Below are 56,940 nucleotides of genomic sequence, written 5' to 3'. Positions count from 1 at the left end.
CCTTGAGCGCAAGCGGGACATTGCCGAATTCCTTGAGCTGACCGACGAGGGCGAGGGGGTGCGCATCTTTATTGGCTCAGAAAACAAGCTTTTTCACTTTCGGGTTCCTCTTTGGTGGTTTCCCCATATATGAACGCTGATCGTAAGATAATTGGTGCCGTGGGTGTGATCGGGCCGACCCGTCTGAATTATGGGCGGATTGTTCCGATTGTCGATTACACGGCGCAGATGGTTGGCAGGTTGCTGACCGACCGAGGCTAGTTGGGTGAAAGAATGACGAAACCGCATAACGACATAGACAGCGAGATCGAAGAGCTGTTGGCCCAGGAAGGGTATGGCGACGCCAGCGATACGATCGCCCCAGAGGGGGGATACGGCTGAACCCGATCTTGCAGATCAGATCGAGGCCTTGCGCGCCGAACGGGATCAGTTCCGTGATCGGTTCATGCGCGCGCTTGCCGATGCCGAAAACGCCCGCAAGCGGAGCGACCGTGACCGCAAAGAAGCCGAACAATACGGCGGCTCGAAATTGTCGCGTGATATGTTGCCGGTGTTTGATAACCTCAAACGGGCACTGGAGGTTGTGACCGACGAACAGCGTGCGGCGAACCCGGCGCTGTTGGAAGGGATCGAACTTACCATGCGCGAGCTGATCTCGGTGTTTTCCAAACACGGGATCGACGCGATCACGCCCGAGGTGGGCGACAGGTTTGATCCGAAAATTCATCAGGCGATGTTCGAAGCCCCGGTGCCGGACACCAAGGCGGGCGACATCATTCAGGTGATGGGCACAGGCTTCAAACTACATGACCGGCTTTTGCGCGCCGCTCAGGTCGGGGTCAGTTCGACTCCGAAGTCATAAGCGCCTTCAGTTCGTAAATCAGGTTCAGGGCATCCTTTGGCGAAAGCTCATCAGGGTGTACCTGTTCCATCCGCGCGGTCATGGGCGAAGGCGTTGACGGGGCAGGGGGCGATGTGGGTGCCACTGAAAACAGTGGCAGATCGTCGATCAGCGCCGCCTGTCGTCCTCCGCCCTCGCGCTCTCCCTTTTCCAGCGCCTCAAGCACGACCTTGGCCCGGCCAACCACCGATTCCGGCAGTCCGGCCAATCGCGCAACCTGCACACCATAAGACCGATCCGCCGATCCCTTGCGCACCTCATGCAGGAACACCACATCGCCCTGCCATTCCTTGACCGTGACTGTGGCATTCTGTGCCCCGTCCAGCCGGTCGGCCAGTTGCGTCATTTCGTGATAATGGGTGGCAAACAGGGCGCGACAGCGGTTCTTGTCGTGCAGATGTTCCATGGTGGCCCAGGCGATGGACAACCCATCATAGGTGGCTGTGCCACGCCCGATTTCATCAAGGATCACCAGCGCGCGATCGTCGGCCTGATTGAGGATTGCGGCGGTTTCCACCATTTCAACCATAAAGGTTGACCGCCCCCGCGCCAGATCGTCGGCTGCACCCACCCGGCTGAACAATTGCGACACGATCCCGATGTGGGCCTTCTGTGCCGGAACGAAACTGCCGATCTGGGCCAGCAGGGCAATCAGGGCATTCTGGCGCAGAAAGGTTGATTTACCGGCCATGTTCGGCCCGGTCAGCAGCCAGATCGCGGTTGCGCTGTCTGGTGCGGACAGCGCGCAGTCATTGGCCACGAACCCGGTCGCGCCTTGTCGACGCAGGGCCTGTTCCACCACGGGGTGGCGCCCTTGGGTGATGTCAAAGGCGCGGCTTTCGTCGATGCGTGGGCGGGTCCAGTTTTCACCCCGCGCCAGATCGGCCAGCGCGGCGATCACATCCAGTTCCGACAGGGCGGTGGCCGTCATGCCAATCGTGGCAGCCGCCGCCAGAATGGCACCTTTCAGGCTGTCATAGAGCCGCTTTTCAATGCCCAACGCCCGCCCGCCCGCGTTGAGAATCTTGGTTTCCATCTCGCTCAGGGGGACGGTGGTGAACCGCACGGCATTGGCTGTGGTCTGACGATGGATGAAGGTATCCGACAGGGGGGCGACAGCATCTTTTCGGCATGGGTGGCAGTGGTTTCGATGAAATAGCCCAGGACATTGTTGTGCTTGATCTTGAGTGACGAAATGCCGGTCTGGGCGGCATAATCGGCTTGCAACCGTGCAATAACGCCGCGCCCCTCGTCGCGCAGGGTGCGGGCCTCGTCCAGATCGCCGTCATACCCTTCGGCGATGAATCCGCCATCCCGCGCCAACAGCGGAGGTTCGGCAATCAGTGCCCGATCCAGCAGTGCAATCAGATCGTCGTGGCCAGTCAGATCCCTGATGGCGGCCCCGATCAGATTGGGCAGATCATCGGCAGGCATCGCGGCAATGTCGCGGGCACGTTCCAATCCCGCGCGCATCGCGGTCAAATCGCGTGGCCCGCCCCGGTCCAACGCAAGACGTGACAGGGCGCGATCCATATCCGGCACCCGGCGAAGGGCGCCGCGCAGGTCTTCGCAATACCGGGTATGATCGACGAAATGACTGACCGCATCCAGCCGCCCGGTGATCGTGATAAGGTGGCGTGACGGGCTGCTGAGCCGTCGTTCCAGCAACCGGCCCCCACCCGGTGTCAGCGTCCGGTCGATGGCGGCCAGAAGTGACCCATCACGCCCGCCGGACAGGGCGTGTGACAGTTCCAGATTGCGCCGGGTCGCGGCGTCGATCTGCACCACCTGTTCCGCCGATTCCCGGATGGGCGGGCGCAACAGGGGCAGTTTGCCCTTTTGGGTGATTTCCAGATAATCCACGATGGCGGCCATGGCCGAAACCTCGGCCCGCGTGAAGTTGGCAAAGGCGTCAAGAGAGGCGACGCCAAACAGATCGCACAGCCGCTTTTCGCCCCCGGTTGAATCGAAACTGCTTCGCGACAAGGGGGTAAGGGCCGCGCCGGTGTCGGCCACCAGTTCGGCCAGTTCCAGTTCGCGGTTGTCAGTGACGATTACTTCGCGGGGCGCCAGACGTGAAAGTTCGGGGCCGAGCCGAACAAGGGCGCAGGGCGCGACCCGGAATTCGCCGGTAGAAATATCAACCCAGGCCAGCGCCCCGTCGCCGCGCACATCGGCATGGGCGGCCAGAAAATTGTGCCGTCGCGCCTCAAGCAGGGAATCCTCGGTCAATGTGCCTGGAGTGACCAGCCGAACCACCCCACGTTTGACGACCGACTTGCTGCCCCGTTTCTTTGCCTCTGCGGGGTCTTCCTTTTGCTCGCAAACCGCGACGCGAAACCCTTTGCGGATCAGCGTCAGAAGGTATCCTTGGGCCGCATGCACCGGGACGCCGCACATGGGAATGTCATTGCCCTGATGTTTGCCCCGCTTGGTCAGCGCGATATCCAGTGCCTGAGCGGCGGCAACAGCATCGTCAAAGAACATTTCGTAAAAGTCGCCCATGCGGTAAAACAGCAGCGCGCCGGGATATTCCGATTTTATATCAAGGTATTGCGCCATCATCGGCGTGACGACGGTGTTTGTGCTGCTCATGGTGCCCCCAGGATCGACCGGGGGCAACTTAGCGATCATGCCATTGGCGTGAAAGCTGAAATCATCGGAATGGCCTTTGCTCTTGCCGCGGTGCGCGATCCGCGCGACGTATGACTGGTCGGATGCAGGAGGATGGAATGCGAATTGCCATGTGGTCAGGGCCGCGAAACCTTTCGACGGCGATGATGTATGCATTTGGGGCGCGGCCTGATTTTGCCGTGGTGGACGAGCCGTTTTATGCGGCATATCTTACACGGACTGGCATCGATCATCCCTTGCACGATGATATTCTGGCCGCGCAAAGCGCCGACCCCGCGGTGGTTGGCAAAGCGCTGACCGGGCCGGTTCCCGAAGGGCGCGCACATTACTATCAGAAACACATGGTTCACCACATGTGCGAGGGGTTCATGCCAGATTGGCCTGACGACACGCGGCACGTGTTTCTCATCCGTCACCCGGCGCGGGTGGTTGCCAGCTATGCGGTGAAACGCGAGGCACCGACCGAGGCCGATTTGGGCTTTGCCGATCAGTGGCGGGTGTATCAACAGCTTACCGCCTTGGGCGCGCGTCCTTTGGTGATTGATAGCGCTGATATTCGTGCCAATCCCCGGGGCGCGTTGCGCGGGCTTTGCGCAGGGTTGAATTTGTCGTTCGATGACAGAATGCTGTCGTGGTTGCCGGGCGGGCATCGTCACGATGGTGTCTGGGCAAAGCATTGGTATGGGGCGGCGCACCGTTCTACCGGGTTCGCCGGGGCCGAAGGGCCGCTGCCTGATCTCACGCCTGAATACGCTCGTTTGGCTGAAACCGGGCTTGAACCCTATCGCGCACTGGCGTCGGTTTCGGAAAAAATTGCGATCTCTGAAACTTCTGACGCGCTATCTTCGTGACTTGATCAACTGCGGGACAACACCCGTAGTCAAGTTTTGGAGATATTTAATGAAGTTTCTTGCTTATTCTGCACTCGCCCTGACCACGATGACCGGCGCTGCCCTGGCCGATGCCCACGCCATGGGGCCTGCGGTGATGGCCGCCGATCAGGATGTATCGAACGGTGTTGTCAGCGCCGACATGGTAATGGCCGGTGAAAACGGCTGGTTGGTGGTGCACCGCACTGACGCCGAAATGAAGCCCGGACCAGTTGTCGGCTATGCGCCTTTGCGCAAGGGGGAAAACACCGACGTTGCCGCCATTCTTCAGGAAGACGTGGCCCCGGGCGATATGTTGATGCTGATGGTCCATGCCGAAACAGGTGGTATGAAAACCGGTGTGTTTGAATACACGCTCGGCGCCAAGGAAGATGGCCCGATCAAGCCCGATGGCAAACTTGTCATGCAGGTTGTAACCGCAAAATAGGTTTTCTGACGATCCCCGGTGGGTTTTTCCTTTTCCCCATCGGCCTGGCCCGAATCGTCGCGCATGACGGTTCGGGCCTTTTTTGCCTACCCGGTCCGTTTGTTCCGGTTCGCGACCAGTTTCAGGCGCAAGGCGTTCAGGTGAATGAACCCTGCGGCGTCTTTCTGGTCATATGCGCCGGCGTCGTCTTCGAATGTCACATGGGCCTCTGAATACAGGCTGTGATCTGACCAACGGGCGACGGTGCGGGCGGATCCTTTATAGAGCTTCAGGCGGACGGTTCCGGTCACATGTTCCTGGCTTTTGTCGATCAGGGCCTGAAGCATTTCCCGTTCAGGGCTGAACCAGAAGCCGTTATAGATCAGCTCGGCATAGCGGGGCATGATCGAATCTTTCAGGTGGCCCGCCCCGGATTCCAGCGTGATCTGTTCGATCCCCCGGTGCGCCTCAAGCAGCAGCGTGCCGCCGGGCGTTTCGTAAACACCCCGTGATTTCATCCCGACAAAGCGGTTTTCCACAAGATCAAGCCGCCCGATCCCATGTTTGCCGCCCAGTTCATTCAGGCGGGTCAGGATGGTGGCGGGTGACATGGCCTCACCATTGATGGCCACGGCGTCGCCACGCTCAAACGTGACTTCTACCATTTCGGGGGTGTCGGGCGCATCTTCCGGGTTAACCGTGCGCTGATACACATAATCGGGTGCTTCTTGCGCGGGGTCTTCCAATACCTTGCCCTCGGACGAGGTGTGCAACAGGTTGGCATCCACCGAAAAGGGTGCTTCGCCGCGTTTGTCCTTGGCGATCGGAATTTGATTCTTTTCGGCGAAATCAATCAGCCGGGTCCGGCTGCTCAGATCCCATTCACGCCAGGGCGCAATCACCTTGATCTCGGGGTTCAGGGCGTAACAGGCCAATTCGAAACGCACCTGATCGTTGCCTTTTCCGGTGGCCCCATGGGCGACGGCATCTGCACCTTCGGCGGCGGCGATTTCAACCAGACGTTTGGAAATCAGAGGCCGCGCGATCGATGTGCCCAACAGGTACAGCCCTTCGTACAGGGCGTTGGCGCGAAACATCGGGAACACGAAATCGCGCACGAATTCTTCGCGCAGGTCTTCGATGTGGATCGAAGCGGCGCCCATCAGCTCGGCCTTGGCGCGTGCCGGTTCCAACTCTTCGCCCTGACCAAGATCGGCGGTGAACGTGACAACCTCGCACCCGTATTCGGTTTGCAGCCATTTCAGGATGATCGAGGTGTCCAGACCCCCGGAATAGGCCAGGACAACTTTCTTCGGGGCGCTCATCGTTATCTCTCCTGCAAAGGGCAAACCGTTGCGGCGATACCTTCAAAACCGGAAAAGGGCAAGGTCGTGCCTTGCGCGGACTGTGGGAATCGGGCCAGATCGCGCCATGAATGATTTTGCCGATACCGCCCTTGCGACCACCGCCAGAATGCGCGCGCTGTTTCCGGCAACGCCGCTTCAGCGCAATGATTTCCTGTCCAGCCGCTTTGGTGCCGATATCTGGTTGAAACGCGAAGATCTCTCGCCGGTTCGATCCTATAAGATACGCGGGGCGTTTAACGCCATGCGCAAGGTGCGCGCCGAACACCCGGATCAGGGGCTGTTCATCTGCGCCAGTGCGGGCAATCATGCCCAGGGCGTTGCCTATGTCTGTCGCCATTTCGGGGTGCGCGGGGTGATTTTCATGCCGGTGACGACACCGCAGCAAAAGATCAATAAAACCCGCACCTTTGGCGGCGACAACGTGGAAATTCGCCTGGTTGGTGATTATTTTGACGACACACTTGCCGCCGCACAGGATTATTGCGTGCAGGCGGGTGGGCATTTCTTGTCGCCGTTCGACGATGCTCATGTGATTGAAGGACAATCCAGCGTCGCCGTCGAAATGCTGGCTGAGCTTGATTCGCCGCCTGATTTCGTGATTCTGCCGGTCGGCGGCGGTGGCCTGTCGGCGGGAATCAAAAGCTATCTTGATGTGATGGCACCGGATACCCGCCTGATTTATGTCGAGCCGCTGGGCGGCGCCAGCCTGACGGCGGCCCTTGCAGCGGGTGAGCCGGTGACGATCAAGGGTGTGGACAGCTTTGTTGATGGTGCGGCGGTCGCGCGGATCGGGCAGCGCACCTTTGCGGTTTTGAAAAATGCGCCGCCGGTTGATGTCTTGCTTGCGCCAGAAGATCGGATTTGCCTGACAATCCTTGAAATGTTGAACGTTGAGGGGATCGTCCTGGAACCGGCCGGCGCGCTTTCGATCAATGTTCTGGGTGATCTGGCCGATCAGATCCGGGGCAAACGAGTGGTCTGTGTCACCTCGGGGGGAATTTTGATTTCGAACGCCTGCCCGAGGTCAAGGAACGGGCGCAGCGGTATTCCGGGGTCAAGAAATATTACATCCTGCGGATGCCTCAACGCCCCGGTGCCCTGCGTGATTTTCTTGCTATGCTTGGCCCCGACGATGACATCGCCCGGTTTGAGTATTTGAAGAAATCGGCCCGCAACTATGGGTCGGTTCTGATCGGGATTGAAACCTCTCTGGCCGCGAATTTTGCCGTCCTGACTGCGAAACTGGATGCGGCTGAATTCATTTATCGCGACATCACCAACGACACCACATTGGCCGAGTTCCTGATCTGACGCGGCCATCCTCATACGGTGTCTTTCAACCCTGTCAGAAACACTTGTCGCGAATTTTTATAGACGGCGGTTACCCGCGCGACGGTGGCGGCGCTTGAACGCCCCTCCCGCGCTGCATTCTCACCCTCCTGGCAGACGCTTGCAAAGCCGTGGAAACCAAGATTAAGAGCACTTCCTTTCAGAAAATGCAGGTCGGCGCCCAGTTCATCCGGTGGCGCGTCGGGGGTCAGCCGATTGATCACCTCGTCCACCTCTTCCAGAAAGAGACTGACGATTTCGCCAAAGTCGGATTCGCCGATTTCGTCCTTTAGCTGAGCCACCCGTTTCCATGCAATCATCCGGTCTGCCTCCTCTTTCCGTCGCAGTAATACCGCGCAGGAGTTAACGTTTCGTGATCACTTGCAGTGGGGTGCCAAGCGGTGCCGTTTCACGGATTCTTAATTCAAGCACGGCAAAAGGTCATATGGATTTCGACAACCCACATTTCGATGATGATTCTGCGGGTCACGATGCGGCCCTGCGGGCGCAGTCCGCCAGCGATGCGATCGAGCGGGTTCTTGTTGTCGATGACAGCCGCCTGCAACGTAAAATACTTACCGCTTCGCTGGAAAAGTGGGGTTTTGAGGTGCATCAGGCCGAATCGGGGCAAGAGGCGCTGGATCTCTGCGCGACACTTGATGTCGATCTGATCATCAGTGATTGGATGATGCCGGGCCTGACGGGGCTGGAATTTTGCCGGGCTTTTCGAAAACTTGGTCGGCGGCGGTATGTTTATTTCATCCTGCTCACGTCGAAATCAGAAAAAAACGAGGTGGCGAAAGGGCTTGAAAGCGGCGCCGACGATTTCATGACCAAACCGGTCAGCGCCGAAGAATTGCGGGCACGAATAACCGCCGCATCGCGAATCATGACCAATGAGAGAGAGCTTTCCGAGAAAAACAGACTGATTTCAGCAGCATATGCCGAAATTAAGGCGCTTTATGCCGCTGTTGACCGTGATTTGAACGAAGCCCGCAAATTGCAGCATTCGCTGTTGCGGGACAGATCGGTTGATTTCGGAAGCGCACAGGCTTCTTTGGTGCTGCGGTCTTGCGGTCATGTGGGCGGCGATCTTGTCGGGCATTTTCGCGTCAACGACACCCGGGTGGGGCTTTTCTCGCTCGATGTGTCGGGCCACGGAATTGCGTCGGCGTTGCTGACGGCGCGGTTGGCGGGGTATCTGTCTGGGAGTTCGCCGGATCAGAACATGGCGCTGATCAACATCGGCCCGGGCAATTACGTCGCCCGCGATCTGCGCGATGTGGCCGAACGGTTGAATCGCATGATGCTTGATGATGTCGATACTGAGCATTATTTTACCATGCTGCTTGCCTATGTCGATCTGACGACGGGCGAGGTTGATATCCTTCAGGCGGGGCATCCGCACCCTCTTTTGCAGCGGCGCGATGGCACGATCGAGATTGTCGGTGATGGCGGAATGCCCATTGGCCTTTTGGCGGCGCCGGAATTCGGGATTTGCAAGGTTCACCTGTCGCAGGGTGATCGGCTGTTGCTGGCGTCCGATGGTATTACGGAATGTGCGGATGAGGCGGGCAATCTTCTGGGGGAAGAGGGGCTAATCGACATCATGCAGGCGAGCGTAAACATAACCGGTGAATCGTTCTTTCAAGCGCTCTTGTGGGATCTGGCCTCATTCGCCACCAAGGAGGACATGGATGACGATGTTTCCGGGGTTCTTCTTGAGTTTCATGGAAATTCTGCCGTCCCCTCGTTGTAATCCCATCTTTCCGACCGCCGGCGCAAAGCCGCCGTTGACCGGGTAAATGGCACATGGCCAACGACATTCGCTGCACAAGCTGTCATGACCATGGCCGAGCCATCCTGCGGCTTGTTTGAATTTACCAGTGCGCGATTTTGCGACGTGTCGGAGACCGCCATGCCATTAACCACCCGGATTGAATCCGCGATTTCTGCGGCCATCCGCGCTGGGCAGACGGGGTCGGCGCCGCCCCGATTGGCTGCGGCGTTGAATTATGCGGTAACGCCGGGCGGCGCACGGATCCGCCCCACGATTTGCCTGAGCGTCGCGATGGCCTGTGGCGACGATCAACCGGGGCTGAGCGATGGCGCTGCTGTCGCGCTGGAACTGATCCATTGCGCCAGTCTGGTTCATGATGATCTGCCGTGTTTTGACAATGCCGACACGCGGCGAGGCAGGCCATCGGTGCATCGGGCCTTTTCACAGCCGCTTGCCGTACTTGCAGGTGACAGCCTGATTGTGATGGCGTTTGAGGTTCTGGCCCGCGCCAAGGGTGATCCGGCCCGTGCCCTGGCCCTTATGCGTATTCTTGGCGGCCACACCGGAATGCCTGGCGGGATTTGTGCCGGGCAGGGGTGGGAAAGCGAGGATCATATTGATCTGTGCGCATATCACCGCGCGAAAACCGGCGCATTGTTTATCGCGGCAACCCAGATGGGCGCCGTTTCATCGGGGCAAGACCCGGAACCCTGGGCAGAACTGGGGGCCCGGATCGGCGAGGCGTTTCAGGTGGCCGACGATCTGCGCGACGCTCTGGAAGATGCCGAGACTGTGGGCAAACCCGTGGGCCAGGACCATCGCAACGGGCGCCCGAATGCGGTTCATGCGCTTGGCGTACAGGGCGCGATGGGCCGGTTTCGCGATAGTCTGGGCGGCGCGATCGCCAGCATACCGGCCTGCCCGGGCGAGGCGCTGCTTGCGGATATGGTGCGCCATTATGCCGAGTTGCTTGCGCCGGTGGGGCCGGTGGTGCCAACGCGCAAATAACGATCCGGGATCAGGCGGGCCAGACTTTGACGTGGGCGCCGACCTCGACCTGGTCATAAAGCTGGATGATATGTTCATTTTTCAACCGGATACAGCCTGACGATACGGCCGTCCCGATGGTCCAGGGCTGGGGCGTGCCGTGAATGCGGTACATTGTGTCGCGGTTTCCGCGATAAAGGTACAGCGCCCGCGCCCCAAGCGGATTGTCGGGGCCACCGGGAACGCCACCGGCATATTGGCCGTAAATTTCGGGTTCGCGGCGAATCATGTTTTTGGTCGGGGTCCAGCTGGGCCACTCGGCCTTGCGCCCCACCCGAGCCGTGCCGCGAAAATTGCGCCCGGCGTCGCCCACCGCCACGTGATATTCGGTCGCCACTCCGGGGGCGGTCACGTGATACAGCACGAAATAGCTTGGAAAGACGTGAATACTGCCGACAGGCACATCATCACGGATGTTTTTCACCACGGGGTCAAAGCTTTCGGGTGTGGTGTGGGGCGGGCCAACGTGGGCCTGCGCCGCAAGAGGGGCCAGCCCAAGAACCGACCCGGCGGTCTGGATAAAATGGCGACGAGTAAGCATGGGGCCTCCGGCAGTCTGGCAGATTTCGGTGTCAATTTGCACCGGCGGGATGCGAAGTAAACGCGCCGCACCTCTGATTTTTGCCATATGCGACCAATGGGTCACGTTCACATACGCGTTAACGCCGTGATATCACGCGATGTTTACATCCGGGAAAATGCTGTTTCGGTGCTGGTCCAGATAAATGCGCAGCCACGGGGTGAACGCATTCGGGGTGCTGGCAACATCGGCAAGCAGGGCGTCAAGCGCGACCCAGCGCACCTGTGACACCTCTTTCGGGTTGAGACGCAGCACCATATCCGGCGGGGCGGTTGCGACGAAAATATCCACGACTTCATGTTCTGTCAGCCCGGCCCCCACATCCGCGCGATATTCAATCCTGTCACGATGGTGCAGGGTAAGGCCGGTGATGCCCAATTCCTCATGCAACCGCCGCCGGGCGCAGGCGGCGGGGTCTTCCTGCCAATCGGGGTGGGTGCAACAGGTGTTGGCCCACAGGCCCGGGGTGTGATATTTTTCTGCCGCGCGCCGTTGCAAAAGTATATGTCCCCGGTGGTCAAGCACGAAGACTGACACCGCCATGTGACGCAGGCCACGGATATGCACATCCAGTTTTTCAACCGGAGTCAATGTGCCGTCGATCCAGGCGGGAATCATAAGAGTCATTGATGTGTTTCCCCAGCAGGTCAGACCGGATCAGGCGGGTATTTCGGCCCGATGCCGCGCGGGTATTGGCCGGGATTGATGCCGAAGGTCAAGCATTCCGCGACGTGTCTGCGGATCCCGCTGAAAATGGATGTTTCCGGTCCGTATTTGGCGATATGGTCAGGTGTCAACGCCGCGACCACGCAAGTGTTCCAAAATGGCGCGCGAGGCGGTACGTTTGGCCGCATTGACCGCGTGGCTATTTTTGGCCCATTGAGTCGCAAACGCCCGACCCGGACTGAAACGAAAACTGAGACGCGAGGACTTCGATGGATTTTGACAGGCTGTTCCAGGGCCAATTGGATGATCTGAAGGCCGAGGGAAATTACCGAATCTTCGCCGAGATGGAGCGAAAGTGCGGCCAGCACCCTCATGCGGTGAATCGTGGCGCTGACGGTGCGCGGGACGTCACCGTTTGGTGCTCGAACGATTATCTGGGCATGGGGCATCATCCCGACGTGGTCGAGTCGATGGTAAATGCGGCGCGCAGCTGCGGTACCGGCGCTGGCGGAACGCGCAACATCAGCGGCACAGCCACCCACCACGTCGCGCTGGAAGCGGAGCTTGCCGATTTGCACGGCAAGGACGATGCGTTGTTGTTCACAAGCGGTTATGTTTCGAACTGGGCCGCGCTGGGCACCCTGGGCAGCCGCATTCCCGGTGCCGTGATCCTGTCAGACGCGTTGAACCACGCCAGCATGATCGAAGGCATCCGACATTCCCGTGCGGACAAGGTGATCTGGAAACACAACGACCCCGAGGATCTGGACCGCAAGCTGGCGGCGATTCCGGCGGACAGGCCCAAGATCGTGGCGTTTGAATCGGTTTATTCCATGGATGGCGATATCGCGCCGATCGCCGAAATCTGTGATGTGGCCGACAAACACGGTGCCATGACCTATCTCGATGAGGTGCACGCCGTGGGTATGTATGGCCCGCGCGGTGGCGGTGTCTCCGAGGAACTGGGCCTGGCGCATCGGATCACCCTGATCGAAGGTACGCTGGGCAAGGCATTCGGTTGTTTTGGCGGTTACATCACCGGCAGTACGGCGCTGTGCGATTTCATTCGCAGCTTTTCGTCGGGATTCATCTTTACCACGGCTTTGCCTCCGGCGGTCGCCGCTGCGGCGCAAACCTCGATCCGGCATCTGAAAACCTCGGATGTTGAACGCAAACGTCAACGGGAACAGGTGGCAAAGCTGCGTGCGCGGCTTGACCAGATGGGCATTCCCCATCTCGACAATCCCAGCCATATCATTCCGGTGATGATCAAGGATCCGGTGAAATGCCGGATGATCAGCGACATCCTGATGAGCGATTTTGGCATTTACGTTCAGCCGATCAACTATCCCACCGTTCCAAAGGGAACCGAGCGTCTGCGGTTTACCCCGGGGCCGTTGCACAGCGATGCGGATATCGAACATCTGTGTGGCGCGTTGAATTTCCTCTGGCAGCAATGTGCCCTGTCGCGGCAGGTGGCTTAGGGGCGGCTCAAGGAAATTTTACCCTGTGTTGGGAATTTCCACGCTAAAAGACGACAATAAAAGGAGATTACGATGAACAAGTTTCTGGTTGCCTGCGCCACTGCGGGCCTTCTGGCCACTCCGGCCCTGGCCGAGATTGCAGCGTCGGGTGATGCCGCTGAGGGTGAAAAGGCCTTTAAGCAGTGCATCAGCTGTCATGTCGTCGTGAACGAGGCGGGCGAAACGCTTGCGGGACGCCGGGCAAAGACAGGCCCAAACCTGTATGGCGTGCCCAATAGCCCGGCTGGCGAAGTCGAAGGGTTTCGGTTCAGCAAATCCATGACAGAAGCCGGGGAAAAGGGTCTGATATTCGACGAAGAACATTTCGTCGCATATGTTCAGGATCCCACCGGTTTCCTGCGTGATTTTCTGGATGACAAAAAGGCACGGGCCAAAATGGCGTTCAAGGTTCGCAAGGAAGAAGATGCCGTGAACATCTTTGCCTATCTTGCGTCGCTGTCCCCTGCCGAGTGATTTTTTCCTGACAGGTTGTTTTGGGCCGCCGGATCGTTCTGGCGGCCTTTTTGATGCGCGTTTCCCCGGGCCGTTTAGCGCGCCAATCGCGCCAGAAAGGCGGCATCGCCCTCATTGGCAAGCTGTTCAACCGCCATGGGTTCATCAAGCCAGACAGCAGAATGGCCGGGTTCGCTTGGCGGGCCATGGGGGCGGATGGGGCGCGCCAGATAGATATGGCACAGTTTTTCCGCCCAAATCCCATAGTCCGGCATGAAGGTGAATTTGCGGAATGCGCCCAGCCGCCGGGGGGCCGCGATATGCCACCCGGTTTCCTCAAATACTTCGCGGTGCAGGGCGGCGATGGGCGATTCGCCCGGGTCAATCCCGCCGCCGGGCAGTTGAAACTCTGGTTCTGGCTCTGCCTGAAAGGTCAGCAGCACCGAACCCGCACGGGGCAGGATCGCATAGACCCCGGCGCGCCGGATATATCGCTGCCCCTTGATCGGCGCTTTGCCATACCGTCTGATCATGTCTGCCCCTCACCTGTTGGTCATTGCGCTATTCTGACTATATAGACGCGATATGCCAACGCGAGACGCGTAAGGAAACCCATGACCCTTGGATCGAAAATCGCCTGGGACGACACCGTCCTGCCATTTCAGCTTGACCGTTCCGATATTCGCGGACGGGTGGCGCGCCTTGATGGCGTGCTTGACCATGTGCTGGAGCAACACAATTATCCCCCCCAGATCGAGGCGCTGGTGGCCGAAATGGCACTGCTGACCGCATTGATCGGGCAGACCATCAAACTGCGCTGGAAACTGTCATTGCAGGTGCGCGGTGATGGCCCCGCGCGGCTGATCGCCACCGATTATTATGCCCCCGGTGCCGATGGCAGCCCGGCGCGCATCCGCGCCTGGGCCAGTTATGACGCGGATCGGCTGGAGCCGGGAAAGGCGCCGTTTGATCTGATCGGCAAGGGGTATTTTGCGCTGCTGCTGGATCAGGGGCAGGGCAACACGCCCTATCAGGGGATTACCCCGATTGCCGGCGGGTCGCTTTCTGCCTGTGCGCAAACCTATTTTGCCCAGTCTGAACAGCTTCCGACGCGCTTCGCCCTTACCTTTGGGCGCAGTCAGATGCCGGGCGAGGATGAAAGCTGGCGTGCGGGTGGGGTGATGTTGCAACACATGCCAAAGGCGTCGCCTTCGGTCAGTGGCGATGCCACCGGAGAGGCCGGGTTGCTGAACCCGGACGATATTCTTGACGGTGACGAAGGCGAAAACTGGCTGCGCGCCAACACCCTGCTGGATACGGTCGACGAAATGGAACTGATCGGGCCTTCGGTGCAACCAACCGATCTTCTGGTGCGGCTGTTTCACGAGGAACAGCCCCGGGTGTTCGACCCGCAGCCGATAAAGTTTGGCTGCGGCTGCTCGGCTGACAAGGTGCGTCAAAGCCTGTCGATCTATTCGGCGCGCGACATTGCAACAATGACAACTGACGAAGGCACAGTCACCGCCGATTGCCAGTTTTGTGGCGCACATTATGAATTCGACCCCAAAACCCTGGGGTTCGAGGCCGAGGTGCCAGATGGCAACGACGCGTGACCGGCTTTTGGCGGCGCTGGATCAACCCGGCGCCGCCTCTTCCGATTTCGATCTGAACCCCGATACGATTTTGCCGCCGGGGCGCAAACTGCGCGGTGCCGCCGTGATGGTGCCGGTGATTGACACCGCGACCGGGCCGCAGGTGATTTTGACGAAACGCTCGTCCGCGCTGAAACACCACCCCGGTCAGATCGCCTTTCCGGGGGGCAAGATTGACGCAGGCGATGAAAATGCCACCGCCGCCGCCCTGCGCGAGGCACACGAGGAAATCGGGTTGGACCCGGCGAATGTTGAACCGCTGGGCATTCTGCCGCCCCATGAAACGGTGACGGGGTTCACCGTGACGCCGATCCTGGCCATGATCCGGGCCGAATTCACCACCCGTGCCGAACCCGGTGAAGTGGCCGAGGTGTTTCGCGTGCCGCTGGCCCATGTTACCGATCCTGCGCAGTTCACCGTGCAATCACGCCATTGGCGCGGAATGCCGCGGTTTTATTACACGGTGCCGTTCGGCCCTTATTATATTTGGGGGGCCACGGCGCGCATTTTGCGGGCGCTGGCCGCGCGGATGCAATGACGGCGATCACCGGACACTGGCTGTGCCATCCCGGAACGCAACAGGTTTTGGCCCTGTTGAAAGATGGGGGTCACGGGGCGTTTCTGGTGGGGGGCTGTGTGCGCAACGATCTGATGGGCCTTTCGGTGGGTGATATCGACATTGCCACCGACGCCCTGCCGGGGCGGGTGACGGAATTGGCGAAACATGCGGGCCTGCGGGTTATTCCCACGGGGATCGACCATGGCACGGTCACGATCATCGCCAGTGATCTGCCCCATGAGGTGACGACATTTCGTGCCGATGTTGAAACCGACGGACGCCACGCCGTGGTGCGGTTTTCCACCGATGTGGCCGAGGATGCCCGGCGGCGCGATTTTACCATGAACGCGCTTTATGCCGATGCGGCGGGTGCGGTTTATGATCCGCTGAACGGCCTGCCTGACCTGACGGCGCGGCGGGTGCGGTTCATCGACGATCCGGCGGCGCGCATTGCCGAGGATCATTTGCGCATCTTGCGGTTTTTCCGGTTTTACGCGTGGTATGGCGACCCGGCCGAAGGGTTGGACGCCGAAGGTCTGGCCGCCTGTGCCGCCGGATCAGAGGGGCTGGGGCAGCTCTCGCGTGAACGGGTGACGGGCGAGTTGTTAAAGCTGCTCTCGGCCCCCGATCCGGCCCCGGCTGTGGCCGCCATGGCCCATTCTGGCATTCTTGGCGCGGTTCTGCCCGGTGCGGACGCGCGTGTGCTGCCGCTTTTGGTGCATCTGGAGATTGTGAACCCCGATCCCCTGCGCCGTCTGGCCTGTCTCGGGGGCGATACCGACGGGTTGCGCCTGTCGCGTCGGCAGGCGGACCGGTTGAAACATCTGCGGGCGGGCATGGGCGATATGACCGGGGTTGGCGCGTTGGCCTATCGTCAGGGCGCCGAGGTTGCCCGCGATATTGCGCTGCTGCGCGCGGCGCAGTTTGAAACGTCACTGCCCGAGGGCATCGAGGGCGAGATCGCTCGCGGCGCCGCTGCGCAGTTTCCAATCAAGGCGGTTGATCTGATGCCCGCGCTGACCGGGCCGGCGCTGGGCCAGCGTTTGAAACAGCTTGAAAATCGCTGGATCGCGTCGGATTTCACCCTGACACGACGGGAATTGCTGGGGTAACGCGCACCAGAATTGCCATTGGCACGGGCGCGCAATATATCCCCATGTCAGGAAGGCGAAATTCCATGTTCCGTTATTTTGAAAATCTGGTCGATCCTTATACCCCGTATGAGGAACAGAACACGCCGCCCACGCGGCTGTGGCCGTTTATCCGTGCCTATTCGGTGCCGTTCCGGCGGGTGTTTGTCATGGCCGGGGTCAGCTCGGTCATCGTCGCCGCCGTGGAAATCGCGCTGATCTGGTATATGGGGCGGGTGGTTGATGTGCTGTCCAGTGATGTGCCTGCCACTGTCTGGGCCAATTACGGGGCCGAATTCATTGCCGTTGCCCTGTTTATCCTGTTCATCCGCCCGGCGTTGCAGGCGGTGAACGTGGGGCTGTTGAACAACGCGATTCTGCCGAACTATGGCACGCTTTACCGTTGGCGTGCCCATCGCCATGTGTTGCGCCAATCGGTCGGGTGGTTTGAAAATGACTTTGCCGGGCGCATTGCCAACCGGATCATGCAAACGCCCCCGGCGGCGGGCGAGGTGGTGTTTCAGGCGTTTGATGCCGTCACCTTTGCGCTGGCCTATGTTGTCGGGGCGGCGGTCCTGCTTTCGGGATCTGACCCCCGGCTGGTGGTGCCGCTGTTGCTGTGGTTGGTGCTGTACGGTGCCTTGATGCGCTGGACCATTGCGCGCGTCGGTCCGGCATCGCAGGCGGCCTCGGATGCGCGCAGTCTGGTAACGGGGCGGGTGGTGGACAGTTACACCAACATCCATTCCGTCAAATTGTTTGCGCAGGATGACACCGAAATCGGCTATGCCCGCGCGGCCATTGAAAAGGCGCGCGCAACCTTCAATGCCGAAATGCGGATTTTCACCACCATGGATGTTTCCCTGGTGATATTGAATGGCCTGCTGATTGTCGGGGTTGTGGGTTGGGCCATGTATCTGTGGGTTGGCGGCACGGCGACGGTGGGTGTTGTGGCGGCGGCGACGGCGCTGGCGTTGCGGCTGAACGCGATGACCGGCTGGATCATGTGGGCGCTGACCACGATGTTCCGCAACCTTGGTGTCATGGCCGAAGGGTTACAGACCATCGCCCAGCCGATCACCCTGACCGACAGCGCCGCCGCAAAACCCCTGATGTTGGGCGAAGGGCAGATTGAGCTGCGCAACCTGACCCATCATTATGGGCGCGGGATTGGCGGGTTGCAGGATATTTCGCTGACCATCCGCCCCGGGGAAAAGATCGGTATTGTCGGGCGTTCGGGGGCCGGGAAATCAACCCTGGTCAAGCTGCTGTTGCGCTTTTACGATCCTGACGGCGGGCAAATCCTGATTGACGGGCAAGACATCACCAAGGTGCAGCAAGACAGCCTGCGCGCCGCCATTGGCATGGTGCAACAGGACAGTTCGCTGTTGCATCGTTCGGTGCGCGAAAACGTTCTGTATGGCAGCCGTGACGCCAGTGATGAACAGATGCTGGCCGCCACCCGCCGCGCCGAGGCCCATGATTTCATCCTCGATCTGCAAGACTCCGAAGGGCGGCAGGGGTATGACGCGCAGGTGGGCGAGCGTGGCGTGAAACTTTCGGGCGGGCAACGACAGCGCGTGGCGCTGGCCCGGGTGATCCTGAAAGATGCGCCGATCCTTGTGCTGGACGAAGCAACCAGCGCATTGGATTCCGAGGTAGAGGCCGCCATTCAGGATACCCTTTATGGCATGATGGAAGGCAAGACGGTGATCGCCATCGCCCACCGTCTGTCGACCATCGCGGCCATGGACCGGATCGTGGTGATTGATGACGGGCGCATTGCAGAAGGGGGAAATCACGATACATTGCTGGCCAAAGGCGGGCTTTATGCCCGGTTCTGGGCGCGTCAATCGGGCGGGTTCATCGACACGGAAGCAGCGGAATAATGATCTCTCCTCACAAACTCGCCGGGCTGATTGATGCTTTTCGCCCGGCGGCGGGCGCGCCGCCTCGCACCCTGTTGGCGTTCTTTCACTGGAACCTTGAGGGATCGTGGAAATGGCTGTGGGTCGCGGGCGGTTTTTCGGCAATGGCCGGCACAGCCGAGGTGATAACGGCGATCATGCTGGGCGCGGTGATCGACGCCGCGCTTGATACCGGGGCGGCCACGTTTTTTACCGACAAGTTCTGGATGCTGATCGGCGTTGCGGCGTTTTTTGTTGTGGTGCGGCCCATTCTGTTTGGCCTGTCTGCTGCCAGCAACGCAATCATCGTTGGCCCGAACGTGAATCCGCTGGTTCTGACCCGGCTGCACCGTTGGACAATGGGGCAGGCGGTGACGTTCTTTGATGATGATTTTGCCGGACGTATCGCCCAGAAACAGATGCAGACCAGCCGCGCGATCACCGATGTGGCGACCGAAGTGATCAACGTGGTGTTCTTTGCGCTGGCCTCGCTGGTGGGATCGGCGGTTTTGTTGACCACCATCAACCTTTGGGTGGCGTTGGCGCTGGCGGTCTGGGTCGCTGTTTATCTGTATATGATCCGCTGGTTCATGCCGCGCATCCGCACCCGGGCGATGGCCCGAGCGGCCAGTCGCGCGATGGTGACGGGGCAGGTGGTGGATACGATCACCAACATCAAGACGGTGAAATTGTTCGCCCATGCCGATCACGAAGACAAGGCCGCCATCGGTGCGATCCGCAGTTTTCGCGACCGGGTGATTGCCTTTGGCGTCATGGCCTCGACCTTTCGGTTTTCGCTGATGACGCTGGCGGGGGTTCTGCCGGTGCTTTTGGTGGGCGGCACGCTGTATCTTTGGGCGCAGGGCACGGCGACGCCGGGCGATATTGCGGCGGCGGGGGCGATTTCGATCCGCATCGCGCAGATGACCGGCTGGGTCAGTTTCACGCTGATGTCGGTCTATGCCAGCGTGGGCGAGGTCGAGGATGGAATGAACACCCTGACCCCGCCCCACACCCTGACCGACAGGCCGGATGCGCCCGAACTGAACGCAAATGGCGATATCCGGTTTGAGGATGTGAGTTTCGCTTATGGCCGTGAAAAGGGCGGGATCGACGGAATCGACCTGACCATCGGCAGGGGGAAAAGTTGGGTATTGTCGGCGCGTCGGGGGCCGGAAAATCCACGCTTGTTTCGTTGTTGCTGCGGCTTTACGACCCCGAGCAGGGGCGCATGACGATCAACGGTCAGTGTCTGGCGGATGTGACGCAGGAAAGCCTGCGCCGCAATATCGGCATGGTCACGCAGGAAACGGCGATGTTCAACCGCTCGGCCCGGGACAACATAACTTATGGCCGACCGGGCGCCAGTGACGACGCGATGATCAAGGCGGCCAAACGGGCCGAAGCCCATGATTTCATCCTCAATCTGGTCGATTTCAAGGGGCGCACCGGGTATGACGCGCACCTTGGCGAACGGGGCGTGAAACTGTCGGGCGGGCAACGCCAGCGGATCGCGCTGGCCCGGGCGATCCTGAAAGACGCCCCCATTCTGGTGCTGGACGAAGCGACAAGCGCGCTGGATTCCGAGGTCGAGGCCGATATTCAGCGCGCGCTGGACAATGTGATGGAGGGCAAGACCGTGCTGGCCATCGCCCACCGTCTGTCAACCATTGCGCGGATGGATCGCATTGTCGTGCTTGACGACGGGCGGATTGTCGAAGTGGGCACCCATGACGATCTGCTGGCCCATGGCGGCATTTATGCGCGGTTCTGGAACCGGCAGTCGGGCGGATTTATCGGGCTAAGCGACGCGGCCGAGTAAGGATAGCCCGCCTTTCGACGGCAGGGATTGCGAAGGAACAAGGCGCAGGATAACCGGGCGCCATGGAACACATCATTGAACGTCTGGGCCATCATGGCGATGGCATTGCCGAAGGGCCGGTGTTTGCACCGCGCACCCTGCCGGGTGAGCGGATCACGGGCGAGGTTGCGGGCGGGCGCATCGACGCGCTGCGCATTGTCACCCCTTCGCCTGACCGGGTAACGCCGCCCTGTCGCCATTATCGCGCCTGTGGCGGGTGTGCATTGCAACATGCCTCGGATGGTTTCGTGGCGGATTGGAAAGTCGGTGTCGTGCGCCATGCCCTGAGTGCGCAGGGGATTGAAACGGCGGTTGGCGGCCCCGAAACTTCGCCAGCCAATTCGCGGCGTCGCGCCACTTTGTCGGGGCGTCGCACCAAGAAGGGCGCGCTGATCGGGTTTCACGGGCGCGCGTCGGGTGTGATTACCGAAATCGACGGCTGTACCTTGCTGCACCCCGCCATTCTGGCCGCAATTCCCGCCTGTCAGGCGCTGGTGATCGCCGGGGCATCGCGCAAGGGCGAAATGGCGATCACGGTTACCCACGGTCTGGCCGGGCTGGATGTAACGGTGCGGGGCGGCAAACCTCTGGATGGTCCCATGCGGGTTGAATTGTCTGGTCTTGCCGGGCGGTTCGATCTGGCCCGGCTGGTGTGGGACGATGACGTGATCGTCGAAATTCGCCCGCCTGTTCAGGTGTTTGGCCCCGCCCGCGTCACCCCGCCCCCCGGCGCGTTTCTGCAAGCAACGATCGAGGGGCAAAACGCATTGACCGAGGCCGTTCTGCGGGCGGTGGGCGATGCGAAACGGGTGGCCGATCTGTTCGCGGGCTGTGGCACCTTTGCCCTGCCACTGGCAAAGCGGGCCGAGGTTCACGCGGTGGAAAGCGTGGCCGATATGCTCGCGGCAATGGATCGCGGCTGGCGCCATGGCGCGGGGCTGAAACAGCTTACCCACGCCACACGCGATCTGTTCCGCCGCCCGCTGTTGCCGGATGAGCTGTCGAAGTTCGATGCCGTGGTGATTGATCCGCCGCGTGCGGGCGCCGAGGCGCAGATGATCGAGATTGCCAGCGCCGGGGTGCCCATTGTCGCGGCGGTGTCGTGCAATCCGGTCACTTTCGCGCGCGATGCCAAGATATTAACCCAAGCGGGATACATGTTGGATTGGGTGCAGGTGGTTGATCAATTCCGCTGGTCGCCCCATGTGGAACTTGCCGCGCGCTTTACCCGTGGCCACATGCCGGGCGACTGAGACAAGGGGATATCATGGGATTTCGCGCGCGCCTTGCCGCCTTTCTGGAGCGCCCTGCCGTTACCAACGGTGTTTTGGCGGTGATTCTGGTCAACGCCATCCTTTTGGGGCTGGAAACCTCGGACAGGGTGATGGGTGCCACGGGGCCGCTGATTCCGGTGCTCGATTCCCTGTGCCTGTTGATTTTCGTTGCCGAGCTTCTGGCCAAGATGTTCGCCTATGGCACCCGGTTCTGGCGGCGCGGCTGGAACCTGTTTGATTTCATCATCATCGCCCTGTCGCTGGCCCCGGGGGCGCAGACGCTTTCGGTGCTGCGGGCCTTGCGGATATTGCGGTTGTTCCGGGTGATTTCGGTTGCGCCCAGTTTGCGCCGGGTTGTCGAAGGGTTCATCACTGCATTGCCGGGTATGGCCTCGGTGTTTTTGCTGATGTCGCTGATTTTCTATATCGGTGCGGTCATGGCGACCAAGCTGTTCGGCCAGAGCTTTCCTGACTGGTTCGGCGATATCGGGCTTTCGGCCTATACCCTGTTTCAGATCATGACGCTTGAATCCTGGTCAATGGGCATCGTGCGCCCGGTGATGGAAACCTATCCCTATGCGTGGTTGTTTTTCGTGCCTTTCATCCTCATCACCACCTTTGCCGTCGTAAACCTGCTGGTCGGTCTGATCGTGAATTCCATGCAGGATGCGCACCATTCCGAAGACAGCGCGCGCACCGATACCTATCGTGACGAAGTGCTGGCGCGTCTGGTTGCGATCGAACAAAAGCTTGCCGGTGACAGGGACGCGAAACCGTGATCGCGCGGGCGTGAAAATCGGTTCCGGGGGCGGGTGATTTCTGTATGCTGCCTGAAAAATTCAGAGGCAGTGTTTGAAAATGCGTTTTTTCCGATTCTTTATCCTTGCCTTCGGGCTGGCCGCGTTGTCGGCCTGCGGCAGTTCAAAATTCCGCACCTATAACGGCCCCGAGGTGACCCAGATTGTCGTGTTCAAAGGCGAACGCACGATGTATCTGATGCACAACAACGAGCGGCTGAAAACCTATCGGTTTGACCTTGGGTTTGCGCCCGTGGGTGACAAACAGGTCGAAGGCGACGGCAAAACACCCGAAGGCGTGTATTTCATCGACCGCCGGAACCCCGAAAGCCGGTTTCACCTGTCTATCGGCCTGTCTTACCCCAACGATCAGGATCGCGCCGAGGCGGCGCTGCTGAACCAGAGTCCGGGGGGCGATATTTTCATCCATGGGCGCGGGCCGTTTTACAAGCTCAAGCGCAACCGCAAGGATGACTGGACCTGGGGTTGTATCTCGGTATCGGACAGCGAAATAGAAGAGATATATTCGATGGTGGCAACGGGAACGCCAATCGTGGTCGTCCCCTGACCACGATCAGGTGCCGGTCAGCAGGGTCCACCAGATTTTGCCGTTGGGTTCCTGATACCACGAAAACCCCATCTGGCGCGCCCGGGGGTCAATGATGACATCCCGGGTCGAGGCCATGTCGGCCCAGGCGGCGAGGGTTTCAAGCTCGGTCTCGAATGTTTCCGAGATGTTTTCGCCCAGCATTTTGCCAGTGTAGCCCGCCCGCTTTACCCGGTCGATGGGTGACGATCCGTCCGATCCAAAATGCCAGGGGCGGTTTTGCACCGACATGTCACGCGAATGGGTTGCCGCCGCCGCGTTCAGTTCGGAATTGAACCGCAAGGGCGCGGCGCTTGATGCCTGACGCAGCGCGTTGATCGAATCAAGCATCCGAAACTGAATCTCTGCCGTGTCGGTCGATTTGATGTGATACACCTTGGCAAGCGGTTTGCCGTCACTGCCCAGACGGGGCGGAGCGGGTGGGGTACAAGCGGCCAACACGGCAAAAGCGGGCAACAGCAGGGCAAAACGACGATTCATCAGCGGGATCACCTAGTTGGTTTCGACACCCGGACTTATAGGTAAACTTTCCCTGGTTCAAACCCCCTGATGCCAACCAAATGTGCGGGTTCGCACCGGTGTGATTTGCGGTTGGCGCGCGATCCCTGTAAATGAAGGGCAAATGACAGCGTAATAAGAAACAAAGAGGTGCTTCATGTCAGAAGGTCACGGAAATATGTTCAACCGGCGTCGGTTTTTGGGCACTGCGGCTGCGGCAACGGGGGTTTTGGCCACGCCGGCGTTCGCCCTTGAGAACAGCACCGAATATCTGCCGCCAGCCACGACGAGATCGCCGGAATGCATCGAGTTTCCGGTCGCTTGAGTGGCAGCCATATTTCGACAATCTGACCAATGGCGCAATTTTGGTCGATATCACGTCGCGCACGCTCCACTTCTGGAACGAGGACGAATCGGTCTATAAATTGTACCCGACATCCGTGCCCCTGACCGACGATTTGACGCGCAAAGGGCGCACCGAAGTGGTGCGCAAGGTCAAGGGCCCGACATGGAGCCCGACCCCCGCAATGAAAGAGCGCAACCCTGAATGGCCGGATTTCGTACCCGCAGGGCCAGATAACCCATTGGGAACACACGCTTTGTATCTTAGTTGGCAATATTACCGCATCCATGGCACCCAGGATACACGCAAGATCGGCCGAAGATCTTCCAACGGATGTATCGGTCTTTACAATGAACATATCGCCCAACTGTTCGGTATGGCCAAGCATGGAACGCAAGTGTTGCTTATTTGACGAAATTCAGGCGAAACAGCCCCTTAGAGCCTGAAGTCATATTTGCATCGGACGTCCAATACTGCTTAAAGAAATTACGAGGTACAGTCTTGGGTGCCTGCTGCCGTCCTCAATAACCCCGGCACCAGGCGATACTGGAGGATTAAAATGAAGAAACTTGCACTCGCTGCCGCATTCGCGATTTCCGCCACTGGCGCAATGGCTGGCGGTCTTGCCGCTCCTGTTCTGGAGCCTGCTGTCATCGTCGAAGAAACCACTTCTTCGTCGGGCGGCATCGTTGTTCCGCTGCTTCTGCTGGCGGTCATCGTGGCTGTGGCTGTTTCCGACTAATCGTCGAAACGCATGAAGAAGATTTAAAAGCGGCCGGAGCAATCCGGCCGCTTTTGCTTTGGAGAGGCGCCGACGCTCATCCAACCCAGCCGCGCAGATTTTCGCCGATCACGGCTGAAAGCGCGGTGATGTGGGCATCATCATCGTTCAGGCAGGGGATATAGGTAAAACTCTCGCCGCCCGCATGCTCAAAACTCTCGCGGATCTCTTCGTTGATCTCTTCCAGGGTTTCGATGCAATCGGCGGAAAACGCGGGCGCAATCACCGCGATGCGTTTTTTCCCGCCCTCTGCCAGACGCGCGACCTCTTTCACGGTATAGGGTTTCAGCCATTCTTCGGGGCCGAAAACCGACTGAAACGTCGTGGTGATCTGCGTGTCGTCCCAGCCCAGCCGCTCCTTGAGCAGCCGCGTCGTTTTCTGGCACTGGCAATGATAGGGATCACCCTCGGTCAGATACCGCTGCGGCATCCCGTGATATGACACGACGAGGATTTCGGGTTTCACCTCCATCGCGTCATATCGGCGCTGCACCGATTGCGCCAAAGCATCAATATAGGCGGGATGTTCGAAATAGGCAGGCACCGTGCGCACGGCGGGTTGCCATTTTTCCTTCATCAGGCTCGCGAAAGAACTGATCGTTTGCCGTTGCCGTGGTGGCGCCGGCGTATTGCGGGTAAAGCGGGAAAAACAGGATCTTCTGACACCCGGCGGCAACCATCGCCCGCACCTTGGACCGGGTCGAAGGATTGCCATAGCGCATGCAGTAATCAACCATCACCGCGGTGCCATATTGCGATTGCATCGCCGAGGCGATCTTGGCGGTCTGGGCCTTGGTGATGGTGGCAAGGGGGCTTTCCCCGATATCGTGGTTCCAGATGGTTTTGTAATTCGCGCCAGAGGTAAAGGGCCGCTTGCTTAGGATGATCAGTTGCAACAGGGGTTGCCATTTCCAACGGGGGTAATCAATCACCCGGCGGTCTGACAGGAATTCGTTCAGATAGCGGCGCATCGACCAATAATCATAGCCATCCGGCGTGCCAAGATTGGCCAGCAACACCCCGACCCTGGCCGGCGGGGTTTTGGATGATCCGTTGGCGCATGGGCTGGACAGGCCGCATCGGGCGCGGTGAACATGGGTGTGCCGTTGGCAGATTTCGCATCCGACATGGGTATATCCCGTTGAGTTAGGGGAATGTTCTTAGCGAGATAACGGGTTTTCGCCCGGGGTCAATCGTGCCCTGGTGTCGCAGGATCGCGCGCCGGGCGTTCATCGACCCCCAGAGCATCGGCCAGACGCGCCTTGGCCGATCCGGGGCGCATGGGCTTTTGCTGGCTTTCATCCGGGGCCCAGCCGGTGAGAAACACCAGATCAAAGGTGGCGCGCACCCGGTTTTCGTCAGCGGCGAAATGGGTTTGGTAAATCGCAGTGGCTTTGGCAAACAGGCCGCGAGGGGCAAACCGGCGGTCGCGCGCGGCAAGGGCGTTGGTTTCACCCATGGCGCGCAGATCATGCATAAGGTGAAGCGCGGTCTTGTATGTCACCGTCAACGGCGCGCAATCGGCAACCGGAAGGGCGAACCCCGCCCGTTGCAGAAGCGCGCCCAGATCGCGGATTTCGCCCATGGGGGCAATGCGGGGCGACAGCCCCCCGCGCAGGGCGATTTCGGCTTCGGCGATGGCGGTGCGCAATTCATGCAGGGTTTGCCCCCCGGAAACACCCCAAGGAACAGCCCGTCAGGTTTCAGCGCGCGCCGTGCCTGCACCAATTGCCCCACCGGATCGTCGGCCCAATGCAGCGTCATGGTGTGAATCACCAGATCGTGCGCGCCGGGGGTAAGGGCCAGAGTTTCGTCAGGCGGAACCACCGATGCGCCGGGCAGGGCATTGGCCCAGATGTCAGGGTGGGCGGTGACAATCGCCGGGGCCTTAAACGCTCTGTTAACCTCTTCCAGTCTTTCCTGAACCTGGGCCAGCGCCTCATCATGCAGAAACTGCGCATCGCGCAAGGTGGCGCGGGTGCGATGCAGGGCAAGGGCCGTTTGGTCGGTCAGGGGCGGTGGAACAGACATACCGCAGAAGTAGGGGCAGAATGGCCGGAATGCAAAGCGTGTTAAGCCTGATTTATCCGCATCAGTGTGCGTTGTGTGACACCATGGTCGAACAGGGCAGCGGGCTGTGCGGGCCATGCTGGCGTGACACGCCCTTTGTGGCCGGGGTGATTTGTGACATTTGTGGCACGCCCTTGATGGGCGATGATGATGGCCACGTGGTGCATTGCGATGATTGCATGGCGATTGCCCGCCCCTGGGATCGGGGCCGCGCGGCCATGGTTTACCGTGATCAGGGGCGGCGCATGGTTCTGGCCCTGAAACACGGCGACCGTCAGGATATCGTGCGCCCGGCCGCCCGGTGGATGCACCGCGCCGCCGAGGGGTTGATAACGCCCGAATCCCTTATCGTGCCGGTACCCATTCATTGGCTGCGGATGCTCAAACGACGGTTCAACCAATCGGCGCTTTTGGCCAGCGCGCTGGGCATCGAGGCGCGCGTGCAGGTTTCCTTGCGGGCGTTGGAGCGGAACCGAAACACCGACCGCCAGGATGGCAAATCCCTGAACGAACGGTTTGCCAATGTTCAGACAGCGATCCGGCCTCACGGCAAATACGGCGCCCTGTTGGCGGGGCGTGATGTGGTTCTGGTGGATGATGTGATGACCACTGGCGCCACCCTTGCGGCCTGCGCCGAGGCGTGTCTTGCCGCTGGGGCGGCCAGGGTTGATATTGTAACACTGGCGCGCGTGGCCAAGGACACCTAAGTATCTGCTGACCGGAATTGCAGGAGCGACCCATGGCCAGCGTTGAAATCTATACCTCTCCCTTGTGCGGCTTTTGTCATGCGGCAAAGCGGCTGCTGACGCAAAAGGGGGTGGGATTCGTTGAAACCGATGTATCGCGGGATGCGGCGCAGAAACAGGCGATGATGAAACGCGCCAACGGGGGCCGAACGGTGCCGCAGATTTTTATCGGCGGTCAGCATGTGGGCGGTTGTGACGAACTTTATGCGCTAGAGCGCGCGGGCAAGCTTGACCCGATGCTGGCCGCCTGATGGGCCGCCATGGTGGGTGACACCGACCCTCTTGCCGTCGCGCTGTTCAGCGAGATTTTCATGGCCGGGCAATTGGCGCGCAACCGTCTGTCGCGCGCTTTGCCCAAGGGCATGGAACTGAGCCATTTTTCGGTGATCAATCATCTGGCCAACACCCGCCGGGATCGCAGCCCGGCGCAATTGGCCGAACGGTTTCACGTGACCCGGGGGGCGATGTCCAACACCCTGCGTAAACTTGAGGTGTCCGGGTTTATCCATATTCGTCCCGATTGGGACGATCACCGACGCAAGATCGTAACGCTCAGCGATACCGGGCGCGCCGCTTTGGCCGAGGCGCTGGCGCTGATGGGGCCGATCCTTGATGACATGGTGCAGGGGGTGGGCCGCGACCGTCTGCGCGTGGCGCTTCCGGTGTTGCGGGACGTGCGCCTGCGGTTCGAGGAATAGCAGGCTAGGCAGGCTTCAGGCTTGTTGTAACATAATTGCAACTCAGATCGCGGTCAGACAGGCTCCAGGACCAACCAAGGGGGTTGAAAATGAAACCGGTCTTATCGACCGGGTTCAGGGCCGATCGGTGCAGCAGATCGAACAGTTCATCCGGGGTGATGAATTTGGCCCAGTCATGGGTGCCCTTGGGCAACCACCGCATCACCCATTCGGCCCCGACAATGGCCATGGCAAAACTTTTCGGGGTGCGGTTGAGGGTGGAACAGATCATCAATCCCCCGGGTTTCAGCAAGGTCTGGCACGCGGTGAGATAGGACAGTGGATCTGCCACATGTTCGACCACTTCCATATTCAGGATCGCGTCGAATTGTTCACCTGCGGCGGCCAGATCCTCGGCGGTGGTATGGCGGTAATCAATGGTCAGCCCGGATTGTTCGGCGTGAATCTGTGCCACGGGGATATTGCCGGCGGCGGCATCGGCGCCCACAACCTCGGCGCCCAGTCGGGCCATGGGTTCCGATAACAACCCGCCTCCGCAACCGATATCAAGAATGCGCAGCCCTTTGAACGGCTGGTCAGTTTTCAGGTCGCGGTCAAATTCCGATGCAATCTGCGCCGTGATGTAATCCAGGCGGCATGGGTTAAGCATGTGCAGGGGTTTGAATTTGCCGTTCGGATCCCACCACTCGGCGGCCATTGCCTCGAATTTGGCGACTTCGGCGGTGTCGATGGTGCTTTGGGGGGCGGAATGCGACATGAATGTGATACCTTTTTCGTTATCTGCCCGTGGTAGGACGGCTTTGCACGTTATATAGAGTTTTGATGGACAAGGTTTCAGGTCAAAACAGCGCAGCCAGCTATCTTTATCGACCGATCGACCCTTTCGATCAGCGTATGCTGGATGTGGGTGACGGACATCGGGTGTATGTCGAACAATGCGGACGGCCCGATGGCATTCCGGTTGTGGTGCTGCACGGGGGCCGGGCGGTGGGTGTTCACCGTCCATGCGGCGGTATTTTGACCCGTCGGTGTATCGAATCATCCTGTTCGATCAGCGCGGCTGTGGCCGTTCGCGCCCTCATGCAAGTATCGACGCCAACACCACCTGGCATCTGGTGGCCGATATTGAGGCGATTCGCACCACATTGGGCATTGAGCGCTGGATTGTGTTCGGGGGCAGCTGGGGCGCGACCCTTGCGCTGATCTATGGCGAAACACACCCCGACCGTGTGGCCCATCTGGTGCTGCGCGGCGTGTTCCTGATGACACAAGCCGAGTTGAAATGGTTTTACGGGGGCGGTGCGGGAAAATTCTGGCCGGATGTCTGGGCGCGCTTTACAGATCTGATCCCCGAAGAAGAACACGGCGATCTGATCGCCGCCTATCACCGGCGGTTGTTTTCCGGCGATATGATGGTGGAAACCCGCCACGCCCGGGCTTGGGCAAGTTGGGAAAATACCCTTGCCAGCATCTATAACGACGGCCCCGGCGGTGACAGCCCGGCGGAATATGCCCGCGCCTTTGCCCGGTTGGAAAACCACTATTTCACCAATGCCGGGTTTCTTGAGCAGGACGGGCAGATATTGAAAAATATCAACCGGTTGCGGGGTGTTCCGGGCACCATCGTACAGGGGCGGTACGATATGATTTGCCCGCCCGCCTCGGCCTATGGGTTGCACAAGGCCTGGCCCGGGTCGCGGCTGATTATGGTGCCACGGGCGGGGCATGCCCTTTCGGAACCGGGGATCAGCCGGGCGTTGGTTCAGACGATGGATGATTTGCGTTCTGCAACAACCTGAAAGGATTTCTCGGGGTAGGGGGTTACGGAACGGGTTTGTTTTCATTAACCTGCCAGTCAATAAAAACCGGAGAATGGCCGTTGGGTTCACTTTCACGCATTGTTATACAACGACTTTTTCTAGGTCTATTGACCATGTTTGTGGTCTCGGTCGTGATTTTCACCGCCGTCAACATGTTGCCCGGCGATTTTGCCCAGGCAATTCTGGGGCAAGGGGCAACCCCCGAGGCCGTCGCATCAATCCGGCGTGATCTGGGGTTGGATCAGCCCCCGGTCGTGCGATATTTCCAATGGTTGGCCGGGGTCGCCCAAGGCGATCTGGGCACAAGTTTTGCGCAGGCGAATTTCGCCAGCTTCACCGGCACGGACTCTGGACAGGCCACAGTCGCGGCGCAGATCGCCCCACGTTTTGCCAATACGATGTTTCTGGCCGGTGTCACAGCGATGATCGCCGTGCCGGTTTCGCTTACTCTGGGCATTTTGGCGGCGCTTTACCGCAACTCGGCGTTTGACCGGCTGGCCAACATTTTCACCCTCAGCTCCATTTCCAGCCCCGAGTTTTTTCTGGCATATATCCTGATCCTGTTTCTTGCCGTTCTGAACCCGATCCTGCCGTCCCTGTCCAACATCTATGACGGGATGGGGCTGGGTGAGAGGTTGGAGAAAACCCTGTTGCCCGCGCTGACGCTTACCCTGGTGGTGACCGCACATATGATGCGGATGACCCGGGCGGCGATCATCAATCTGCTGGCCTCACCCTATATTGAGATGGCCCGGCTGAAAGGTATGTCGCCCATGCGGGTGATTGTGCGCCATGCGCTGCCCAATGCATTGGCGCCAATCATCAACGTGATCGCGCTCAATCTGGCGTATCTGATCACCGGGGTTGTCGTGGTCGAGGTGGTGTTTGTTTATCCGGGCATTGGGCAATTGTTCGTGGATTCGGTGAAAACCCGTGACATTCCGGTTGTACAGGCCTGTTGCCTGATCTTTGCCGGGGCTTACATCGTTCTCAATCTCTTGGCTGATATTCTTTCCATCCTGTCCAACCCCCGGCTGAGGCACCCAAAATGAACATCGTTTTCGGCCTTATCGGAGTGTTGGTGCTGCTGCTGTTGGCAGCTTGGGTGTTGCGGTTTTTGGGCCGCCTTTCGGGGCGCAATTATTTTCGCGATATGGAGTTGACCACTGCTTTTGGCTGGATTCTGGCATTGGTGGCAGGGGTCGGGGCGATCTATCTGTACTTTTTTGTCGATGCTGCCGTGTTTTTCCGTTGGGTTGTACATGGGGTGATCGGCTTTGCGATTGCGGCCTGGCTGTTCCGGTTGCTTGGTCGGCATGTCGGGCCGAACGGCACCCGTCGGCAGTTTCGCCAGATGCCGCTGACGGCCAGTTTCGGGATCTTGATGATCCTGACCTATGGCGTTCTGGCGATCTTTGCCGGCGTCATCGCCCCCTATGGTCAGGCCGAGATTTTTGCAAATGTCAACGTGCTGCCCGGTGGTGATCCGGCCTTTGGGGGGATCCGGCGCACCCATTGGGCACCGATCAGATTGGGCGGGATTTGTTGTCGCGGCTGATTTACGGGGCGCAGAATACTGTTGGCATTGCGTTTGCCACCACGCTGATCGCGTTTTTTCTGGGCGGGACTCTGGGGTTTTTGGCGGCGACGCTGGGCGGCTGGCTGGATCAATTACTCAGCCGGATGGTGGATGTGCTGATGGCGATCCCATCCCTGATTTTCGCGCTGCTGCTGATGACCATCGCCAGCGCCTGGGCCGGGTCGGAACCGCATTTGTTGACGATCTACATGATTCTGATCATCGCGGTCATCGATTCGACACGGGTGTTTCGCCTGGCCCGCGCCGTGGGTGGCAATATCGTGGTCATGGATTATGTCGAAGCGGCCAAACTGCGCGGTGAAGGGTTGCGATACCTGATCTTCAAGGAAATTCTGCCCAATGCCATGGCGCCCCTGCTGGCCGAATTCGGGCTGCGGTTCTGTTTCGTGTTCCTGACCGTTGCGTCGCTGTCGTTTCTGGGGGTGGGCATTCAACCGCCGCTGGCGGATTGGGGCACCATGGTGCGCGATCTTTCACAATTCATTAATTTCGCGGCCTTTTCCCCTCTGACAGCCGCATTGCCGCTGATGGCGGCCGGGGCGATTGCGCTGTTGACGGTGGCGGTCAATTTCGTGGTCGACTGGATGCTGCATCGGTCTTCGGGGTTGAAAGAATGACACGGTGTCTGAAACTGCTGGTCCGGTTGCAGGACAAACCGGGTCTGATTTATATGCGCATGACCCGCCGTCTGGTCAGGGGGCGCGGCAGTTGACAAGATGTGATCACTTTACCCTTTCAGGGGTGATATGCCGACGGGGATACCCCGCAAACAAAAAACAAACGGGAGAATGACATGACCAATATTTCACGACGCGGGCTGTTGCGCTCGGGGGCGGCGGTGGGTGTGCTTGCCGCGACGGGCCTGCCGGTGATGGCGCAGGGGAAAAAGGGCGGACGGCTGCGGCTGGGCCTGGCCGGGGCCAACACCAGCGATAGCTGGGATGGCCGCACCCATTCCGATACCTTCATGATCATGGCGGCGTTTGGCTGTGTGTTCGATTGCCTGACTGAAATTTCGGCGTCGGGCGAATTGGTCGGCGAACTTGCCGAAAGCTGGGAGGCGTCACCCGACGCCAAGACCTGGACATTCAAGCTGCGCGAAGGTGTGACGTTCCACAACGGCAAACCTTTTGGCGCCGATGATGTGATCGAATCCCTGAATATGCATGTGGCCGAGGGTTCAAAATCTGCGGCACAGCCGATTGTCGCAGCGATTTCCGAGATGAAAAAGCTTGGCGATCACGAAGTTCAGATGGTGCTGGAATCCGGCAATGCCGATTTCCCCTTCCTGATGTCGGATTATCACCTGTTGATGTATCCCGCCGGTCAGGTCGAAGAGGCGATCGCCAAGGGCATCGGTACGGGCATGTATAAGGCCGAAACCCTTGATCCGGGCGTTCGCTTTTTGGGCAAGCGGGTGGACAGCCATTACAAGGATGGCAAGGCCGGCTGGTTTGACGAGGTTGAACTGATCGGGATCAACGATGCATCGGCGCGGATGAATGCGTTGATGACCGGGCAGGTCGATGCGGTGAACCGCGTTGATTTCAAGACCGAGCCGTTGATGAAGGCCAACCCGATGGTCAAGATTTTTGAGGTGACGGGCAATCAGCATTTCACCTTTCCGATGCTGACAAACCTTGATCCGTTCACAGACATGAACGTGCGCAAGGCGTTGAAACACGCGGTCAAGCGCCAGGAAATGGTCGACAAAATCCTGCAAGGGCACGGCGCCGTGGCCAACGACCACCATATCGGACCGGCAAACCGGTATTATGCGGCCGATCTGGAACAGAATGACTACGACCCCGACAAGGCCAGATTCTATCTCAAAGAGGCTGGAATGGACGGGCTTTCGGTTGATTTGTCAGCGTCAAGCGCGGCCTTTGCCGGGGCCGTGGATGCGGCGCAACTGTATCAGGCATCGGCCAAAGGTGCGGGGATCGACATCAACGTGGTGCAGGAACCGGCCGATGGATATTGGTCGAATGTCTGGATCAAGAAACCCTGGTGCGCGAGCTATTGGTCGGGGCGGGCGACCGAAGACTGGATGTTCTCAAGCGTGAACGAGGCAGGTGCGCCCTGGAACGATAGCAAGTGGGTGAACGATCGGTTCCAAAGCCTGTTGGTTGAGGCGCGGGCAACCCTGGATTCGGACAAGCGGCGCGAGATGTATCGCGAAATGCAGGCGCTTGATTCTGCCGAAGGCGGAACCGTTGTTCCGATGTATGCCAATTTTGTTGATGCGGCCTCGGCCAAGTTGGCCAATTCCGGGACCATCGGCAATGTGTTCCAGATGGATGGGTCGCGCTTTATCGAACGGTGGTGGTTCGCCTGATCCATTCGGTTATTTGACACAAGCGCGCCCCGCAACAGGCGGGGCGCGTTTTCGTTATTCTGCGGCAAAGTTGCGAATGGCGCGTTGGCGCAGAACACGTTCAACCTCTCGAAACAATTCTTCTTTTCCCAAGGGTTTTGACAGATACCCGTCAAGCCCGGCGTTGAGGTAATGGGCCCGGTCTTCGGGGGCGGCGTCGGCGGTCAGGGCGATGACAGGCAGGGCGCCGGCGGGTTCTGTCAGGCCGCGTATCTGGCCCAGGGTGCTTAGCCCGTCCATATCGGGCATATGCATATCAAGCAGAACAAGATCGAAATCCCGATCTTGCAGGAGGGATAGCGCGGCCTTGCCCCCGTCGGCCTCGGTCACGGTGATCTGGGCCTTTTCCATGAACGCCCGGGCGATCAGCCGGTTGGCGTGGTTGTCATCGACCAGCAGCACACGTTGTGCCGTGAGCGACAGCGCGGCAAGGGCGTTCATCTGATCGGGGAAGGCCGCGCCATAGCCGTTGTTTCAGCCGCCAGCAAACCGGGCAAGGCGAGGGGCATGGAAAACCGGAAGGTCGAACCATGCCCGGGGGCTGATTGTATGGTGATATCCCCGTTCATCATTCGTGCCAGACCACGGGATATGGCAAGGCCCAGTCCGGTGCCCGCTGCGGCCCGTTCATCATCAGTGTCCACTTGGGAAAATGACCGGAACAGCCGTTTCTGATCCTGCTCGCTCAGCCCTTGGCCGGTGTCGCGAACCGTGAACCAGAAACATTCATCCGGTGAGACACCAAGCGACAGATTCACCTCACCATTATTGGTGAACTTGATGGCGTTCGAAATCAGGTTTGACATGATCTGGCGCAGCCGGAGCCCATCGGCGAGGATCAGAGGCGGCACATCCGGCGCGATATCAAGCACAAGGCGCAGCCCCTTGCGTCGGGCGAGATCGGTAAACAGGCGCATCACTGTGTTGGCCAGATGGGCAGGGTCTGTTGCGGTAGGTCTGATTTCCATTTTGCCTGCTTCGATCTTGGCGTGATCCAGAACATCATCCACCAATGCCCGCAGGGTGGTGGCCGAACTCAGCAGAATATCGGCGCGATCCCGTCGCTGATCGGTGTCGGCGTCGTCAATCTCAAGCTGGGCAATGCCAAGGATGCCGTTCAGGGGGGTTCTGATCTCATGGCTCATGGCGGTGACAAACCTGCTTTTGGCGCGGTTGGCGGCCTCTGCGCGGTCCCGTTCCTGAACGATGGACTGGCGCATTCTGTGCATCGCAAGAATGGCTTGTAGCATGTAAAAACACAAAACCGCCGTTACAACGAGACCGACAAGGCGCAGCGTCATGTCGGGTTCCTGCTGCAACTCTGCGATGGAAACAACGATGCCCGTTACAATGACCGGGCTGATAATCGCGAGGGTAAAGGGCATATGATAGGATCGGACCGTGATCACATGCAGGATAAAGCCGAAGAACACGGTTGACGCATAGATATGTGCGGCGACACCGCCGTGATGCCAGGCAAGAATCGGCACAGAAATGGTTGCCGCGCTGCCAAGAAGGCAAGCCAGGAACTGTGCCGCATACCACTGGTGGGAATACTGTACCCTGAGCCGATCAGAGCTGCGCCAACTGAGCATTTCAGCGCAAAGATAGGCGATGAACGTGACAAGAACGGACCCATAGCCGACAAAGAACAGCGCAGCACCGAACGCGAATGACACCGACACCAAACGCGGCGCCCTGTCGCGCAGCGTCATTTCATTCTGACGGGCGAGGGAATCTAAAAATAATCTGGACGGCACGTTTGTCCCCATGATTCGCAATCACAGCCACTTTGGGGCCAAACCCTTAACGGATCATGGCCATGTCCGGTAAATGCAGCGTAACAAAACAGCTTGTGTTCCGGGCAGTTTGATCTTAGGTAGCCTCAGTCAGCGGCGCGTTGGGGGTTAAACCCGAAGGTTCCACCGGAAATTTCACGGGCCGCGCGCCCGTTTTTTTGTGCCCGAATGTTGGGAATATAGGTCAAGCCATGTCTGACATGATTGCAAAAGCCACAATCGACCGTCGCCTTGCCGAGGTGATCACGCCAGTGATCGAGGGGCTGGGATTTGAACTCGTGCGCGTGCGCTATATGGGCGGAAAGACGCCCACGGTGCAGATCATGGCCGACAGGCCCGATGGCGGCATTGAGGTTGACGATTGTGGCGCGATCAGCACCGCCGTGTCGGCCCATCTGGATGTGGAAGACCCGATTGAAGAGGCTTACACCCTGGAAGTGTCCAGCCCCGGCATTGATCGGCCCCTGACCCGGCTCAAGGATTTCGATCTTTGGGAAGGGTATGAGGCAAAGATCGAAACGACCGAAATGATCGACGGGCGCCGCCGGTTCAAGGGGCTTTTGGCCGGGGTCGAGGGCAACGAGGTGCTGATCGAGATCGAGGAGGGCACCATCGGTTTGCAGTTTGACTGGCTGAGCGACGCCAAGCTGGTCCTGACCGAAGATCTGATCCGTGACGTGCTGCGCAGCCGCAAGGACGCCGGACAGATTGACGAATCACAGTTCGACGCGGTGGAAACCGTGCTGGACGACGAAGATGATGACACGCCGCCAAAGGCACCAAGGGAGAATTGAGCGATGGCGATTACCTCTGCCAACCAGCTGGAGCTGCTTCAGACCGCCGAGGCGGTGGCACGCGAAAAGATGATCGACCCCAATCTGGTGGTTGAGGCGATGGAAGAATCCCTCGCCCGTGCGGCCAAAAGCCGGTACGGCAGCGAAATGGACATTCGCGTGGCGATCGACCGCAAGACGGGGCGAGCCACCTTTACCCGGGTCCGTACGGTTGTTGAGGATGAGCTGCTTGAGAATTATCAGGCGGAGCTGACAGTCAAGGACGCCAAGCAATACATGGCGGATCCGCAAATCGGTGATGAAATCACCGATGAGGTTCCGCCGGTTGAAATGGGCCGGATCGCCGCCCAATCGGCCAAGCAGGTGATTCTGCAAAAGGTCCGCGAAGCCGAACGTGACCGCCAGTTTGAGGAATTCAAGGATCGCGCCGGGACCATCATCAACGGTGTGGTCAAGCGCGAAGAATACGGCAACGTCATTGTCGATATCGGCCGTGGCGAAGGGATTTTGCGTCGCAACGACAAGATCGGGCGCGAAAGCTATCGCCCGAACGACCGTGTGCGCTGTTATATCAAGGATGTGCGCCGCGAAGTGCGCGGCCCGCAGATTTTCCTGAGCCGCACCGATCCACAGTTCATGGCCGAATTGTTCAAGATGGAAGTGCCCGAAATCTATGACGGCATCATCGAGATCAAGGCCGTGGCCCGTGACCCCGGTTCGCGCGCCAAGATTGCCGTGATTTCCTATGACAACTCGATCGATCCGGTCGGCGCCTGTGTTGGTATGCGTGGCAGCAGGGTACAGGCCGTGGTGAACGAACTTCAGGGCGAAAAGATTGATATCATTCCCTGGAATGAGGACATGCCGACGTTCCTGGTGAACGCATTGCAGCCTGCCGAAGTCTCCAAGGTGGTGCTGGATGAAGAGGCCGAGCGGATCGAGGTCGTGGTGCCCGATGAGCAGCTTTCGCTGGCCATTGGCCGCCGCGGACAGAACGTGCGTCTGGCGTCGCAACTGACCGGGCTTGATATTGATATCATGACCGAGGAAGAAGAATCCAAACGCCGTCAGGCCGAATTCGAAGAGCGTACCAAGCTGTTCATGGACACGCTGGATCTGGACGAATTCTTTGCCCAGCTTCTGGTTTCCGAAGGGTTTACCAACCTCGAAGAGGTTGCCTATGTCGAAGCGGACGAACTGTTGGTCATTGATGGTGTGGACGACAGCACGGCGCAGGAACTTCAGGCGCGTGCCAAGGATTACCTTGATGAACAGAACCGCAAGGCGTTGGAAAAGGCCCGCGCATTGGGCGTTGAGGACAGTCTGGTTGATTTTGAGGGCCTGACACCCCAGATGATTCAGGCACTGGCCGAAGACGGCGTTAAAACGCTGGAAGACTTCGCCACCTGCGCCGATTGGGAACTGGCCGGAGGCTGGACGACCGTGGACGGCGAGCGGGTGAAGGACGACGGTGTTCTGGAGACATTTGACGTTTCTCTGGAAGAGGCGCAAAATATGGTCATGACAGCCCGAATCCAATTGGGCTGGGTTGATCCCGCCGATCTTGTGAGTGACGAAGAAGAGATTGACGAGACGGCCGAAGAGGCCGAGGCGTAAGGGCGCACAGGATGTCACGCGGCGGCCGCGAAAAAGATTATACCGACCCCGAACGCAAATGTATTGCGACGGGCGAAGTGCATCCAAAGCGCGGCCTGATCCGTTTCGTTGTGGGGCCGGATGATTCGGTCTATCCGGATCTGGCAGAAAAATTGCCGGGCCGGGGAATATGGGTTTCTGCCGAACGCTCGGCGCTGGAACTGGCGGTGAAGAAAAAGCTGTTCTCGCGCGGGGCCAAACGACAGGTGATCATACCGCCAGGGTTTGTGGCGGATGTTGAGACGGCGCTGTTGCGCCGGGTAACCGACAGATTGGCCATGGCGCGCAAGGCGGGCAAGGCGATTGCCGGGTACGAAAAGGTGAAAGACTGGCTGTTGCAGGAAAAGGCAGCCATCCTTATTCAGGCCAGTGACGGGTCGGAACGGGGAAAATCCAAGCTGCGGCCACCCGGCGGAAGGGGGTCGTTTTTCGAGATTCTGACCGCCCCAGAATTGGGTTTGGCTTTCGGTCGGGAACATGTGATACATGCGGCGCTCGCCGCAGGGGGACTCGCTGATCGTTTCAGAGAGGACGCCGTGCGGCTTTCAGGCGTTCGGGATGATGTCGGTGGGGACGCCACCGGAAAGGTAAAGAAGACCACATGAGCGATAGTGACGGCAAAAAGACTCTCGGCCTGCGGGGCGGACCCCGTTCTGGACAGGTAAAGCAAAGCTTTAGCCATGGCCGGACCAAGAGTGTCGTGGTCGAGACCAAGCGTAAACGGGTCGTCGTACCCAAGCCCGCTTCTGGCAAGACCGGTGGATCCGGTGGTACGGGGGGATCCCTCCAAGCGGCCCGCAGGGATTTCGGACGCCGAACTGGCGCGCCGGATGAAGGCGCTGGCCGCGGCCCGCGCGCGTGAAACGGAAGAGGCCGCGCAACGCGAGGCCGAGGAAAAGGCCCGCGCCGCCGAGCGCGAGCGCCGCCGCGCCGAGATCGAAGCCAAGGAAGCCGAAGAGCGCGAGCGTGAAGAGCGCGCCAAGGCCAAGGCCGAGGAAGACGCCAAACGCCTGCGCGATGAGGCTGCCGCCAAGGCAAAGGCCAACGCGCCTGCTGCCCCGGCCGCAACGCCTGCCGATCTGGAGGCCAAGGCCGCCGATACGGGGCGCAAGGGCGGTGGCTCTGCGCCTGCCCGCAAGGATGACCGCGATACTGATCGCACCGCCAAACCCTCAAAGGGGCGTGATGATTCGCGCCGCTCGGGCAAACTGACGCTGAATCAGGCTTTGACCGGTGGCGAAGGCGGGCGGCAGCGGTCCATGGCGCAGATGAAGCGCAAACAGGAACGCGCCCGTCAAAAGGCGATGGGCCAACAGGTTGCGCGGGAAAAAATCGTCCGCAATGTCAATCTGCCTGAAACGATCACGGTGCATGAATTGGCCGTGCGGATGGCCGAACGTGTGGCCGACGTCGTGAAATTCCTGATGAAAGAGGGCGTCATGGCGACCCAGAATCAGGTGATCGATGCCGATACGGCCGAGTTGATCATCGAAGATTTCGGTCACAAGGTTGTACGCGTTTCGGATTCGGACGTGGAACAGGTGATTGACCAGGTTGATGACGCCCCCGAGGATCTGATTCCGCGCGCACCTATCATCACCGTCATGGGCCACGTCGATCACGGCAAAACATCGTTGCTCGATTCAATCCGCAAGGCCAAGGTTGTGGCAGGTGAGGCCGGTGGCATCACCCAGCATATCGGCGCCTATCAGGTGACGACCGATGACGGCACGCTGCTGACCTTCCTTGATACACCCGGCCACGCTGCGTTCACGTCGATGCGGGCGCGTGGTGCCCAGGTGACGGATATTGTCGTTCTGGTGGTTGCGGCAGATGATGCCGTGATGCCCCAGACGGTTGAGGCGATTGCCCACGCCAAAGCGGCCAATGTGCCGATGATTGTGGCGATCAACAAGGTTGACCGGCCCGCCGCCAACCCGACCAAGGTGCGTACCGACCTGCTGAATCACGAAGTGGTGGTTGAGGCGATGTCGGGCGATGTGCTGGATGTCGAAGTTTCGGCGATTACTGGTCAGGGTATCGATCAACTGCTGGAAAGCATCGGGCTGCAAGCTGAACTGCTTGACCTCAAGGCAAACCCGAACCGTGCCGCTCAGGGTGCGGTGATCGAGGCGCAGCTTGACGTGGGCCGCGGCCCTGTGGCGACGGTTCTGGTGCAGAACGGCACCCTGCGCAAAGGCGATATCTTTGTTGTCGGCGAGCAGTGGGGCAAAGTCCGTGCACTGGTCAACGACAAAGGCGAACGTGTGGATGAAGCCGGGCCTTCGGTTCCGGTTGAGGTTCTCGGCCTGAATGGCACACCCGAGGCGGGTGACGTTCTGAACGTGGTGGAAACCGAAGCGCAGGCACGTGAGATCGCTGAATATCGTGAAAGTGCCGCGAAAGAGAAACGCGCCGCCGTCGGTGCTGCAACCACTCTTGAGCAGATGATGGCCAAGGCCAAGGCAGATGAGGATGTGGCCGAACTTCACATCCTTCTGAAGGCCGACGTGCAGGGGTCTGCCGAAGCGATCGTTCAGGCGATGGAAAAAATCGGCAACGATGAGGTTCGCGTACGGGTTCTGCATTCCGGCGTTGGTGCGATTACGGAAACCGATGTTGGCCTTGCCGAAGCATCGGGCGCACCGATCATGGGCTTCAATGTGCGTGCCAATGCCTCGGCCCGGAACACCGCCAACCAAAAGGGCGTGGAAATCCGGTATTACTCGGTGATCTACGATCTTGTGGACGATGTGAAGGCAGCGGCCTCTGGTCTGTTGTCGGCAGAGGTGCGCGAAACCTTTATCGGCTACGCCGAGATCAAGGAAGTGTTCAAGGTGTCCAACGTCGGTAAAGTCGCCGGGTGTCTGGTGACCGAAGGCGTGGCGCGGCGCAGCGCCGGTGTGCGCCTGCTGCGGGACAACGTCGTGATCCATGAAGGCACCCTGAAGACGCTCAAACGCTTTAAGGATGAGGTGCCTGAAGTTCAGTCGGGGCAGGAATGCGGTATGGCGTTCGAGAATTACGATGACATCCGGCCAAAGGACGTGATCGAAATCTTCACCCGCGAAGAGGTGGAGCGGAACCTGACCTGATCCGGTTCACAAGACAGAAACAAAAAAGGACAGTCTGTGAAGACTGTCCTTTTTTATATTTCGTGAGTGTTGCGGCTGATCCGATCAGCGAACCTGAACCGGTTGGCCGGTATATTGTGTCGGCCCGACCTGAATGACCATCCGGCCATCGTCGAGCGAGCGCACAACGATCCCCTGAACCGAAACACAGCTACCGATTGTTATTGTCTTGACCATAGTATTTCCCCTGTTGACCCGATGATCATACCCAAGATTGGGTTGCTGACCATGCGAAGTTTGAGCAATAACGGCAAATTTGTGGTCAAAAAGTGAACAATCCGTTAATCGCGCGCGCGATGTGGCAAAATTACAGCAGTTTAGCGCCAGCGGGATCAGAGCCAATCACGTAAAATCGACACCAGTGGAACGTCTGCTGCTGGCATCGGGTACGTACGAAGGTGTTCGGGGCGCACCCATTTAAGTTGCTGATTCTCCCGCGACATGGGCGTTCCCTGCCACTTTCGGCAGGCAAACAGCGGCATGAGAAGGTGAAAGTCGTCATAGCTGTGACTGGCAAATGTAAGCGGCGCGAGGCAGCTTGCCCAGGTGTCGATGCCCAGTTCCTCTTGCAACTCGCGAATCAGGGCCGTTTCGGGGGTTTCGTCCGGCTCTATCTTGCCACCCGGGAATTCCCACAGGCCCGCCATTGATTTGCCTTCAGGCCGCTGAGCCAAAAGCACCCGCCCATCCACATCAATCAGCGCAACGGCAGAAACCAGAACGACCCTCATGACCGATAATCGGCGTTGATCGTGATATATTGGTGGGTCAGATCGCAGGTCCAGACGGTCGAGGCGCCAGCCCCAAGGCCCAGATCAACATTGATCGTAACGTCCTGTTTTTTCATGTAATCCGCGCCATCCTGTTCGGTATAGCCCGGCGACACCCAACCATTTTCGGCCACCAGAATATCACCCAAACGGATGGTTAGCAGGTCACGGTCAGCAGCGGCGCCGGATTTTCCGACGGCCATGACAATCCGGCCCCAGTTCGGATCTTCGCCCGCGATAGCGGTTTTCACGAGAGGAGAGTTCGCGATGGCCATGGCAACCTTGCGCGCATCGCTGTCGCTGTCGGCGCCCCCGACGTTCACGGTAACGAACTTGGTCGCGCCTTCGCCATCGCGCACAACTTGATGGGCAAGATCCAGCATGACGGTGTTCAGCGCCATCTCAAAGGCCAGGGCCGCCGGGCTGTCGGGGGCTGTGATCGCCGGGTTCCCGGCGGCGCCGGTTGCGGCCATCAGCAGGGTGTCAGAGGTCGACGTATCGCTGTCCACGGTGATCGCGTTGAACGAGGTTTCGTTCAGCCGGCTGACCATCTGTTGCAACATGGGCTGGGCGATGGCGGCGTCGGTGAAGATATAAACCAGCATCGTTGCCATATCCGGCGCAATCATCCCCGATCCTTTGGCGATGCCTGCGATGTTCACGGTCACACCGTCCAGGTTGACACTGGCCATGGCACCTTTGGGGAAGGTGTCGGTGGTCATGATGGCGGCTGCGGCCGCTGCGATGGCCCCGGGCGACAATGTGTCGCGCAGCTCGGTCAGCTTGGCGGTGATGCGCTCGTCGGGCAAAGGTTGGCCGATAACCCCGGTTGAGGACGAAAACACCCGCGATTCGGGCAGGTCCAGCACGCCAGCCACAGCTTGGGTGACACGGGCGACTGATTCCAGCCCGTTTTTGCCGGTGAACGCATTGGAATTACCGGAATTGACGATGATCGCCGCGCTTTCGGCCGACTCCTGTCCGATCTTGGCCTGACAATCCAGAACCGGCGCCGCCCGGGTGGCAGAGCGGGTGAATACGCCTGCGATGGTGGTGCCGGGCGCCAGCCGCGCCAGCATCACATCGGTGCGATTCTGGTATTTTACCCCCGCCGCGACCGAGGCGAATTCAACCCCCCGATCACCGGTAACGCAGGAAACCCCCGGCTGGTGCCAGGGGGAAACGGGATTGGCGGCTTTGGTCTTGGTCGTCTGGCTGGCCATGGTGCCGCCCTCCCTTTGGTTGGTGTCAGATCACTGGCTAAGCAGATCGGCGTCGCGCAGCAACGCGGGGTCGATCTCGCCGGTTTCCGGGCGCTCGATCGTTGCGGCATCGGTGATCTTGGCAATCATGTCCTGCACGGCCTGTTGACGGATGTTGTCGGTCAGCTCTTCGCGGACGTCTTCAAGCGACGGGGCCTCTTTCTGGCGCGTGTCGGTCAGGGTCAGAACATGCCAGCCGAACTGAGTTTTCACCGGAGGCGAAATTTCGCCCACTTTCAATGACATGACGGCATCTTCGAACTCTGGCACCATCATGCCTTTGCTGAACCAGCCCAAATCGCCGCCGGACGGGCCGGACGGGCCGGTGGATTTTTCCTTGGCCAGAGTGGCGAAATCGGCACCGCCATTCAACTCTTCGATCAGCGCCTTCGCCTCATCCTCGGTTTCCACCAGAATGTGACTGGCGTGATATTCCATCTCAGGCTCGGCGTCGCCATAGGTTTTTTCATAGGCAGCCTGAAGGTCTTCGTCCGACACTTCGGCATTGGCCAGTTTGTCGATCACTTCGCCCGCCAAAAGCGCGCGGCGTTCGTTATCAAGAACCAGCTTCGCGCGCTTGTCCAGTTCGGTCACTTCCTGACCAAGTGCCGTTTGTTGAATAAGCTGCTCCAGAATACCGTCGTACAGCACCTGATCGGGAAGCTGCTTGTATTGCTCGGGCAGGCGCTGTTGCAGCACGATCATATGACCCAAGGTAATGTCGGTTCCGTTCACCGTGGCGACGACTGTATCGGCGTCTTGCGCAAAGGTTGGCGTGGCCAATCCCAGAAACAGCGTGCTCACCACAGAGATTACGTGAAGTTTCGACATTCTATTGTCCTTCCTGTCTGCCCCAGAAGGGCTTGACGTTGACACCAAGTTGACCGGCCCTTACATGGCGTCTTGGCCATGAGGGGCCCGTATTCTTGCCGTATCTATTGTGGCCTGCGGGCATGGGCAAGTATTCCCCTCACACGAAGCCGTCAGGAGAGAACATGTTGGGTATCGGAACGCTTGCGAAAAAGGTCTTTGGCACGCCAAACGACCGCAAGGTCAAATCGGTGAAACCGCTTATCGATAAAATCAACGCGCTGGAACCCGAGTTTGAAAAGCTCTCTGACGGCGAGATCAAGGACCGAACCGAGGCTTTGGCCAAACGCGCCCTGGGTGGTGAGAGTCTCGACGCGATCCTCCCCGAGGCCTTTGCCAACTGTCGTGAGGCGGCCCGGCGTGCGTTGGGTCTGCGGGCCTTTGATGTGCAGCTTATGGGCGGGATTTTCCTGCATCAGGGCAATATCGCCGAAATGAAGACCGGCGAAGGTAAAACCCTGGTCGCGACCTTTCCGGCCTATCTGAATGCCCTGACGGGCAAGGGCGTGCATATCGTTACGGTTAACGATTACCTGGTTCGCCGGGATGCTGAATGGATGGGCAAGGTGTTTGGCACGCTGGGTCTGACCTGCGGGGCCGTCTATCCGCAGCAGCCCGAGGAAGAGAAAAAGGCCGCCTATGCCGCTGACGTGACCTATGCCACGAACAACGAGCTGGGCTTTGATTATCTGCGCGACAACATGAAATCCGAATTGTCGGACATGTATCAGCGGTATCACAATTTCGCGATTGTCGATGAGGTGGACAGCATCCTGATCGACGAGGCGCGCACGCCGCTGATTATTTCCGGCCCGTCCCAGGACCGCAGCGATCTGTATCGCACCATTGATGCGGTGATTCCGCTTTTGGACGACAGCCATTTCAAGCTGGATGAGAAAACCCGCAACGTCACCTATACCGACGAGGGCAACGAATTTCTGGAGCAACATCTGGCCAGCGCGGGCATCCTGCCCGAAGGTCAAACGCTCTATGATCCCGAATCAACAACGATCGTTCACCACGTCAACCAAGGCCTTCGGGCGCACAAACTGTTCACCAAGGACAAGGATTATATCGTCCGTGACGGCGAAGTGGTGCTGATTGATGAATTCACGGGCCGGATGATGGCCGGGCGCCGGTTGTCGGATGGTCTGCATCAGGCGATCGAGGCCAAGGAAGACGCCAACATTCAGCCCGAGAATGTCACCCTGGCCAGCGTCACCTTTCAGAATTATTTCCGCCTGTACGACAAATTGTCGGGCATGACCGGCACCGCCGTCACCGAAGCCGAGGAATTTGCCGAAATCTATGGTCTGGGTGTTGTGGAAATGCCCACCAACCGCCCCATTGCCCGGGCAGATGACCATGATGCCGTATATCGCACCGCGCGCGAAAAATACGACGCCATTGTCGAAAGCATCAAGAAATCAAAGGCCAAGGGACAGCCGGTTCTGGTTGGCACCACCTCGATCGAGAAATCGGAATTCCTGTCGGAGCTTCTGGGCAAGGCCGGGATCGAACATAATGTTCTGAATGCCCGCCAGCACGAAAAAGAGGCCCAGATCGTGGCGGACGCCGGTAAATTCGGTGCGGTGACGATCGCCACCAACATGGCCGGGCGCGGCACCGATATTCAACTGGGCGGGAACGTGGACATCCAGGTGTTTGACGCGCTTGCCGCCGACCCCGAGGCGGACCCCGAAGAGGTGCGCTCACGGATGGGCGAACAGGTTGCCGAAGACCGTGAAAAGGTAAAGGCGGCGGGGGGGCTGTTCGTTCTGGCCACCGAACGCCACGAATCCCGGCGGATCGACAATCAGCTGCGCGGCCGGTCGGGCCGTCAGGGCGATCCGGGGCGCTCCAGCTTCTATCTGTCGCTGGAAGATGATCTGATGCGCATCTTCGGGTCTGAGCGGCTTGAAAGTGTGCTGAACAAGCTGGGCATGAAAGAGGGCGAAGCCATCGTTCACCCCTGGGTGAACAAATCGCTGGAAAAGGCGCAGGCCAAGGTTGAAGGCCGTAACTTTGACATTCGTAAACAGCTTTTGAAGTTCGACGATGTGATGAACGATCAGCGCAAGGTGATTTTTGGTCAGCGGCGCGAAATCATGGAAGCCAAGGATCTGCACGAAATCACCGAGGACATGCGCCATCAGGTGATCGAGGATCTGGTAGACGCCTATATTCCCCCCAAAAGCTATGCCGATCAATGGAACGGCGAAGGGCTCTATGTTGCGGTGATGGAAAAGCTGGGTCTTGACCTGCCAATCATCGCTTGGGTCGATGAGGATGGCGTGGATCAGGAGGCATTCCGCGAGCGGATCATCAAGGCCAGTGATGAGTTCATGGCCGCCAAGGCCGCGCAGTTCGGTCCCGAAAACATGCGCCAGATCGAAAAGCAGCTTTTGTTGCAGACGATTGACGGAAAATGGCGTGAACACCTGTTGACGCTAGAGCATCTTCGTTCGGTTGTCGGGTTCCGGGGTTATGCGCAGCGCGACCCGCTGAACGAATACAAGACCGAATCGTTCCAGTTGTTCGAAGGCATGTTGGATTCCCTGCGCGAAGACGTGACCCTTAAACTTTCGCAAATCCGGCCCCTGTCGCAAGAGGAACAACAGGCGATGCTGGCCCAGATGCAGGCGCAGCAGAATGCCCTGGCAGGAAATGCCACGCCCGAGGTCGAGGCCCCTAGGGAAAACCCCGAGACAGGCTTTGTCGAAGACGATCCGTCGACCTGGGGAACGCCAGGGCGCAACGATTTGTGCCCCTGCGGTTCGGGCAAAAAGTTCAAACATTGCCATGGCGAAGTAACCTGAGCGGCCAGATTGACGGGTAACCCGGCAAACCATCGCCGCGATCCCCGATTGCGACGGAATCGGCGACATTCTGATGTTGAAAAATCTGCTGCGAGACATGAAGATCGCCAGCAATGACGACAAGGATTGCAGGCCCTCAATGATGTTCCGGTGCGCGGCGATTATCGCCGCGTTTCTTCTTTGCGGCACCTCCGTTGCCCGGGCCGAAGACGTCACGCTGACCTCGCGTGACGGCTCGGTCGAGGTGTCGGGAAACCTGTTGGGCTATGATGGTGAATTCTATCGCGTCGATACAAAGTTCGGCAGGCTGACGCTGGATGGGTCGGGGGTGATCTGCACCGGCCCCGGCTGCCCCGATCTGACCGCCTATGTTGCCAGGTTTACCATGTCCGGGGCGCGGGCGATGGGGGCGGTTCTGCTCCCGTCGCTGCTTGAATCCTTTGCGGCGCGCAACGGGTTTACCGTGCGCCGTGTGGCGAAAGACAATGACAGCTTCCAGTATGAGTTGGACGAACGTGATACGGGAAATGCGGCGGCGCGGGTGACATTCAAGCTCAACAGCTCTGACGAAGGCTTTGCTGATCTGATCGCCGATGAGGCCGACATTGCCCTTTCCCTGCGCGAGGTCACACCACAAGAAACGGCACTGGCCCGCACTGGCGATCTGGGCGACCTGACAGCCCCGGGCCGGGTGCGGATCGTGGCGCTTGATGCGCTGGTGCCGCTGGTGTCGGTGGCAAATCCGGTCAGCCGCATCCGTATGAGCGACCTTGCGGCTGTCGTGGCCGGTGAAATCACAAGCTGGGCTGATCTGGGCGGTGACGGCGAACCGATCGAACTTCACATGCGGGCCGAAGATTCAGGCCTTGTGCAGGCGTTTCAGGCGCGGGTTCTGGACGAGTTCGGCAGGGACAGCCTGCGGGCCGATATCATCCGCCATGACACCAACGCGGAATTGGCCGATGCGGTGGCGCACAACCCATTTGCCCTTGGCATCGGGAACTTTTCCGACATCGGCAATGCGGCCCCGCTAGAGGTGACCGGCCCGTGCAATTTCACCACCGAAGCCTCGGTCAACGGCATCAAAACCGAAGATTACCCCCTGACGGCGCCGCTTTTCATCTATCTGCCTGCCCGTCGTCTACCCCGGGTTGCACGCGAATTTTTGCGTTACATCAGTTCGCCCGCCGCACAGCCGGTGATCAGGCGGGCCGGTTTCGTCGATCAGTTTCCCGCCGCCATCCCGTTTCAGAACCAGGGCGCGCGGTTTGCCAATGCCATCGACAACGCCGGCGCCGAAATCGGGCTGGAAGAATTGCAACGGATGGTGCGCAGGCTGACCGGCCTCAGCCGCCTGACGGTGACCTATCGGTTCGAGGGTGGGTCAACGGCACTTGATGCGCAATCCCGTTCCAACGTGGCGCTGTTGTCCGAGGCGCTGGAGCGCGGCGTGTTCGACGACAGAACACTGGTGTTTGTGGGGTTCTCCGACGGCGATGGCCCGGCGTCAATCAACAGGCGCATTTCAGGCACCCGGGCCGCAGCGGTGCGCGACGCGGTCCGCGCAGCGGCCCGCACCGTGGACCCGACGCGCCTGACCCTCAGGACCGAAGCCTTCGGAGAAGCAATGCCCATGGCCTGTGACGCGGTGCCGTGGGGGCGCCGCGTGAACCGCCGGGTCGAAGTCTGGCTGAAATAGAACGTCACAGATACCCGGCACTGCGAAAGCTCAGCTCGGTCGATTTGCCAATAATCAGGTGGTCGTGAAGGATCAGCCCAAGCGCATTGCAGGCCTCGTTGATCTGGGCGGTCATCGAAATGTCACTGTCGCTGGGGGTCGGGTCACCCGAAGGATGGTTGTGAACCAAAATCAACGCCGAGGCATTCAGGGACAGCGCCCGTTTCACCACCTCGCGGGGATACACCGGAACATGATCGACGGTGCCTTTTGCCTGTTCCTCATCGGCGATGACCACATTCTTGCGGTCCAGAAACAGAATGCGGAATTGTTCGGTGTCGCGGTGGGCCATGGTGGTGTGGCAATAATCCAGCACCGCGTCCCAACTGCTGACCACGTGGCGTTGCAACACGCGGGCGCGGGCGATGCGGTGGGCCGTTGCTTCGACGATCTTGAGATCCTGCATCACGGCCTCGCCCACACCGTCAACCTCCATCAATTGTGCCGGGCTGGCCGACATGATCCGGCCCAGATCACCGAAATGGTCGATCAGGCGGCGGGCGAGCGGTTTCACATCCTGACGGGGAATCGAGCGGAACAGCAGCAGTTCCAGCATCTCGTAATCCGGCACGGCATCTGCGCCACCCTCCATGAACCGGGCGCGCAGACGTTTGCGGTGATCCTTGATATAAGACGGCAACCGCGCCGCTTGCACCGGAGCGGCCCCGCTGAACAAGGGCAGGGGCGCTTCGGCAAAGGAGGTGGGGCGGCGACTCATGAAGCGAGTTTGGGTGCCAATGGTAAATCACTGGTTAATACCCGCCCCGTTAGCCGCTTTTCATGCCGTCCCAGAAGGTTTTGACCTTCTTGAAAAAGCCCGAGGTTTCGGGGTTGTTGTCTTCGGACAGCTTGTCGAATTCGCGCAGCAGTTCTTTCTGCCGCGAGGTCAGGTTGACCGGCGTTTCGACGGCCAGTTCGATGTACATATCCCCATGCCCGCCACCGCGCAGCATTGGCATCCCTTTGCCACGCAGGCGCATCTGCTTGCCGGACTGGCTCCCGGCAGGGACTTTCACCCGGCTGCGGCCGCCGTCGATATTGGGCACCTCGATGTCACCCCCGAGCGAGGCCGCGACGATGGAAACAGGAACGTGGCAGAACAAATGCTGATTTTCGCGCTGAAACAGGGCGTGATCGGCCACTTCGATGAAGATATAAAGATCGCCCGATGGCCCACCGCGCAACCCGGCCTCGCCCTCGCCGGACAGGCGAATCCGCGTGCCGGTTTCCACCCCGGCAGGGATGTTGACCGACAGCGAGCGGTCTTTTTCAACCCGGCCCTGACCGTGGCAGGCGGGGCAGGGATTCTTGATCGTCTGGCCCGCGCCTGAACAGGTGGGGCAGGTGCGTTCGACCGTAAAGAACCCCTGTTGCGCCCGCACCTTGCCCATACCGGCACAGGTGGGGCAAACGCTGGGTTCTGATCCGCCCTCGGCGCCAGTGCCGTGGCAGGTGGAACAGGCCAGCGCCGTCGGGACGTTGATTGTCTTTTGCAGGCCGTTGAACGCATCTTCGAGCGAGACACGCAGGTTATACCGCAGGTCGGACCCGCGGCTGGCGCGTTGGCCACCACGACCGCCGCGCCCGCCCATCATGTCGCCGAACAGGTCGTCGAAGACATCGGAAAAGGCGCTGGCGAAATCGCCCTGCCCCCCGGCGCCAAACCCGCCCTGTCCGCCCCTTGGGGCACCCCCGCCTTCAAAGGCGGCGTGGCCGTAACGGTCGTAAGCGGCCTTCTTTTCCGGGTCTTTCAGAACGTCATAGGCTTCGTTCGCGTCCTTGAACTGTGCCTCGGCATTCGGGTTGTCGGAATTGCGATCCGGGTGCAGCTCTTTCGCCTTCTGACGAAACCCTTTTTTGATTTCGTCAGCCGAGGCGCCTTTGGCCACGCCCAGTGTTTCGTAATAATCGCGCTTTGCCATCAGGTCTCATCCTTTGGGAACGCAAGGACCGGCCCGATGGTGCCGGGCCGGTCCAATGTCATTCCAAGCCGCACTCAGGAGCCGCGTTTGTCGTCGCCCAGATCTTCGAAATCGGCATCGACAATATCGTCATCCACGCTGCTGGGGCCATCTGAACCGTCGTCTTCGGTTTCCTGCCCGGCTTTCGCCTGCTCGGCTTTGTAAATCGCCTCGCCCAGCTTCATTGCGGCTTCGGTTACGTTCTGGATGCCGCCCTTGATCTTGCCGGCATCCTCGGTTTCCAACTGTTCGTTCAGGTTGGCGATCGCCAGTTCGATTGCCTCGATCGTGGTTGGATCGACCTTGTCCTTGTGCTCTTCCATCGCCTTTTCGGTTGAATGGATCAGCGACTCGGCCTGGTTTTTCGCCTCGACCAGCTCGCGACGGCCCTTGTCCGCCTCGGCGTTTTCTTCGGCATCCTTGACCATCTTGTCGATGTCCGAATCCGACAGGCCACCCGACGCCTGGATCGTGATCGCCTGTTCCTTGCCGGTGCCCTTGTCCTTGGCGCCCACCGACACGATGCCGTTGGCGTCGATGTCGAAGGTCACTTCGATCTGGGGCATGCCCCGGGGTGCGGGCGGGATGTCTTCAAGGTTGAACTGACCGAGGATCTTGTTGTCGGCGGCCATTTCACGTTCGCCCTGAAACACCCGGATCGTCACGGCGTTCTGGTTGTCTTCGGCGGTCGAGAAGATCTGCGACTTTTTGGTCGGGATCGTGGTGTTGCGGTCGATCAGACGGGTAAACACACCGCCAAGGGTTTCAATTCCAAGGGAAAGCGGCGTCACGTCGAGCAGAACAACGTCTTTCACGTCGCCTTGCAACACGCCGGCCTGAATGGCAGCCCCCAGCGCGACCACTTCATCGGGGTTGACGCCCTTGTGCGGCTCTTTGCCGAAGAATTTGGTCACTTCCTCAACCACGCGGGGCATCCGGGTCATGCCGCCGACCATGACGATTTCGTCAATGTCGCCAACCGACAGGCCTGCATCCTTCAGCGCGGCCTGGCAGGGTTTGATCGACGCCTTGATCAGATCACCGACCAGCGATTCCAGCTTGGCACGGGTCAGTTTCATGACCATGTGAAGCGGCTGACCGCCTTTCGGGTCCATCGAAATGAACGGCTGGTTGATTTCGGTCTGCGAGCTGGACGACAGTTCGATCTTGGCCTTTTCCGCAGCTTCCTTGAGCCGCTGAAGCGCCATCTTGTCTTTGGTCAGATCGACGCCGTTGTCCTTTTTGAACTGGTCGGCCAGATAGTTGACGATCCGCATGTCGAAATCTTCACCCCCAAGGAACGTGTCCCCGTTGGTGGATTTCACTTCGAACAACCCGTCGTCGATTTCCAGGATGGTCACGTCGAACGTGCCGCCACCAAGGTCATAGACGGCGATGGTTTTGGTTTCTTTCTTGTCCAGACCATAGGCCAGCGCGGCCGCCGTCGGTTCGTTGATGATGCGCAGCACTTCAAGGCCGGCAATCTTGCCCGCGTCCTTGGTCGCCTGCCGCTGAGCGTCGTTGAAATAGGCGGGCACGGTGATGACGGCCTGCGTCACTTCCTCACCCAGATAGGATTCAGCGGTTTCTTTCATCTTTTGCAGGATGAATGCGCTGATCTGGCTGGGCGAATATTTTTCGCCGTGGACCTCGACCCATGCGTCGCCGTTGCCGCCGCTGATCAGGTTGTAGGGCAGGTTTTTCTTGTCTTTGGCAAGGTCGGCGTCGTCGAAGCGGCGGCCGATCAGGCGTTTGACGGCGAAAATGGTGTTTTCCGCGTTGGTCACGGCCTGCCGTTTGGCGGCTTGTCCTGCCAGGCGTTCATCGTCGGTGAACGCGACGATTGATGGTGTGGTGCGCGCACCTTCGGCGTTTTCGATCACGCGCGGTTGGCTGCCATCCATGATGGCAACGCAGCTATTGGTCGTTCCAAGGTCGATTCCGATGACTTTGGCCATGCTCAAATCCTCTCTAAGGCGATGTTATGCGGGCAACCCGCGGTGCGGCATTCCCCGACGATCCCAAGTAATATGCAGGGGTAAGGCCCCGGCAGCCCATTGATTGTGCCGGGAACAAAGCCCCCAGCAGGGCGTCCCGGCGTATATAAGGGGCGTGTTTGGGGCCTGCAAGCGGCGGAACGTGTGGAATCTGCCGGAATTTGCGAGTCTTGTCGGGGTATTGGGCGACTTGGGGCGGTGACAATGGGGCAGATGATGCGGATACGGGGTTTTGAGATTCACCGCGGGTGGCTGAATCGCGCTGCGCAAGAGGCGGTGCTGGAAGATTTGCGGAGTGTCGTCCGGTTCGCGCCGCCCGTGCATCCGGTGACGGCGGGCGGGCGGCAGATGTCGGTACGTATGACCTCGGCGGGGCGGGTTGGCTGGATTTCCGACCGGGGCGGATACCGTTATGCGCCGTGCCGCCCGAATGGCAATCCGTGGTCCGCCATACCCGAAAGCGTGCTGACGATCTGGCGGGCGCTGGGGCCTGCGCGGTTGCCCGATTGCTGTCTGATCAATTTCTATGGCGAGGGCGCGCGCATGGGGTTGCACCAGGATCGCGATGAAGGGACGTTTGACCATCCGGTGATTTCATTGTCACTGGGGGACGAGGGATTGTTTCGCATGGGCAATGTCGAACGTGGCGGCAAAACCGAGAGCCTCTGGCTGAGCTCGGGCGATGTGGTGGTCATGGGCGGTGCCGCGCGGCTGGCCCATCACGGGGTGGACCGGATCAGGTTTGGGTCGTCCACGTTGTTGCCACGGGGCGGGCGGGTGAACGTGACCCTGCGCGTGGTTGACGACCATGAAATCGGCATCGTGTGACGTCGGGATGAGCCAAATCGGGCCACCCATACCCATGGATGGCCCCGTATTCAGAAAATCGTTGACCTAGAGGATCAGGTCAAGAAGTCCGCCGTCATTATCGGCATCGTCATCGCAATCGTCGTTGCCGTCATCCTCGGAAAGGATATCCAGCGACAAGAACGAAATAAGGTCATCACCGTGTCCGCCGACATCGCCAATGGTCAAAAGATCGGCGACGACACCGTCTTCGCCAAGGGTTGCATCAGCGATGGCATCTACGTCAATTCCGTCTTCGCCAAGCACCTCGACGCCCAGTTGCGCGTCGATATCAACACCGTTTTCGTCGATTGTGACCGACGGAAAGGCATCGACATCCAGGATTTCCTGATCGCCCAGTTGTACGTCGGCGAAAACATTGGCGTGTACGCCGTCGTCGTCGACATCCGCATCAACAATGCCCTTGGCATGCAGCCCGTCTTCGCCGCCGACGTCGGCATTTGTGATGGCAAAGGTATCCACGCCATCTTCGTTCAGATCGGCACTGGCGAAGGTAACCGAGTCGACGCCGTCTTCGCCGCCGACGTTGGCATCGGCAAAGGCGTTTGTATCCAGCCCGGTTTCGTCCAATGTGGCATCGGTCACGGAATAGGCGTTAACACCGTCTTCGTCGCCCAATCCCACATCGCCGATGATCTTGGTATCAAGGGCATCGTTTGTGTCGTCGCTGAATGTGTCCAGCTTGACGATAGGGTCATTGAAAGAATGGCCAAAGCCAAGGGTCTTCAGGTTGAAAAATCCGAACATCTCACTCTCCCAGGTTGTTCACGAGTGATAATAGTCACGAAAAATTGTGAGAATTAGTTCCGTGTGAATCGGGAACAATCTGTTTCCGATTTACGTTAAGTTAACCATTTTATAATCCATTGATTATAAAGGATTAACCTATAATATCGACAAAAATCACATCTCTCAGGCGAGAGTGCGACGTTTCCCGAAGCTGCACAATCCGAGAGAGCAGGCATCTTTATGCAAATTTGTATAAATTACCGCCGTGCGCCCCAGCTGAGCGACGCGTGTTTGCGGGTATAAAATTCACCCATCAGCCCGATCATCAACAGGACAAGCGACACGTAAAGCGGATACATGACCGAAGAATTATGCGGTGAATAATTGATAAAGGCGAACCCGCGCGCCTGATCAATGGTGTGAAACAGCGGGTTCCAATCGAAAAAGGCCAGCATTTTCGCGGGCAGGTTGTTGGCGACAAACATCTTGCCCGAGGCAATCATGTTGGCGCGGGAATAGATCATCGACAGGATGTTCACCACACTGGGCGCCCATGGCTTCATCGCGAGAAAAACCAGCCCGATGGCCACACCGGAAAACCACGACAACAGCACCATGGCAAGCACGCCGATCGGATCCCAGATATGCACAGGCTCCCAGATGACATGGTAGAAATACAAAACCAGGCCCATGGACAGAACCTGAACGTAGAGGGTGCCAAGGGCGGCAGATGCAATGGAGACAGCCGTGGTCATCGGCGCGTGCTTCATCATCGGCGAGGCTGGGCCTTCCGATGAAATAATCGCCATCACTGTCCGGGTGTGAACCATGTAAAGAAAGATGCCCGACATGATGTAAACAATGAAATCGCCGCGGATCGCGTTGCCCCGCATCCCGAGAACGGTGAACAGCAGGAAAAACGCCGCGACGAAAATCACCGTCTGCAGGATGTTCATCAGGATCGACATCAGCGCATTGGAGTGGGTCTTGCGCACGCTGCGCACCGTGTTGTGATAGATCAGTTCAAGAATATTGGCGGCCGACCCAAGGGGGTCGCGCGCGTCTGCCGCTGAAACATTCGTTCACCTCATTACGCTATCGGTCGTGCCGACAACGATCTTTCTTGCACGATATTCTTGCCGTTTCATTGACGACACACCATAAGGCCGAAAGCCATTTCAAACAACTGCCAGAACATTCTGGCGATAATTTGACGGATCAAAGGATAGACGTGATGGATCTTGATACTCTCACAAACGTGATGCGGCGCCTGGCCCTTGAGGCGGGGGACAAGATCATGGAGATTTATGGCGCCGATGATTTCGAGGTAAAGTCAAAATCCGACAACAGCCCGGTAACCGAGGCCGATGAAGCGGCGGATGCCATTATTTCGGCGGGGTTGCGCGCGGAATTTCCCGATGTGGCCCTGATCACCGAAGAACAGGCCGCGTCACACGATCTGAAGGCGTCGACATTCCTGATCGTCGATCCGCTGGACGGCACCAAGGAATTCGTCCAGCGGCGCGGCGATTTCACCGTGAACATTGCCTATGTGGTTGACGGTGTGCCGGTGCGCGGCGTGGTCTATGCCCCGGCGAAGGGGCGGTTGTTCTATACCACCGCCACCGGAAAATCGGTTGAGGAAACCGGCAGCTTTGACAAGGACACCGCAGGCGAAACCACAGCGATCACAGTGTCACAGCCTGACAATTCGGCGCTTCTGGTTGTGGCGTCAAAATCGCACCGGGATCAGGCAACCGACGACTACATCGGAAAATATGCGGTCAAGGACATGAAAAGCGCCGGGTCGTCGTTGAAATTCTGCCTGATCGCCACGGGCGAGGCCGATATATACCCCCGCCTTGGCCGGACCATGGAATGGGACACGGCGGCGGGCCATGCTGTGCTGAACGGGGCAGGCGGGCGTGTGGTGCGCTTTGATGACCACACGCCGCTGATTTACGGCAAGCCGGATTATGCTAATCCGTTCTTTATCGCCTATTCCCCCGACGTGGCGCTGAAACCGGCCTGAACCGGGGTCTGTCTAGGCGGCCTGTTGTCGGCGCGTTATCCGGCCAGCGCGGATGAACGCGGCGGTAAAGGCCGCCGCGAGGATCAGAATCACCGTGGGGGCCGGGGCGCTGTCGAGGTAAAAGCTGATATAAATGCCTGCAAACCCGGCCAGCAATGTCACCCCCAACGCAATGGGCAGCATCCGCTCAAACCGCTTGGTCAGCAGGAACGCGAT

Annotated in this window: 46 protein-coding genes and 10 pseudogenes (2 of these 56 running past the window's edge); 34 read left to right on the top strand and 22 right to left on the bottom strand. The window is 59.3% G+C overall.

All coding sequences use genetic code 11. The annotated features are described in order from the left end of the window. Both hrcA and AC0L7P_RS02955 read left to right on the top strand, forming a co-directional pair. Positions 1-261, top strand: a pseudogene (gene hrcA / locus AC0L7P_RS02960) (heat-inducible transcriptional repressor HrcA) (it extends 803 nt beyond the left edge of the window). A gap of 73 nt (positions 262-334) precedes the next feature. Continuing rightward, positions 335-862, top strand: a complete 528-nt coding sequence (locus AC0L7P_RS02955) for a nucleotide exchange factor GrpE (RefSeq protein ID WP_473434418.1) — start codon at positions 335-337, stop codon at positions 860-862. Here AC0L7P_RS02955 and mutS read toward each other — a convergent pair. After that, a pseudogene (gene mutS, locus AC0L7P_RS02950) lies at positions 840-3,466 on the bottom strand (DNA mismatch repair protein MutS). The gene AC0L7P_RS02955 and the pseudogene mutS sit on opposite strands and share 23 nt — an antisense overlap. Before the next feature lie 167 nt (positions 3,467-3,633). Here mutS and AC0L7P_RS02945 point away from each other — a divergent pair. After that, positions 3,634-4,386 (top strand): sulfotransferase-like domain-containing protein, encoded by a 753-nt coding sequence (locus AC0L7P_RS02945; protein ID WP_473434417.1) that lies wholly within the window; start codon positions 3,634-3,636, stop codon positions 4,384-4,386. Between the two features lie 49 nt (positions 4,387-4,435). Further along, positions 4,436-4,852 (top strand): DUF7282 domain-containing protein, encoded by a 417-nt coding sequence (locus AC0L7P_RS02940; RefSeq protein ID WP_473434416.1) that lies wholly within the window; start codon positions 4,436-4,438, stop codon positions 4,850-4,852. Between the two features lie 86 nt (positions 4,853-4,938). On the opposite strand, the gene AC0L7P_RS02935 is transcribed toward AC0L7P_RS02940, so the two are convergent. Continuing rightward, complete coding sequence (locus AC0L7P_RS02935) at positions 4,939-6,156, bottom strand: argininosuccinate synthase (RefSeq protein WP_473434415.1); 1,218 nt, start codon at positions 6,154-6,156, stop codon at positions 4,939-4,941. Between the two features lie 106 nt (positions 6,157-6,262). Between AC0L7P_RS02935 and ilvA the strand changes: the two are divergent. Next, a pseudogene (ilvA, locus tag AC0L7P_RS02930) lies at positions 6,263-7,509 on the top strand (threonine ammonia-lyase IlvA). A gap of 11 nt (positions 7,510-7,520) precedes the next feature. Here the strand turns inward: ilvA and AC0L7P_RS02925 are convergent. Continuing rightward, entirely contained in the window at positions 7,521-7,847 is a 327-nt protein-coding gene (locus AC0L7P_RS02925) for an Hpt domain-containing protein (RefSeq protein WP_473434414.1), read from the bottom strand. Positions 7,848-7,972: 125 nt separating this feature from the next. Between AC0L7P_RS02925 and AC0L7P_RS02920 the strand changes: the two genes are divergently transcribed. After that, positions 7,973-9,286 carry a PP2C family protein-serine/threonine phosphatase gene (locus tag AC0L7P_RS02920; RefSeq protein WP_473434413.1) on the top strand — a complete coding sequence of 438 codons (1,314 nt, stop codon included), beginning with the start codon at positions 7,973-7,975 and terminating at the stop codon, positions 9,284-9,286. A gap of 159 nt (positions 9,287-9,445) precedes the next feature. Beyond that, complete coding sequence (locus AC0L7P_RS02915; RefSeq protein WP_473434412.1) at positions 9,446-10,315, top strand: polyprenyl synthetase family protein; 870 nt, start codon at positions 9,446-9,448, stop codon at positions 10,313-10,315. A gap of 10 nt (positions 10,316-10,325) precedes the next feature. On the opposite strand, the gene AC0L7P_RS02910 is transcribed toward AC0L7P_RS02915, so the two are convergent. Both AC0L7P_RS02910 and idi read right to left on the bottom strand, forming a co-directional pair. Continuing rightward, the gene (locus AC0L7P_RS02910) at positions 10,326-10,895 is read right to left on the bottom strand and encodes a L,D-transpeptidase (protein ID WP_473434411.1); all 570 of its coding nucleotides are present in this window, start codon (positions 10,893-10,895) and stop codon (positions 10,326-10,328) included. Positions 10,896-11,027: 132 nt separating this feature from the next. After that, the gene (gene idi / locus AC0L7P_RS02905; RefSeq protein ID WP_473434410.1) at positions 11,028-11,561 is read right to left on the bottom strand and encodes an isopentenyl-diphosphate Delta-isomerase; all 534 of its coding nucleotides are present in this window, start codon (positions 11,559-11,561) and stop codon (positions 11,028-11,030) included. 308 nt (positions 11,562-11,869) lie between these two features. On the opposite strand from idi, the gene hemA reads away from it, so the two are divergent. Next, positions 11,870-13,084: a 5-aminolevulinate synthase gene (hemA, locus tag AC0L7P_RS02900; protein WP_473434409.1), complete on the top strand. Its 1,215-nt coding sequence runs from the start codon at positions 11,870-11,872 to the stop codon at positions 13,082-13,084. A gap of 72 nt (positions 13,085-13,156) precedes the next feature. After that, positions 13,157-13,597 (top strand): c-type cytochrome, encoded by a 441-nt coding sequence (locus tag AC0L7P_RS02895; protein ID WP_473434408.1) that lies wholly within the window; start codon positions 13,157-13,159, stop codon positions 13,595-13,597. A gap of 74 nt (positions 13,598-13,671) precedes the next feature. Here AC0L7P_RS02895 and AC0L7P_RS02890 read toward each other — a convergent pair whose 3' ends face one another. Continuing rightward, a complete protein-coding gene (locus AC0L7P_RS02890; RefSeq protein WP_473434407.1) occupies positions 13,672-14,109 on the bottom strand; it encodes an NUDIX domain-containing protein in 438 nt (145 codons plus the stop codon). 81 nt (positions 14,110-14,190) lie between these two features. Between AC0L7P_RS02890 and hslO the strand changes: the two genes are divergently transcribed. From hslO to AC0L7P_RS02850, 8 genes and pseudogenes are all read left to right on the top strand, one after another. Continuing rightward, positions 14,191-15,189: an Hsp33 family molecular chaperone HslO gene (hslO, locus tag AC0L7P_RS02885; RefSeq protein WP_473434406.1), complete on the top strand. Its 999-nt coding sequence runs from the start codon at positions 14,191-14,193 to the stop codon at positions 15,187-15,189. Next, entirely contained in the window at positions 15,173-15,766 is a 594-nt protein-coding gene (locus AC0L7P_RS02880; protein ID WP_473434405.1) for a CoA pyrophosphatase, read from the top strand. Before hslO ends, AC0L7P_RS02880 begins: the two co-directional genes overlap by 17 nt. Next, on the top strand, positions 15,763-16,899 hold the full coding sequence (locus AC0L7P_RS02875) for a CCA tRNA nucleotidyltransferase (protein WP_473434404.1): 1,137 nt from the start codon (positions 15,763-15,765) through the stop codon (positions 16,897-16,899). Before AC0L7P_RS02880 ends, AC0L7P_RS02875 begins: the two co-directional genes overlap by 4 nt. Positions 16,900-16,964: 65 nt before the next feature. After that, positions 16,965-18,806 carry an ABC transporter ATP-binding protein gene (locus AC0L7P_RS02870; RefSeq protein WP_473434403.1) on the top strand — a complete coding sequence of 614 codons (1,842 nt, stop codon included), beginning with the start codon at positions 16,965-16,967 and terminating at the stop codon, positions 18,804-18,806. Continuing rightward, a pseudogene (locus AC0L7P_RS02865) lies at positions 18,806-20,646 on the top strand (ABC transporter ATP-binding protein). Before AC0L7P_RS02870 ends, AC0L7P_RS02865 begins: the two are co-directional and overlap by 1 nt. 62 nt (positions 20,647-20,708) lie before the next feature. Beyond that, positions 20,709-21,938, top strand: a complete 1,230-nt coding sequence (locus AC0L7P_RS02860; RefSeq protein WP_473434402.1) for a class I SAM-dependent RNA methyltransferase — start codon at positions 20,709-20,711, stop codon at positions 21,936-21,938. 14 nt (positions 21,939-21,952) lie between these two features. Further along, a complete protein-coding gene (locus tag AC0L7P_RS02855) occupies positions 21,953-22,738 on the top strand; it encodes an ion transporter (protein ID WP_473434401.1) in 786 nt (261 codons plus the stop codon). A gap of 79 nt (positions 22,739-22,817) precedes the next feature. Beyond that, positions 22,818-23,324 (top strand): L,D-transpeptidase family protein, encoded by a 507-nt coding sequence (locus AC0L7P_RS02850; RefSeq protein ID WP_473434400.1) that lies wholly within the window; start codon positions 22,818-22,820, stop codon positions 23,322-23,324. Positions 23,325-23,330: 6 nt separating this feature from the next. On the opposite strand, the gene dalA is transcribed toward AC0L7P_RS02850, so the two are convergent. Further along, on the bottom strand, positions 23,331-23,843 hold the full coding sequence (gene dalA / locus AC0L7P_RS02845) for a divisome-associated lipoprotein DalA (RefSeq protein WP_473434399.1): 513 nt from the start codon (positions 23,841-23,843) through the stop codon (positions 23,331-23,333). 175 nt (positions 23,844-24,018) lie between these two features. Here dalA and AC0L7P_RS02840 point away from each other — a divergent pair. Together AC0L7P_RS02840 and AC0L7P_RS02835 are read left to right on the top strand one after the other, a co-directional pair. Next, positions 24,019-24,616: pseudogene (locus AC0L7P_RS02840) on the top strand (L,D-transpeptidase family protein). A gap of 147 nt (positions 24,617-24,763) precedes the next feature. Beyond that, positions 24,764-24,946, top strand: coding sequence for a hypothetical protein (locus tag AC0L7P_RS02835; protein WP_473434398.1), 183 nt, complete (start codon positions 24,764-24,766; stop codon positions 24,944-24,946). A 76-nt stretch (positions 24,947-25,022) separates the two neighbouring features. Here AC0L7P_RS02835 and hemH read toward each other — a convergent pair. Together hemH and AC0L7P_RS02825 are read right to left on the bottom strand one after the other, a co-directional pair. After that, positions 25,023-26,081, bottom strand: a pseudogene (hemH, locus tag AC0L7P_RS02830) (ferrochelatase). A gap of 93 nt (positions 26,082-26,174) precedes the next feature. Next, positions 26,175-27,016, bottom strand: a pseudogene (locus AC0L7P_RS02825) (methyltransferase domain-containing protein). 20 nt (positions 27,017-27,036) lie between these two features. Here AC0L7P_RS02825 and AC0L7P_RS02820 point away from each other — a divergent pair. The 3 genes from AC0L7P_RS02820 to AC0L7P_RS02810 are packed head-to-tail and all read left to right on the top strand — an operon-like array spanning position 27,037 to position 28,499. Next, on the top strand, positions 27,037-27,762 hold the full coding sequence (locus AC0L7P_RS02820) for a double zinc ribbon domain-containing protein (protein ID WP_473434397.1): 726 nt from the start codon (positions 27,037-27,039) through the stop codon (positions 27,760-27,762). Between the two features lie 32 nt (positions 27,763-27,794). Further along, entirely contained in the window at positions 27,795-28,052 is a 258-nt protein-coding gene (gene grxC / locus AC0L7P_RS02815) for a glutaredoxin 3 (RefSeq protein WP_473434396.1), read from the top strand. Between the two features lie 9 nt (positions 28,053-28,061). Further along, positions 28,062-28,499, top strand: a complete 438-nt coding sequence (locus tag AC0L7P_RS02810; protein ID WP_473434395.1) for a MarR family winged helix-turn-helix transcriptional regulator — start codon at positions 28,062-28,064, stop codon at positions 28,497-28,499. A 4-nt stretch (positions 28,500-28,503) separates the two neighbouring features. On the opposite strand, the gene ubiG is transcribed toward AC0L7P_RS02810, so the two are convergent. Further along, entirely contained in the window at positions 28,504-29,256 is a 753-nt protein-coding gene (gene ubiG, locus AC0L7P_RS02805; RefSeq protein ID WP_473434394.1) for a bifunctional 2-polyprenyl-6-hydroxyphenol methylase/3-demethylubiquinol 3-O-methyltransferase UbiG, read from the bottom strand. 65 nt (positions 29,257-29,321) lie between these two features. Here ubiG and pip point away from each other — a divergent pair. From pip to AC0L7P_RS02785, 4 genes and pseudogenes are all read left to right on the top strand, one after another. Then, a pseudogene (pip, locus tag AC0L7P_RS02800) lies at positions 29,322-30,298 on the top strand (prolyl aminopeptidase). An 80-nt stretch (positions 30,299-30,378) separates the two neighbouring features. Further along, positions 30,379-31,371, top strand: a complete 993-nt coding sequence (locus AC0L7P_RS02795) for an ABC transporter permease (protein WP_473434393.1) — start codon at positions 30,379-30,381, stop codon at positions 31,369-31,371. Then, positions 31,368-32,536: pseudogene (locus tag AC0L7P_RS02790) on the top strand (ABC transporter permease). The gene AC0L7P_RS02795 and the pseudogene AC0L7P_RS02790 overlap by 4 nt, the downstream one beginning before the upstream one ends. Before the next feature lie 176 nt (positions 32,537-32,712). Continuing rightward, positions 32,713-34,257 carry an ABC transporter substrate-binding protein gene (locus tag AC0L7P_RS02785; RefSeq protein ID WP_473434392.1) on the top strand — a complete coding sequence of 515 codons (1,545 nt, stop codon included), beginning with the start codon at positions 32,713-32,715 and terminating at the stop codon, positions 34,255-34,257. Between the two features lie 54 nt (positions 34,258-34,311). Here the strand turns inward: AC0L7P_RS02785 and AC0L7P_RS02780 are convergent, their stop codons facing one another. Then, positions 34,312-34,737, bottom strand: a complete 426-nt coding sequence (locus AC0L7P_RS02780) for a response regulator (protein ID WP_473434391.1) — start codon at positions 34,735-34,737, stop codon at positions 34,312-34,314. Continuing rightward, entirely contained in the window at positions 34,734-36,011 is a 1,278-nt protein-coding gene (locus AC0L7P_RS02775; RefSeq protein WP_473434390.1) for a sensor histidine kinase, read from the bottom strand. The genes AC0L7P_RS02780 and AC0L7P_RS02775 overlap by 4 nt, the downstream gene beginning before the upstream one ends. Positions 36,012-36,286: 275 nt before the next feature. Here AC0L7P_RS02775 and rimP point away from each other — a divergent pair, with 275 nt between their 5' ends. From rimP to infB, 4 genes and pseudogenes are all read left to right on the top strand, one after another. Continuing rightward, positions 36,287-36,889 carry a ribosome maturation factor RimP gene (rimP, locus tag AC0L7P_RS02770; RefSeq protein ID WP_473434389.1) on the top strand — a complete coding sequence of 201 codons (603 nt, stop codon included), beginning with the start codon at positions 36,287-36,289 and terminating at the stop codon, positions 36,887-36,889. A gap of 3 nt (positions 36,890-36,892) precedes the next feature. Next, on the top strand, positions 36,893-38,506 hold the full coding sequence (nusA, locus tag AC0L7P_RS02765) for a transcription termination factor NusA (protein ID WP_473434388.1): 1,614 nt from the start codon (positions 36,893-36,895) through the stop codon (positions 38,504-38,506). Between the two features lie 11 nt (positions 38,507-38,517). Next, positions 38,518-39,150: an RNA-binding protein gene (locus AC0L7P_RS02760; protein ID WP_473434387.1), complete on the top strand. Its 633-nt coding sequence runs from the start codon at positions 38,518-38,520 to the stop codon at positions 39,148-39,150. Continuing rightward, positions 39,147-41,640 (top strand): annotated as a pseudogene (gene infB / locus AC0L7P_RS02755) (translation initiation factor IF-2). The gene AC0L7P_RS02760 and the pseudogene infB overlap by 4 nt, the downstream one beginning before the upstream one ends. Before the next feature lie 84 nt (positions 41,641-41,724). Here the strand turns inward: infB and AC0L7P_RS02750 are convergent. The 4 genes from AC0L7P_RS02750 to AC0L7P_RS02735 all read right to left on the bottom strand — a co-directional run bounded on the left by AC0L7P_RS02750 (position 41,725) and on the right by AC0L7P_RS02735 (position 44,542). Next, positions 41,725-41,856, bottom strand: a complete 132-nt coding sequence (locus tag AC0L7P_RS02750; RefSeq protein WP_473434386.1) for a hypothetical protein — start codon at positions 41,854-41,856, stop codon at positions 41,725-41,727. A 155-nt stretch (positions 41,857-42,011) separates the two neighbouring features. Further along, positions 42,012-42,410, bottom strand: a complete 399-nt coding sequence (locus tag AC0L7P_RS02745; protein WP_473434385.1) for a (deoxy)nucleoside triphosphate pyrophosphohydrolase — start codon at positions 42,408-42,410, stop codon at positions 42,012-42,014. After that, positions 42,407-43,672, bottom strand: a complete 1,266-nt coding sequence (gene argJ, locus AC0L7P_RS02740) for a bifunctional glutamate N-acetyltransferase/amino-acid acetyltransferase ArgJ (protein WP_473434384.1) — start codon at positions 43,670-43,672, stop codon at positions 42,407-42,409. Before argJ ends, AC0L7P_RS02745 begins: the two co-directional genes overlap by 4 nt. Before the next feature lie 30 nt (positions 43,673-43,702). Beyond that, positions 43,703-44,542, bottom strand: coding sequence for a peptidylprolyl isomerase (locus AC0L7P_RS02735; RefSeq protein WP_473434383.1), 840 nt, complete (start codon positions 44,540-44,542; stop codon positions 43,703-43,705). 164 nt (positions 44,543-44,706) lie between these two features. Here AC0L7P_RS02735 and secA point away from each other — a divergent pair, with 164 nt between their 5' ends. Beyond that, a complete protein-coding gene (gene secA / locus AC0L7P_RS02730) occupies positions 44,707-47,400 on the top strand; it encodes a preprotein translocase subunit SecA (protein WP_473434382.1) in 2,694 nt (897 codons plus the stop codon). 139 nt (positions 47,401-47,539) lie between these two features. Then, positions 47,540-49,099, top strand: coding sequence for a substrate-binding domain-containing protein (locus AC0L7P_RS02725; RefSeq protein ID WP_473435529.1), 1,560 nt, complete (start codon positions 47,540-47,542; stop codon positions 49,097-49,099). 4 nt (positions 49,100-49,103) lie between these two features. Here the strand turns inward: AC0L7P_RS02725 and radC are convergent, their stop codons facing one another. From radC to dnaK, 3 genes are all read right to left on the bottom strand, one after another. Then, positions 49,104-49,856, bottom strand: coding sequence for a RadC family protein (gene radC, locus AC0L7P_RS02720; protein WP_473434381.1), 753 nt, complete (start codon positions 49,854-49,856; stop codon positions 49,104-49,106). Between the two features lie 49 nt (positions 49,857-49,905). Beyond that, a complete protein-coding gene (gene dnaJ, locus AC0L7P_RS02715; protein ID WP_473434380.1) occupies positions 49,906-51,060 on the bottom strand; it encodes a molecular chaperone DnaJ in 1,155 nt (384 codons plus the stop codon). 74 nt (positions 51,061-51,134) lie between these two features. Beyond that, positions 51,135-53,057 carry a molecular chaperone DnaK gene (gene dnaK, locus AC0L7P_RS02710; RefSeq protein WP_473434379.1) on the bottom strand — a complete coding sequence of 641 codons (1,923 nt, stop codon included), beginning with the start codon at positions 53,055-53,057 and terminating at the stop codon, positions 51,135-51,137. A gap of 252 nt (positions 53,058-53,309) precedes the next feature. On the opposite strand from dnaK, the gene AC0L7P_RS02705 reads away from it, so the two are divergent. After that, positions 53,310-53,924 (top strand): alpha-ketoglutarate-dependent dioxygenase AlkB family protein, encoded by a 615-nt coding sequence (locus AC0L7P_RS02705; RefSeq protein WP_473434378.1) that lies wholly within the window; start codon positions 53,310-53,312, stop codon positions 53,922-53,924. A 66-nt stretch (positions 53,925-53,990) separates the two neighbouring features. Here the strand turns inward: AC0L7P_RS02705 and AC0L7P_RS02700 are convergent, their stop codons facing one another. After that, a complete protein-coding gene (locus AC0L7P_RS02700) occupies positions 53,991-54,710 on the bottom strand; it encodes a hypothetical protein (RefSeq protein ID WP_473434377.1) in 720 nt (239 codons plus the stop codon). Between the two features lie 239 nt (positions 54,711-54,949). Next, positions 54,950-55,687 carry an ABC transporter permease gene (locus AC0L7P_RS02695; protein WP_473434376.1) on the bottom strand — a complete coding sequence of 246 codons (738 nt, stop codon included), beginning with the start codon at positions 55,685-55,687 and terminating at the stop codon, positions 54,950-54,952. Between the two features lie 239 nt (positions 55,688-55,926). On the opposite strand from AC0L7P_RS02695, the gene cysQ reads away from it, so the two are divergent. Continuing rightward, a complete protein-coding gene (gene cysQ / locus AC0L7P_RS02690) occupies positions 55,927-56,724 on the top strand; it encodes a 3'(2'),5'-bisphosphate nucleotidase CysQ (protein WP_473434375.1) in 798 nt (265 codons plus the stop codon). A 12-nt stretch (positions 56,725-56,736) separates the two neighbouring features. Here cysQ and AC0L7P_RS02685 read toward each other — a convergent pair whose 3' ends face one another. Next, positions 56,737-56,940: the end of a metal ABC transporter permease gene (locus AC0L7P_RS02685; RefSeq protein ID WP_473434374.1), read on the bottom strand. 627 nt of this gene lie beyond the right edge of the window; only the last 204 of its 831 coding nucleotides appear in the window; its start codon lies beyond the right edge, outside the window; it ends in the stop codon at positions 56,737-56,739.

It is taken from the genome of Oceaniglobus sp. K40-3 (assembly GCF_055808395.1).
The sequence above is the reverse complement of the archived record's forward strand: the minus strand, read 5'-3'. Positions and strand labels throughout refer to the sequence as shown.

What these genes read in the sequence shown, in the direction of transcription:
- AC0L7P_RS02725 (WP_473435529.1), top strand. Translation starts at nt 47,540, where the DNA reads ATGATGTTCCGGTGCGCGGCGATTATCGCCGCGTTTCTTCTTTGCGGC.
- rimP (WP_473434389.1), top strand. Translation starts at nt 36,287, where the DNA reads ATGTCTGACATGATTGCAAAAGCCACAATCGACCGTCGCCTTGCCGAG.
- AC0L7P_RS02910 (WP_473434411.1), bottom strand. Translation starts at nt 10,895, where the DNA reads ATGCTTACTCGTCGCCATTTTATCCAGACCGCCGGGTCGGTTCTTGGG.
- AC0L7P_RS02750 (WP_473434386.1), bottom strand. Translation starts at nt 41,856, where the DNA reads ATGGTCAAGACAATAACAATCGGTAGCTGTGTTTCGGTTCAGGGGATC.
- idi (WP_473434410.1), bottom strand. Translation starts at nt 11,561, where the DNA reads ATGACTCTTATGATTCCCGCCTGGATCGACGGCACATTGACTCCGGTT.
- AC0L7P_RS02880 (WP_473434405.1), top strand. Translation starts at nt 15,173, where the DNA reads ATGGCAACGACGCGTGACCGGCTTTTGGCGGCGCTGGATCAACCCGGC.
- nusA (WP_473434388.1), top strand. Translation starts at nt 36,893, where the DNA reads ATGGCGATTACCTCTGCCAACCAGCTGGAGCTGCTTCAGACCGCCGAG.
- AC0L7P_RS02785 (WP_473434392.1), top strand. Translation starts at nt 32,713, where the DNA reads ATGACCAATATTTCACGACGCGGGCTGTTGCGCTCGGGGGCGGCGGTG.
- AC0L7P_RS02735 (WP_473434383.1), bottom strand. Translation starts at nt 44,542, where the DNA reads ATGTCGAAACTTCACGTAATCTCTGTGGTGAGCACGCTGTTTCTGGGA.
- AC0L7P_RS02760 (WP_473434387.1), top strand. Translation starts at nt 38,518, where the DNA reads ATGTCACGCGGCGGCCGCGAAAAAGATTATACCGACCCCGAACGCAAA.
- dnaJ (WP_473434380.1), bottom strand. Translation starts at nt 51,060, where the DNA reads ATGGCAAAGCGCGATTATTACGAAACACTGGGCGTGGCCAAAGGCGCC.
- grxC (WP_473434396.1), top strand. Translation starts at nt 27,795, where the DNA reads ATGGCCAGCGTTGAAATCTATACCTCTCCCTTGTGCGGCTTTTGTCAT.
- AC0L7P_RS02895 (WP_473434408.1), top strand. Translation starts at nt 13,157, where the DNA reads ATGAACAAGTTTCTGGTTGCCTGCGCCACTGCGGGCCTTCTGGCCACT.
- AC0L7P_RS02850 (WP_473434400.1), top strand. Translation starts at nt 22,818, where the DNA reads ATGCGTTTTTTCCGATTCTTTATCCTTGCCTTCGGGCTGGCCGCGTTG.
- AC0L7P_RS02870 (WP_473434403.1), top strand. Translation starts at nt 16,965, where the DNA reads ATGTTCCGTTATTTTGAAAATCTGGTCGATCCTTATACCCCGTATGAG.
- argJ (WP_473434384.1), bottom strand. Translation starts at nt 43,672, where the DNA reads ATGGCCAGCCAGACGACCAAGACCAAAGCCGCCAATCCCGTTTCCCCC.
- AC0L7P_RS02915 (WP_473434412.1), top strand. Translation starts at nt 9,446, where the DNA reads ATGCCATTAACCACCCGGATTGAATCCGCGATTTCTGCGGCCATCCGC.
- AC0L7P_RS02925 (WP_473434414.1), bottom strand. Translation starts at nt 7,847, where the DNA reads ATGATTGCATGGAAACGGGTGGCTCAGCTAAAGGACGAAATCGGCGAA.
- AC0L7P_RS02855 (WP_473434401.1), top strand. Translation starts at nt 21,953, where the DNA reads ATGGGATTTCGCGCGCGCCTTGCCGCCTTTCTGGAGCGCCCTGCCGTT.
- AC0L7P_RS02810 (WP_473434395.1), top strand. Translation starts at nt 28,062, where the DNA reads ATGGTGGGTGACACCGACCCTCTTGCCGTCGCGCTGTTCAGCGAGATT.
- AC0L7P_RS02820 (WP_473434397.1), top strand. Translation starts at nt 27,037, where the DNA reads ATGGCCGGAATGCAAAGCGTGTTAAGCCTGATTTATCCGCATCAGTGT.
- AC0L7P_RS02860 (WP_473434402.1), top strand. Translation starts at nt 20,709, where the DNA reads ATGGAACACATCATTGAACGTCTGGGCCATCATGGCGATGGCATTGCC.
- AC0L7P_RS02920 (WP_473434413.1), top strand. Translation starts at nt 7,973, where the DNA reads ATGGATTTCGACAACCCACATTTCGATGATGATTCTGCGGGTCACGAT.
- AC0L7P_RS02705 (WP_473434378.1), top strand. Translation starts at nt 53,310, where the DNA reads ATGATGCGGATACGGGGTTTTGAGATTCACCGCGGGTGGCTGAATCGC.
- AC0L7P_RS02940 (WP_473434416.1), top strand. Translation starts at nt 4,436, where the DNA reads ATGAAGTTTCTTGCTTATTCTGCACTCGCCCTGACCACGATGACCGGC.
- secA (WP_473434382.1), top strand. Translation starts at nt 44,707, where the DNA reads ATGTTGGGTATCGGAACGCTTGCGAAAAAGGTCTTTGGCACGCCAAAC.
- AC0L7P_RS02955 (WP_473434418.1), top strand. Translation starts at nt 335, where the DNA reads ATGGCGACGCCAGCGATACGATCGCCCCAGAGGGGGGATACGGCTGAA.
- hslO (WP_473434406.1), top strand. Translation starts at nt 14,191, where the DNA reads ATGACCCTTGGATCGAAAATCGCCTGGGACGACACCGTCCTGCCATTT.
- radC (WP_473434381.1), bottom strand. Translation starts at nt 49,856, where the DNA reads ATGAGTCGCCGCCCCACCTCCTTTGCCGAAGCGCCCCTGCCCTTGTTC.
- AC0L7P_RS02775 (WP_473434390.1), bottom strand. Translation starts at nt 36,011, where the DNA reads ATGACGCTGCGCGACAGGGCGCCGCGTTTGGTGTCGGTGTCATTCGCG.
- dnaK (WP_473434379.1), bottom strand. Translation starts at nt 53,057, where the DNA reads ATGGCCAAAGTCATCGGAATCGACCTTGGAACGACCAATAGCTGCGTT.
- AC0L7P_RS02745 (WP_473434385.1), bottom strand. Translation starts at nt 42,410, where the DNA reads ATGAGGGTCGTTCTGGTTTCTGCCGTTGCGCTGATTGATGTGGATGGG.
- AC0L7P_RS02875 (WP_473434404.1), top strand. Translation starts at nt 15,763, where the DNA reads ATGACGGCGATCACCGGACACTGGCTGTGCCATCCCGGAACGCAACAG.
- dalA (WP_473434399.1), bottom strand. Translation starts at nt 23,843, where the DNA reads ATGAATCGTCGTTTTGCCCTGCTGTTGCCCGCTTTTGCCGTGTTGGCC.
- AC0L7P_RS02700 (WP_473434377.1), bottom strand. Translation starts at nt 54,710, where the DNA reads ATGTTCGGATTTTTCAACCTGAAGACCCTTGGCTTTGGCCATTCTTTC.
- AC0L7P_RS02945 (WP_473434417.1), top strand. Translation starts at nt 3,634, where the DNA reads ATGCGAATTGCCATGTGGTCAGGGCCGCGAAACCTTTCGACGGCGATG.
- AC0L7P_RS02935 (WP_473434415.1), bottom strand. Translation starts at nt 6,156, where the DNA reads ATGAGCGCCCCGAAGAAAGTTGTCCTGGCCTATTCCGGGGGTCTGGAC.
- hemA (WP_473434409.1), top strand. Translation starts at nt 11,870, where the DNA reads ATGGATTTTGACAGGCTGTTCCAGGGCCAATTGGATGATCTGAAGGCC.
- AC0L7P_RS02890 (WP_473434407.1), bottom strand. Translation starts at nt 14,109, where the DNA reads ATGATCAGACGGTATGGCAAAGCGCCGATCAAGGGGCAGCGATATATC.
- AC0L7P_RS02835 (WP_473434398.1), top strand. Translation starts at nt 24,764, where the DNA reads ATGAAGAAACTTGCACTCGCTGCCGCATTCGCGATTTCCGCCACTGGC.
- cysQ (WP_473434375.1), top strand. Translation starts at nt 55,927, where the DNA reads ATGGATCTTGATACTCTCACAAACGTGATGCGGCGCCTGGCCCTTGAG.
- AC0L7P_RS02780 (WP_473434391.1), bottom strand. Translation starts at nt 34,737, where the DNA reads ATGAACGCCCTTGCCGCGCTGTCGCTCACGGCACAACGTGTGCTGCTG.
- ubiG (WP_473434394.1), bottom strand. Translation starts at nt 29,256, where the DNA reads ATGTCGCATTCCGCCCCCCAAAGCACCATCGACACCGCCGAAGTCGCC.